Source organism: Delftia sp. RIT313 (assembly GCF_000632165.1).
Classification (GTDB): domain Bacteria; phylum Pseudomonadota; class Gammaproteobacteria; order Burkholderiales; family Burkholderiaceae_C; genus Comamonas; species Comamonas acidovorans.
In genome coordinates this window covers 1-52,971 of the sequence record NZ_JFYT01000040.1, presented here as the reverse complement: position 1 = coordinate 52,971, position 52,971 = coordinate 1, and the positions used below count along the sequence as shown (strand labels likewise).

Genomic DNA, 52,971 nt, shown 5'->3' with positions numbered 1-52,971 from the left:
CGAGGGCCTGGAGAACTATTGCGACCACATGGTCGGCACCTACAACGGCCCCACGCCCGATGCGCCCGGCCACACGCTGGGCGGCTACGCGCAGAGCATCGTCGTGCATGAGCGCTATGTGCTGCACATCCGCCACCCCGAGGAACAGCTGGCCGCCGTGGCGCCGCTGCTGTGCGCGGGCATCACCACCTGGTCGCCGCTGCGCCACTGGGGCGTGGGGCCGGGCCACAAGGTGGGCGTGGTGGGCATTGGCGGCCTGGGCCACATGGGCATCAAGCTGGCCCACGCCATGGGCGCGCATGTGGTGGCCTTCACCACCTCCGAGTCCAAGCGTGAGGCGGCGCGCACCCTGGGTGCCGACGAAGTGGTGGTCTCGCGCAACGCGGCCGAGATGGCGGCGCACGCCAAGAGCCTGGACTTCATCCTCAACACCGTGGCCGCGCCGCATGACCTGGACGCCTTCTTCACCCTGCTCAAGCGCGACGGCACCATGGCCCTGGTGGGCGCGCCGGCCACGCCCCATCCCTCGCCCCAGGTATTCAACCTGATCATGAAGCGCCGCAGCCTGGCCGGCTCCATGATCGGCGGCATTCCCGAAACGCAGGAGATGCTGGATTTCTGCGCCGAGCACGGCATCGTGGCCGATATCGAGATGATCCGCGCCGACGAGATCAACGCCGCCTACGAGCGCATGCTGCAGGGCGATGTGAAGTACCGCTTCGTGATCGACAACGCCACGCTGGCAATGACGCCGTGACGGGTCTCAGGCGGCGGCCGGGTGGATGCCCATGGCGGCGATATCGGCCGCCGCCGTGTCCAGCAGCCAGCGGCGGAACTCGGCAAATCCGGGCCGGGGCCGCCGGTCGCCGGGTACGCACAGGAAATAGCCGCGCTGCAGCGTGACCGGCAGGTCAAAAGGCACCACGACGGTGCCGGCCCGCAGTTCCTCGCGCACCAGGCAGCGCTGCACCAGGGCCAGGCCCATGTCCGCAATCACTGCCTGGATCAGGATGGACACCTGATCGAACGCCGTGGCGAGGTTGGGCGCCTTGCGGCCGGCGCCGGCCGCGCGCAGCCACTGCGTCCAGTTGCCCGGGGCGGTGGTTTGATAGAGCAGCGGCTCGGTGGCCAGATCGCCGGGCTTGCGCCAGGCGCCCTGGGCCAGCCGCTGGGCCATGCGCGCCGGGTGGCAGATGGGCACCATCTCGCGGCCGATGACGTAGTCGCAGCTGCAGTGCGGCCAGTCCTCGGGGCCCAGGCCGGTAAGCACGGCGGCGTCGGGTGTGGGGCCCGTGAAATCCTCGCTCTTGCGGTAGGGCACGAAGTTCACGCGGATGCCGGGGTGCAGTTGCTGGAAGGCGCGCAGGCGCGGAATCAGCCAGGCGCTGGCCAAGGTGGGCACCACCGCCAGGTTCAGCGGCCGGTCGGCCGCGCCCAGGCGCAGGCGGGCGCTGGTTTCCTCGATGGCGGCCAGCGGCTCGCGCACGGCGTCCAGCAGTTCCCGGCCCACGGGCGTGAGGTGCAGGGAATGCGCATTGCGCTTGATCAGCGCCAGGCCGTAGTGCTGCTCCAGCCGTGCCACGGCACGGCTGACCGCGCTCTGGGTGACGCACAGCTCGGCCGCCGCGCGCGAAAAACTGCCCAGCCGCGCCGCCGTGGCGAAGGCATGAAGCTCGGACATCGAAGGCGAGTGCAGACGCATGGAATACAGACCCTGAACGGGCATTGACGGACAGCACAACGGCGCGCCCGAAGCCGGTGCGAGCATGCGCAACAGTCATGCTAGCGGCCAAATTGTCGTTTGGAAGCACGGGCCATGCCACCGACACTTTGTCGTCATGAACACGCCCACATCCCTTCGCTCACCGCTTGGCGCACCGCTTCGTGCACGCCGCAGCACCGTCCTCGCCCTTGGCGCCATCGCCGGCATCGCCCTGCTGGGCGCCACGGCGGCCCGTGCCGAATTTCCCGACAGGCCCATCCGCCTCATCGTGCCCTTTGCGGCCAGCGGCTCGACCGACCTGGCCGCACGCCTGATCGGCGAATACGCGGCCCGCGAGCTGGGCCAGGCCATCGTGGTGGAGAACCGCGCCGGTGCAGGCGGCTCGCTGGGCATGGAGCAGGTGGCCAAGTCGCGCCCTGACGGCTACACCCTGGGCATGGCCACCATGAGCACGCACGGCTCGAATGCCGCCGCCTACGGCGCCCGCCTCAAGTACGACCCGGTCAAGGACTTCGCCCCCGTCAGCAATGTGGCGACCGTGCCCAGCGTGCTGGCCGTCAACGCCAAGTTCCCCGCCAGGACCATGGCCGAGCTGCTGGCCATGGCCAGGAAGGAGCCGGGCAAGATCACCTTCGCCTCGCCCGGCATGGGCTCGCTGGGACATGCCAACGTGGAGTATTTCTCCAGCCTGGCGAAGATCGAGCTGCTGCACGTGCCCTACAAGGGATCGGGCATGGCGCTCAACGACGCCGTGGCCGGCCAGGTGGATGCGATCACGGACAACCTGCCCTCGGCCCTCACCCACATCCAGGCCGGGCGGTTGCGCGCCCTGGCCGTGCTCTCGGACAAGCGCTCCCCCGCCCTGCCCGACGTGCCCACCTACGGCGAGCTCGGCTTTCCACAGATGGGCAATGGCGGCTGGTTTGGCATCGTCGCGCCGGCAGGCACGCCGGCGCCGGTGGTGCGCCGGCTCAACCAGGCCATCCATGCGGCCATGAAGCAGCCGGACTTCATCAAGAAGATGGAGGACGCGGGTGCCACCCTCATCCCCAACACGCCGCAACAGTTCCAGACCCAGATCGAGCAGGCCGTGGCGCGCTACGCCGCCGTGGCCAAGGTCGCCAAGATCAGTGCGGAGTGAGATGAAGATGCAGGACACCCTCCAGGACCAGGCCATGTTCGTGCTGCACCCGCCCGAGGGCGCCGCCATACCGCTGGTGTGCGATTCGCCGCACAGCGGCGTGCGCTACCCGGGCGATTTCGGGCACGCCGTGCCGCGCTCCGTGCTGCGTGCGGCCGAGGACACCCATGTCGAGGCCTTGTGGGGCGCCGCGCCCGCAGTCGGCGCCACCCTGGTGGAGGCGCTGTTCCCGCGCAGCTACCTGGACCTGAACCGCACGCTCGACGACATAGACCCGGCCCTGCTGGCCACGCCCTGGCCCACGCCGCTGTCGCCCGGGGAGAAGACGCGCATCGGCTCGGGCCTGATCTGGCGCACCGTGAAGAACCAGCCCATCTACGACCGCCTGCTGCCCGTGGACGAGGTGCAGCAGCGCATTGCGCGCTGCTACCGGCCCTACCACCAGGCGCTGGCCCAGGCCGTGGAGGACACGCACCGGCGCTTTGGCGCGGTCTGGCACCTGAACCTGCACTCCATGCCCAACAACGCCTATGAGCGGCTGCAGATCCGCAGCGAGCGGCCTCTGGCCGACTTCGTGCTGGGCGACCGCGACGGCAGCACCTGCGAGCCCGCCTTCGTCGCCCTGGTGGAGGAATACCTGCGCGGCTGCGGCTACACCGTGGCGCGCAACGATCCCTACAAGGGCGTACAGCTGATCGCCAGGATCGGCCAGCCCGCGCTGCAGCGGCACAGCATGCAGATCGAGATCCGCCGGCCCGTCTACATGGATGAGGACACTCGCGAGCGCAACGCCGGCTTCGAGGCCGTGCGCCAGGACATCACGGGCCTGCTCAAGACCATGGCGGCGTACTTCGAGAGCCATGCGTCCGTCAGGCATTGCGCCGACCGGGCATGAGCCCCTGGCATCCCGCGCCGTGCGCCACGGCAGCGCACTGCAGTGGCCGTGCCGATCGTGCCTGCAGGTTCAGTCCACCACGAAGAGCCTGGCGCCCTTGGGTGAGCGCGAGCGGTGCGGCTCGGCGTTGTCCGCCACCTGGTAGCTCATGCCGGGCGTCAGCGTGAAGCGGCGGCCGTCCGCCAGCTCGGTCTCCAGCTCGCCTTCCAGGCACAGCAGCACATGGCCCTTGGTGCACCAGTGGTCGGAGACATAGCCGGGCGTGTACTCCACCGTGCGCACGCGGATGTTGCCGAAGTTCTGCGTGCGCCAGAACGCCTGGCCGGCCTCGGCCGAATGCTCGGTGGGCGCCACGGCGGCCCAGTCGGTGGTGTTGAAGGGGATGTTGTCCATCTGCATGGCGGGATTCCTTGATGAAGGGTGTGTGTAGCTTGGGGACCGGCTTTGCAGCAGCCTCGGCCTCAGTCTCCGCGCCGCAGCAGGTAGATGTCCATGATCCAGCCATGCCGCTCGCGCGCTGCGGCGCGGGCCTGCACGATGCGCGGGGCGGCCTCGGCCAGCGGGCCGCTGTCCAGCATCTGGCGGTCCATGCCCAGGTAGGCGCCCCACCAGATGTGCAGGCCGTGGGAGGGCAGCTCGGTGAAGCTGCACTGCCCGTCCAGCATGACCACGGCCGTGTCCACGCCGGGTGGCCAGCCCTGCTCGCGCAGCTGGCGGCCCGTGGTCACCACGAAGGGCTGGCCTATGCCGTTGAGCGCAATCGCATGCGCGGCGCACAGCACCTGCATGGAGCTGATGCCCGCCACCACGCGCACGCTGTGCGGCGCCGGCTGCATGCGCGCGGCAATGCGCAGGGTGCTGTCGTACAGCGCCGGGTCCCCCCAGACCAGCAGGGCGACCTGCAAGGGCTGGCCGGGGGTGCGCGGCTGCAGCCCCTCGTCCAGGGACCGGGTGATGGCCGCCTGCCAGCAGCGCGTGATGGCCGCATGCCATTCATCGACCTGGGCCAGGTAGTCGTCGCCCGTGGACCGGCGCACGGGCATGTCGAAGCCTTCGATGCGCGGGCCGGAGGAGGCGAGCACGGCATCGCACAGGTCGCGGCGCAGGGCGGCGAGTTCGGCCTTGTCCTCGCCCTTGTGCGGCAGCAGGATCAGGCCGGCGGCCTGCATGGCGGCCTGGGCTTCGCGCGTGAGGTGGTCGGGGTTGCCCGTGCCTATGCCGATCAGGCTCAGCGCCACGGGCGGCAGGGCCGCGCTCATGGGGCGGGGTTCCCGAGGGGCATGTCGCTCCCGGGGTCGCTCACGGTGACCCTCAAGGTATCCCTCGCGGTATCCAGCGCGGCATTCGCATGCACATCGGTGGCGGGAAAGCGCGGCTCGGTGCCCAGCGGGCGGTAGCGGCGGTCGTAGTCGGCCGCGTAGAGGCGGCTTTCGCCGAAGTCCTCGGCCTGCAGGCTGCGGCCCACCAGGATCAGGGCCGTGCGCTCCATGTGGGTGGCCACGGCCTCGGTCAGGCTGCCCACCGTGGTGCGCACCACGGTTTCGTCAGGCCAGCTGGCGCGCCAGACGATGGCCACGGGGCAGTCGGCGCCGTAGTGCGGCAGCAGCTCGGACTGCACCTTGGCGGCCACATGGATGGACAGATGGATGGCCAGCACGGCGCCCGTGGCCGCGAAGGCGGCCAGGTTCTCGCCCTCGGGCATGGCCGTGGCGCGGCCCGAAGTGCGTGTCAGCACCACGGACTGGCACAGGCCGGGCAGGGTCAGCTCCGCGCCCAGCGTGGCGGCGGCGGCCGCGAACGAGGGCACGCCGGGTGTGACGGTGTAGGCAATGCCGGCCTCGCGCAGGCGGCGCAGCTGCTCGCCCATGGCCGACCAGACGGACAGGTCGCCCGAGTGCAGGCGCGCCACGTCTTCGCCACGCGCCTCGGCGGCCTGGATCTCGGCCACGATGTCGTCCAGGCTCATGGATGCGGTGTTGACGATGCGCGCGCCCGGCGGGCAGTGCGCCAGCAGCTCGCGCGGTATCAGCGAGCCCGCGTACAGGCAGACCGGGCAGGCCGCCATGAGGTCGCGCCCGCGCACGGTGATCAGGTCGGCGGCGCCGGGGCCGGCGCCGATGAAATGCACGGTCATGCCGTTGCTCCTTGGTTCTTGGCCTGGCTGGCGTGGGCCAGGCAACAGTTCAGAGGTCCGCCCTGGCCCACGGCCAGGGCCAGGGTGGCGCTGCCATCGTCCGCGACCAGGCGGGTCACGCTCAGGGCGGAGTGCGGGCCTGCGGCGGCCAGCGCCGCCGCCTCGGCCACGCTGCCCGTGCCATAGCGCGCCAGCATGCGCGGCGACTGCGTGACCACGGGCTGCCCAGGCAGTTGCCCTGGCGGCACGCGCACCAGAACGGCCGTGGGCACGACAGCCGCCATCCAGGCGGCCAGCGCCGGATGGCTGGCCTTGATGTCCAGCACGGCCACGGCGCAGATGGGCTGGGGCGCGCAGGCGCCTGCGTCTGCGCTTTCCGGCAGCTGCGCCTGCGCCCGCTGCCACAGCGCCTGCAGCGCATGGGGCAGTGCGTCCGTGTGCAGGCCCAGGCCCAGCACGCCGCAGCGGTGGGGGATGGCTTCGTCCGGGTTCACCGCTGCCAGCTCCACTGCACCAGCGGCCGCGCAGCCTTCCAGCTGCGCATGCGGCCCAGCGGCTCGGCGCTGGAAATCTCCAGCCGCAGCAGCTGGCCGCCGTGCTCGGCCTGCAGCTGCACCAGCAGGGCCTCGGTCTCCAGCGTCACGGCGTTGACCACCAGGCGGCAGCCCGCGGGCATGAGGGCCTGCAGGCGCTCGAACAATTCGGCATCAAAGCCCCCGCCCACGAACACGGCCTGGGGCCGGGCCAGCGCCTGCAGTTCGGCCAGCGCCTCGGGCGCCACGCCCTGCACCACGCGCAGGCGCGCCTGCAGTCCGAAGCGCCGGGCGTTGAGGCGGATGTTGTCCGCACGCGCCGCATGCTGCTCCAGGCTGATGGCCGAGCCACCGGCCAGGCACCACTCCACGGCCACCGAGCCCGAGCCGCCGCCCACATCCCACAGGCATTCGCCGTGGCGCGGCGCAAGAGCCGCCAGGGTCAGCGCGCGGGCCGGGGCCTTGGTGATCTGGCCGTCGTTGGCGTACCAGTGATTGGGCCGGCCCGGCACCAGCGGCAGGGCCGCGCCGCCCTGGGCGAGCACAGCCACGGCCACGGGCGCGCAGGCAGGGTCGGCGGCCAGGGCCTGGGCGGCTTCGGCGGCGCGCCATGCGCGGCGGCGCTCGCGCGGGCCGCCCACGGATTCCATGACCTCCAGGCGGCTGTCGCCCCAGCCTTCCTGCACCAGCCAGTCCGCCAATGCGGCCACGGCGGCGCCATCGCGCAGCAGCACCAGCGACTGGCGGCCTGGCGACAGGTGCGGCAGCAGTTGCTCCACGTGGCCGGCGTGCAGGCCCAGGCAGACCGTGTCTTCCAGCTTCCAGCCCAGGCGGGACGCCAGCAGCGAAAATGTCGAGGGTTGGGCGTGGCAGCGCCACTCCTGCGGCGCCAGATGCGCCGCCAGGCTGCCGCCCGCCCCGAACCAGAACGGATCGCCCGACGCCAGCACCACCGTGGGCCGGCCACGGCAGGCCAGCACGGGCGCCACGTCAAAGGGCACGGGCCAGGGGCGGCCACGCTCGCCGGCACCGGCCAGCGCCAGGTGGCGCGGCCCGCCAAAAACGGTCTCGGCAGCGTCCAGCGCGCGCAGCGCGGCGGGTGCGAGGCCGTCCAGGCCGTCTTCGTTCAGGCCCACCAATGTCAACCAGGGATCAGTCATGCCCCATGTTCTCCTGCTGGGCGGCACCAGCGGCGCCAGCCAGCTGGCCCAGGCCCTGCACCGCGCCGGCATTGCCGCCGTGTTCTCGTATGCGGGCGTCACGCAGTCGCCCGTGGCCCAGCCCCTGCCCACGCGCGTGGGAGGCTTTGGCGGTGCCCAGGGCCTGGCGCAGTTCCTGCGCGGGCAGGCCATCAGCCATGTGGTCGATGCCACCCACCCGTTTGCCGCGCAGATGAGCCGCAATGCCTGCGAGGCCTGCGCCGCCACCGGCACGCCGCTGCTGGCGCTGGAACGCGAGCCCTGGCAGGCCAGTCCCGGCGACGCCTGGATCGACGTGCCCGACATGCAAGCCGCCGCTGCCGCCCTGCCCCAGGCAGCCGCCCGGGTGTTTCTGGCCGTGGGCCGCAAGCAGCTTGCGGCCTTTGCAGGCCGGCCGCAGCACCACTATCTGCTGCGCCTGGTCGATGCGCCCGAGCCCGGCAGCCTGCCCTTGCCCCACACCACGGTGGTTCTGGGGCGTGGGCCTTTCAGCGCGGCCGATGACGAGGCCTTGCTGCGCACGCACGGCATCGAATGGCTGGTGGCCAAGAACGCAGGCGGCGAGGCCACGCGCGGCAAGCTCGATGCCGCACGCGCCCTGGGCCTGCCCGTGGTGATGGTGCAGCGCCCGGCGCTGCCGCAGCGCCAGCGCACCGGGTCGGTGGCTGCGGTGCTGCACTGGATTGCTCATGGCGTGCTGCCGACAGCGCAGCCCGCACCGCCCGCGCCGCCATCCATGCCGTAGTGGCGTGGCGTGTAGACCCAGCGGCCCACGCGGCGCGTGGCGCTGTTGCCCACCAGGACCACGGTGCGCATGTCGGCCATCTCGGGCGTGGCCTCGGCCAGCGTGCATACGTGCAAGTGTTCCTCGGGCGTGGACACGGCGCGCGCGAACACCAGCAGGCGCTGCGGCTCGCAGCGGGTGCGCAGCAGCTGCAGCAGGCGCACAAAGCCTTCGGGCCGGCTCTTGGAGCGCGGGTTGTAGAAGGCCATGGCGAAGTCGGCCTCGGCCGCCAGTTCCACGCGCCGCGCGATCACCGGCCAGGGCTTGAGGTTGTCCGAGAGATTGATGCAGCAAAAGTCATGGCCCAGCGGCGCACCGGCCCGCGCGGCGGCGGCCAGCATGGCGGTGATGCCGGGCAGCACCTGGATATCGAGCGCCTGCCAGGCGGCAGCCTGCACCGCATCGGCGGATTCCATGGCCTCGAACACGGCCGACGCCATGGCGAACACGCCCGGGTCGCCCGAGGACACCACGACCACCTGCCGGCCTTGTGCGGCCAGCGCCAGCGCCTGGCGCGCGCGCTCCAGCTCCACGCGGTTGTCGGAGGCATGCCAGGCCACGGCCTGGCCCTGACCCTCCTGCGCCAGCAGGGCCTGCGCGCGGGACACATAGGGCAGGTAGCCGACCACATCGTCGGCCGCGTGCAAAGCGGCTGCGGCTTCGGGCGTGATCTGGTCCAGTGCGCCCGGGCCCAGCCCCACCACCGTCAGGCGGCCGGCGCTCACCATGCGGCCTCCGGCCGGCGGCCCTGGCCGTGCACGAGCACGATGGCGAAATAGGGGCAGGCGTCGTCGGACACATCGCCCAGGCGCGCGACCTGCTCGCTGTCCGTGGTGCCGTTCTGCACCAGCCAGGCGGCGTCAAGCCGGCCCGTGCGCTGCAGGGCGCGGCGGATGCGCGGCAGGTTGCGGCCGACCTTCATGACGACCAGGGCCTCGGCCGTCTGCATGCGGCGCACCAGCTCGTCTTCCGACAGGGTGCCGGTCATCACGCTGAGCACATCGTCGCCCCAGGTGATGGGCTCGCCCGTGGCGTGCCAGCAGCCCACCATGCCGGGGATGCCGGGCACCACGTCCAGCGGCACCTGGCCGCGTTCGCGCAGCCGGGTGTACAGATGCATGAAGGAGCCGTAGAGGAAGGGGTCGCCCTCGCACAGCACCACCACCTGCCCGGTCTGCGCCAGCGCTTCCAGGCGCAGGCACCAGTCGTCGTAGAAGCGCGCCAGCAGGTCCACATAGGCGGGGCTGTCCACGGGCAGCTCGGTGGTCACCGGGTATTCCATGGCGTGCTCGGCGGCGCCTTGGGCCAGCAGGCCGTCCACCAGCTGGCGGGCCTTGCCGGGCCGGCCCTTCTTGCGGAAGAACGCCACCTGGCGGGCGCCGCGCACCAGGCGGTCGGCCTTGACGCTCATGAGTTCGGGGTCGCCCGGGCCCAGGCCCACGCAGACAATGCCGGGCCCGCCCTGGCTGGGACGCGGCTGCCTACTCGACATGGCTGGCCAGTGCGTTGATGGCGGCCACGGTGATGGCCGAGCCGCCCAGGCGGCCATGCACGGCCATGCAGGGCACGGGCAGGTCCTGCATCAGCGCCTGCTTGGATTCCATGGCGCCCACAAAGCCCACGGGGCAGCCGATGATGGCGGCCGGCCGGGGGCAGGCCGGGTCCTGCAGCATGTTGAGCAGGTGGAACAGGGCCGTGGGCGCATTGCCGATGGCCACCACGGCCCCGGCCAGGTGCGGGCGCCACAGCTCCAGCGCGGCGGCGCTGCGCGTGTTGCCCATGTCACGGGCCAGCGCGGGCACGCGCTCGTCCTGCAGCGTGCAGATGATGGGGTTGGCGGCGGGCAGGCGCGAGCGCGTGATGCCCTCGCTGACCATGCGCACGTCGCACAGCACGGGCGCGCCGTTTTGCAGGGCCTGCGCGGCGGCCTCGGCCATGCCGGGGGAGAAGGCCACGTGCGGGGCCAGCTCCACCAGGCCGGCGGCGTGGATCATGCGCACCACCACGCGTTCCTCGACAGGCGTGAAGCGTTCCAGCGCCGCCTCGCGGCGGATGGTGGCAAAGGACTGCCGGTAGATCTCGGCGCCATCGGTTTCGTAGCGGTGCAGCATTATTCTTTTGAAAACAGCAATCCCGGATTGTCTCGCACCGAGGCCAGGGTCCGCTGCTCCTGCGCCCTATCCCCGGCACGGCCGTGGCGCACTACGGAATAGACAGGGCCTTCGCCCTCGTCTTCACCTTCTGCCCGCAGCACCACCGTGGCCGGCGCCTGCCGCGCGCAGCCCTTGGCGCATCCGGTCACATGCAGGTGCGCGCCATGGGGCACCTGCGGCGCCAGCTCCAGCGCCAGGGCCTGCGTGGGACCCAGGGCCTGGGTGCAGCCCGGCGCGCCGGTACAGGCGGATACGCGCAGGCGCGGGTCATGGGCGCCGGTGATCCAGTCAGCGGCGTTGTCCAGCCCCGCCGCAGCCCACCAGCGGGGCAGCGCCGCGCCGGCTCCGGCGTCTTCCACCAGCAGCATGCGCCAGGGTGTCACACGCAAAAAGGCCTGCTCAGGCAAGGCGCGCACCAGCCGCGCCAGCGCCACGGCCGGCAAGCGGCCCAGCGGCGCGCCCAGCAGCCAGCCCACGCCGGGCACGGCACCGGGCGCCGGTCCTTCGCCGTGGGCCGGGGTTTCTGTCTCCACCCAGTCCAGTCCGGGGGGCGGCTGCAGTTGCGCCGCCACCGCGGCCATGCGTCCGGGCCGCAAGCCCTGGGCGCGGCGAAGGGAGGCCTGACCGGCAAACCAGCGCGCCAGCGCCAGGCCTGCGGCCACGGCCTGGCTGGCGTCGGCCACGGCCAGCGCCTGCTGCCGTCCATCGGGCTGCACCAGCCAGCCGGTGGCTGTGCGCTGCAGGCGGATATCGGCGGACACGCCCGCCAGCCGGCCCGGCGCGCCTTCCACCGACCAGCCGAACTTGGCCGGCAGGCCGGCCAGGTCATCGGCCGCATCCAGTGCCTGCTGCAGGGCCTGGCCCAGCGCATGGACGGCCTCCTGCGGCCGGCACAGCGGGTCGATCACCAGGTTGCGGCGGCGCTCGCGGCCCGCGTCGGCGTCCAGCAGGCCCACGGCCGCCAGGGCGCGCAGCACGGCGGAGTGCCGCCCGGGCGCAATGCCGCGCAACTGCACATTGGCGCGGCTGGACAGCTCCAGCGCGCCGTTGCCATGCACCCAGGCCAGGCGCGCCAGCCGCCGCGCCTGGGCCGCCGTCAGGCGGCCCAGCGGCGGGCGCACGCGCAGCACCAGCCCATCGCCGGAGGCCATGGGCTGCCAGGCGCCGGGGCACCAGCCTTGGATGTGGGGAGGGGTATGCATGGGGTAGGGGCCCCGACTGTAGCGCCGGCGCACCCGGCATCCCAGGTGCAAGACCCGCATGCGTTCATGAAATGCGGGCTTTCTTGATCCAGCCCGCCTGGGAAGCGGGCTGGTGACGCCTGGCCCCACCTAGCCTGAATTTGTCAATTCAGGTTGAAATTTAACAATTCACCCTTAGGGTTTTATCAAATTGATCATTTATTTTTGATAGAAACTGATACTTGCACCACCTACCTGGAAAGCGCCATGAATCTCCGCACCTGGACCGTCAAGACCAAGCTCTACGCCGCCTTTACCGCCCTGGCTTTACTGGTCGCACTGGTTTCCGTATCTGCCCTTCATGCGCTGGACGGTTCCGACCGCAACCTGACGCAGTTCGTCGACGGCGTGAACGCCCGCGCCCATCTGGCCGAACAGGTGCGCGCGGCCGTGGACAGCCGCGCCATCGCGGCGCGCAACCTGGTGCTGGTGAACACGCCAGCCGATCTGGACATGGAAAAAACGGCCGTGTACGCCGCCCATGCCGCGGTCAAATCCCACCTGGACCAGCTCAAGGCCCTGGTGGCCGCGCCCGGGGTGGGCGAGGAGGCTCGCGCCCTGGTCGCCCGCATCGACCAGATAGAGCAGCGATACGGCCCGGTGGCGCTGGACATCGTTTCGCTGGCGCTGCGCCAGCAAAGGGACGAGGCCATTGCCAAGATGAACAGCGAGTGCCGGCCGCTGCTGGCCCAGCTGATCGCGGCCACCGACGAGTACAGCCGGCTCACGCGCCAGCACGCCCAGGTCATGGTGGAGCAGGCCACGCAGTCCTATGTGCAGCAACGCAACATGCAGATCGGCGTGAGCGCGGTCGCCTTCGTGCTGGCCCTGCTCATGGGCCGGCTGATCGCGCGCGGCCTGACACGCGCGCTGGGGGCCGAGCCTGCCCAGCTCGGTGAAGTCGCCCGCCAGATCGCCGATGGCAACCTCGACCCCGGACTGGTGCGCAGCGAAGCGCCCGCAGGCAGCGTGCAGGCCTCGCTCAACGCCATGCACCAGAGCCTGGCCAGCGTGGTCAGCGATGTGCGCAACAACGCCGACAGCGTGGCCGTGGCCAGCGAGCAGATCGCCAAGGGCAATGCCGACCTGAGCCGCCGCACCGAGCAGCAGGCCAGCGCGCTGCAGGAAACCGCAGCCTCCATGGACGAGTTGTCTTCCACCGTGCAGCAGAACGCGGACAACGCGCGCCAGGTCAACCAGCTCGCGCGCGGCGCCAGCCAGATCGCGGCCAAGGGCGGCACCGTGGTGCAGGAAGTAGTGGGCGCCATGCAGGACATCCATGCCAGCTCGCGCCAGATCGGCGACATCGTGGGCGTGATCGACTCCATCGCCTTCCAGACCAACATCCTGGCCCTGAACGCCGCCGTCGAGGCCGCACGCGCCGGCGAGCAGGGCAAGGGCTTTGCCGTGGTGGCCGCCGAAGTGCGCACCCTGGCCCAGCGCAGCGCGCAGGCCGCCCGCGAGATCAAGCAGCTCATCACTGACAGCGCCACGCGCGTCAGCCAGGGCGCGGAGCTGGCCGACCAGGCCGGCGCCACCATGGCCGAGGTGCTGCAATCCATACAGCGCGTGACCGACCTCATGGGCGAGATCAGCAATGCCAGCGACGAGCAAAGCGCCGGTGTGGCCCAGGTCGGGCAGGCCATGAGCCAGATGGACCAGGTCACGCAGCAAAACGCCGCCCTGGTGGAGGAAAGCGCGGCGGCGGCCTCCAGCCTCAAGTCCCAGGCCCAGCGCCTGGTGCAGGCCGTGGCCATCTTCCGCCTGGGCGACCAGGACGGCGCGGCACAGCAGCCGCGTTTGCAGGCGCCGCTGCCGGCGTCCGTGCCCACCCGCGCGGCCACGGCATCTGCGCTGGCCCCGGCCAGGCCTGCGCCGGCACAGCCCTCAGCCGGTGTGCGCCCTGCACGACCTGTACGCCTCGCTGCGGCCAAACCGTCTGCCGAATCGCAGGACTGGACCAGCTTCTGAAGCCGGAAATCCGCACGCATGCGCCGCTACCGCTCCTGCACCGCGCCCCTGGACAAGGCTGCGCAGGTGCGCGAACTGGAAGAGTTCTTCCGCGGGCAAAACCCCATCGACCTCGCTGCGGCCGACTGGCACACGCGCATGGAGCAAGGCCTGACCGCCGAGGAAGAAGCCGAATTCACTGAATGGCTGGCAGCCAGCACGGCGCACGAGGCCGCCTTGCGCCACCTGGGCCAGAGCCTGGCGGCGGCGCGGTCCACTCCCCCCGAACAGGTGGCACGCCTGCGCGCGGAGCAGGCACGCCGGCGCTCGCAGTCGGCGCCTCACGCACACCCGGAACCGGCCCCGCAGCGCCCGTCCTCCGAAGAGCGCCAAGGCTGGAGCTGGTCCCGCCTGCTGCCGCGCCCTGCCCTGGCGGCCCTGTGCTGCACGGTGGCCCTGGTCCTGGCCGTGGGCGTTGGCTGGCACCAGTGGCAGCAGCAGCCCACCTTCACCAGCAGCCACCTGACCCCACGCGGCCAGGCCAGGACCATCACCTTGCCGGATGGCACCGCACTGTCCCTGGATGCCGATACCCAGGCGCAGGTAACTCTGTACCGCGACCGGCGCGAGGTGCGCATCACGCAAGGGCAGATCCTGTTTGCCGTGGCGCCCGACAGCGCCAGGCCCTTTCATGTGCTGGCCGGCCCGGCGCGCGTCACCGTGGGCGGCACGCGGTTTTCCGTGCGCTATCGCGCCACGGGCATGGAGGCGGGCAGCGCCCAGGTGGCCGTGCAGGAAGGCCATGTGCGCGTGGCCGGTGCGCAAGGCACTGCAGCCGCTGACGCCGCGCCCGCCGCATTGGTCGCTGGCCAGGCCCTGAGCGTGTCGCCTGCAGGCGTGCTCGGTCCGGTGTCGGCTGTGGCGCCCGGCAGCATTGCGCTGTGGCGCAAGGGACTGATCCGCTTCGAGAACACGCCCCTGGCCGACGCCCTGGCGGAGCTGGAGCGCTACGGGCCGACCGGCCTGGTGGTGCACGACCCGGCCATGGCGGCCCTGCGCATTGGCGGCACCTACCAGACCAGCCGCCCCGCCGAGTTCGCACGCATGCTGGCCCAGATCCTGCCCGTCACTCTGGTGGCCGGGCCCGATGGCCAGACCGAGATTGCCGCTGCGCCCTGAGCACGGAGGCGGAGCGCCGGGGCCGAGCGGCGGTCTATCGAAACAGCTCGGTCGTCAGCTTCCCCGCAGCCGGCGCCGGTGTTCGATCACCGTGCCCAGCAGAACCAGCCGGTTCCTGTCGCTGCGCAGCACGGCATGGTCTTCGTTGAGCGGTACCAGATCAAAGACCTCGATGCCGTCCTCTCCCACACCGCGCACGCGGTACTTTCTGAGCAGCACCTGCCGCTTGCCATTCCTGGCCAGCACATGGTCGCCGGGCCGGGGGCTGGCCTGCGGATCGATCAGCACGCGGTCGCCCTCGCGCAATTCAGGCGACATGGCATCGCCCTCCAGCGCAAGAAAAAACGCACCGGGCGATGCGTTGTCCTTGCCGAATTCGATGTCCAGGCTTTCAGCGGGATCGGGGAATGCGCCGTCATCTGCCAGGGCTGCAGCCTGGGCGTGCGAGAGAACGGGATATTGCCGCAATCCTTTGGGAAACTCGGGCAGATTGGTGCCGGGCGTGTCCCCATCTGGAAGCAGGGCCGGCAAATCGGAAACCATCTTCACCAGCCTGGGACTGATTTCGAAAAGCGAAACCTTCAAGCCCTTGGCATACGCAATGCCCGCCTCCAGGCTGATGGGCCGGTTGCCGCTTTGGTGCTGGGAGACCATGGAGGAGCCGCCAGGAATGCCGGCCTTCTCTGCGAACTCGGCCTTGCTTTTCACAGTAGAGAGCAGGCGCTTGAGGTTCGCCGCCTCTTCCTCGATGGTCCATATCTTCATTTCGCAAAACTAGCATTTCTATCCCGAAAGTAAAGCATTTCTAGCCCCGAAAATTTGCAGAATCTCTACGATTCCCAGGGATGAATTTCAAGACCGTTTCTCACCACTTCATCCCCGGCCTGCGCTTCCACTCGTTCTGGTACTACCAGGCACGCGGCTCCACGGGCAGGGTGCGCTGGGCGCGGCTGCCTATGGTCTCCGACGCCTGTGCGCAGGCCGATCCCCATGGCGCATGGTGGTGTGCGCAGCGGTGCGCCGCCGTTTTGGCGCAGCGGCCATGGCGGCTCATGCAACTGCCGCCCGGCCTGCCCGCGCAGCCGGATGCCCGCCAGATGGCGCATGTCCTGCAGCAATGGCTGCCGGGCTGGAGCGCTGCGCCGGCCAGCGTGCAGGTCTGTACCCACGCGCTTGAGAACGGCGGCAGTGCGCTGCTGCAGCTGCATGTCTGGGCCAGGAGCGCGCCCAGCATTCTTTGGGCCTGGGTGGTTGGGGTGGAGGTCCAGGCGCGCCAATCCCTTCAGGGGCTGGCGCCTGCGCCAGGCAACCTGCAAGCCGGGCACCTGTCGCCGCGAGCCCTGCTGATCGTTCCCTTCGGCCAGGACATGCCCTGGGCCACCGGCCATACCGCCCGGGTACGCCTGCATGCACGGGGGCCTCAACTGCGCGGGCCGCATGAAGTGGTTGCGCAGGACGGCTGCTGGTTTGAAGACAGTGGCCTGGATGCCGTGTTGCTGAAGCCGGTCTTGCGCGTTCAGGATGAGCGCGTATCCCTGTGAAGGGCCAGATGGGGCCAGATGGCGCAAGCGATTTCCTATAACGATGGAACGCGGCGGATGCACTCCGACTCACACCGTCCGCCGCTGTTGCCACAGCACCAGGCGTTGCACGCTTGTCGCGCAGCGCCGCCCCCTCATTCATTCAATCGTTTCAAGGAGTTCCCATGCATCTTCAACGCACCGTCCTTTTTGCAGGCATGGCTGCCAGCCTCTTTCTGGCGGCGGGATGGGCCACGGCCGCAGAAGGCCCTGCCACGGCCCAGGCCCCCCAGGCCAAGGCTCAGGCCGCCAAGCCGGCGGGCGACACCGTGCAGGCGCAGCTGGAGACCTCCACCTGGGTGCCCGACGGCAAGGCCGATGCGCCGCGCGTGATCTATACCTTCACCGACCCCAACTGCAAGTACTGCCACAAGTTCTGGGAGGCCGCGCGTCCCTGGGTGGACGCAGGCAAGGTGCAGCTGCGCCACATCCTGGTGGGCGTGATCCGGGACGACAGCCCGGCCAAGGCCGCCGCCATCCTGCAGGCCCCGGACCGCGCGGCCGCACTGATGGAGCACGAGAAAAAGTCCGCCCAGGGCGGCATAGCGCCCGCCTTCAGCGTCAGCCCCGACGTGCGCAAGACGCTGGAGGACCACCGCAAGCTGATGATGTCCCTGGGCTTCCGTGGCACGCCGGGCATCGTGGTGATCGACAGCCAGGGCGGGACCAAGAACTATGGCGGCATGCCGCGCGATGCGGCCCTGCCCGAGGTGTTCGGGGCGCTGTGAACGCGCTGCCGTGAACCGGACGCCAGGTGGTGCCCGCACCTCGGCAGCCACGAGTAGCATGGCCGGCAGGATCACCACTGCGGAGAACGCCACCATGCTCAAGCTCTACGGTTTTTCCAGGGTCAATGCCGGCGCACGCGGCCGCACGCGCGATCTGCGCGTGCTGTGGGCACTCGAAGAGATGCAGCTGCCCTTCGAGATCGCGGGCATGGACCATCCCGCGCACGACCTGAACACCGAGGCCTACCGCCGGCTCAGCCCCTTCGAGCAGATTCCGGCGCTGGACGATGACGGGCAGGTGATTTCGGAGTCGGCCGCCATCGTGCTGCATCTGGCCAGGAAGTGCGGCCGGCTGATGCCCTCCGATGCAACCGGCGAGGCCCAGGTGCTGCGCTGGTGCTTTGCAGCCATGAACACGGTGGAGCCGCCGCTGCTCAGCCTGATGGTGCTGGACTGGACGGCCGATGGCAGTTGCGGCAAGCACCGCGAATTCCTGGTGGGCTGGGCGCATCGCATGCTGGGCAACCTGGAGCGCTGGCTGGACGGGCGCCGCTTCATTGCCACCGACGAATTCACGGTGGCCGACATCCTGATGGCGCATGTGCTCGCCTGCATCCCGGACAGCACGCTGACCGCGCCCTGCCCCGCCGTGGTCGCCTACCGCGACAGATGCCTGGCCCGGCCCGCCTGGCAGCGGACCCTGGCGGCCTACAACGCGCGGGTGGAGGCGGCGTAGCCGGGGCTCAGGGCTGCTCGGTGCTCAGGGCTGCTGGAAGGCCGCCACAGGCTGGGACTGCGGTGGTGGCGGCGGCGGCGCAGTCCAGCTGCCGCCCAGCACGCGGAACAGCTGGGCCAGCGCCAACTGCCGCTGGGTCACGGTATCGATGTAGGCGCTTTCATTGGCGAAGGCGCTGCGCTGTGCGTCCAGGTAGCGCAGATGGTCGTCCACCCCCGCCTGGTAACGGGCCTGCGCCAGCCGCAGGCTTTCGCGGCTGCTGTCGCGCAGCGCCAGGCGCGCGGCTTCCTCGCGGCGCAGCGTGTCGGTGGCGGCCAGGGCGTCGGCCACTTCGCGGAAGGCGGTCTGGATGGCCTGCTCGTAGGCGGCCACGGCCATGTCCTTGCGCAGCACGGCCAGGTCGAGGTTGGCGCGGTTGCGCCCCCCGTCGAAGAGGGGCAGCGTGACCTGGGGAGTGAACGACCAGGCGCGCTGGCCCGAGCGGAACAGGTCGGACAGATCGGCGCTGGACGATCCCAGGAACCCGGTGAGCGAGATGCGCGGGAAGAAGGCCGCGCGCGCCGCACCAATGTCCGCGCTGCGCGCGCGCAGCCGGTGCTCGGCCGCCTGGATGTCCGGGCGGTGGATGAGCAGTTCGGAAGGCGTGCCGGCCGACAGATCCTGCAGCAGCATGGGCACGTCGGGCGACTTTGCCGACTGTGCAGACCCTGCGGACTGTGCGGACAGGTACGGCCCCAGATCCTCCACGCCCGTCAGCAGCAGCAGGGCGTTGCCGGCCTGGCGCAGCTCGCGTTCGCTGCGCTCCACGTCGGCGCGGGCCTGGGCGGCCAGGCCCAGGGCGTCCTGGTGGTCCAGGGCCGTGGCCGTGCCCGCCTGGCGCCGCTGCGCGGTCAGGCGCAGCGAGGATTCACGGCTTTGCAGCGTGCGCTGCGCCAGTTGCAGCCGGCGCAGGGCTCCGTCGCGGGACAGGTAGGCCTGCACCACCTCGGCACCCAGGCTGATGCGGGCGGCGCGCGCGGCCTCTTCGGTGGCCAGGTACTCGCCCAGGGCGGCTTCGGACAGGTTGCGCACGCGGCCGAACAGGTCCAGCTCGAAGGCGGCCAGCCCCAGGCCGGCCTGCCAGTTGCCCTGCACCTGCGGCTGGCCCGTGGCATTCATGTCGCCCGGCAGGCGCTGGCGCGTGCCGCCGCCCTGCAGGCCCACGCCCGGCAGCCGGTCGGCGCGCTGCACCTGGTACAGGGCGCGTGCCGCCTCCACGTTGAGCAGGGTCTGGCGCAGGTCGCGGTTGTGGGCCTGGGCCAGGTCCACCAGCTGGCGCAGCTGGCGGTCGGCGATGAAGCTGTTCCAGTCCAGCGTGGCCGCCGACGAGGACAGCACGGGCGCGGCATCCTGTTGCGGCCACTGCGTGGGAATGGGCGCCTGCGGACGCTGGTGGACCGGGGCGAGGGAGCAGCCGGCCAGCACCAGGCTGGCGGCCAGCGCACACAGGGCGCGTGGGAAGAAGTGCATGGACATGGCGCTTACTCGATGGGGGTTGCCGGGGCCAGCAGGGCAGGCGGGGTGCCGGCCGGCGCCTTGCGCCGGAACAGGGACAGCACCCAGACGAAGAAGACGGGAACGAAGACCACCCCCAGCAGCGTGGCCGACAGCATGCCGCCGATCACGCCGAAGCCGATGGCGGCCTGGCTGGAGGCGCCCGCGCCCGAGGCCAGCGCCAGCGGCACCACGCCCAGGATGAAGGCCAGCGAGGTCATGACGATGGGCCGAAAGCGCAGCCGCGCCGCCTGCAGCGCGGCCTGCGCCAGGCTGTGCCCCTGCGCATGCAGGTCCCGGGCGAACTCCACGATCAGGATGGCGTTCTTGGCCGCCAGGCCGATGATGGTGATCAGGCCCACCTTGAAGTACACGTCGTTGGACAGGCCCACGGCCGAGGTGGCCAGCACCGATCCCAGCGCGCCGATGGGCACGATCAGCATCACGGCGGCGGGAATGCTCCAGCTCTCGTACAAGGCCACCAGCAGCAGGAACACCACCACGATGGCCAGCGCGAACAGCTTGGGCGCCTGGGCACCGGCAGCTTTCTCCTGGAAGGACAGGGCCGTCCACTCATAGCCGATGCCGCGCGGCATCTCGGCCATGATGCGTTCCAGCTCGGCCATGGCCTCGCCCGTGGTGTGGCCGGGCCTGGCATCGCCCGAGATCCGGAAGGCCGGATAGCCGTTGTAGCGCGAGATCTGCACCGGCCCGCTTTCCCAGCGCACCGTGGCAAAGGCCGACAGCGGCACCTGCTGGCCGGCGGCGTTGGGCACGTGCAGGCGCAGGATGTCCTCGGGCCGCGCGCGGGCCTGCGCATCGGCCTGCACCACCACGCGCTGCAGGCGGCCGGCGTTGGGGAACTCGTTGATCACGGCCGAGCCGTAGGCGGTGGACAGGGCCGTGTTGATGGCGCTGAAATCCACGCCCTGGGCCTGCGCCTTGCGCCGGTCGATGTCCAGCCGCAGCTGGGGCGCATCCTCCAGGTTTTCCATCATGGCGTAGGCAATGATGGGCGAGGCATTGGCCTTGGCCAGCAGCTGGTCGCGCGCGGCGATCAGCGCCTCGCGGCCCAGGTTGGCGCGGTCCTGCAGGCGCAGCGCAAAGCCGCCGGAGTTGCCCAGGCCGTCGATGGGCGGCGGGTCCACGGCCATGACAGTGCCGTCGGACAGGCGGGCAAAGCGCTGGTTGAAGGCCTGCACCTCGTCCCACGACGCCTGCCCGGCGCCGCGCACCGACCAGTCCTTGAGCGTGACGAAGGCCAGGGCCGCGTTCTGCCCCATGCCCGAGAAGCTGTAGCCCATCAGGAACTCCGCCTGGGCCGTGGCGGGGCGGCCCTGGATGTAGTCCTCCATGTCCTTGACCATGGCCTTGGTGCGCTCCGTGGTGGCGCCCGGCGGCAGCTGCACGCCGACGATGTAGTAGCCCATGTCCTCGTAGGGCACGAAGGATTCGGGCATGCGCGTGTACGCCACGCCCAGCCCGGCCACAATGGCGGCATACACCAGCATGCAGCGCCCGGCGCGGCGCACCAGCCGCTGGTTGAGCAGGTCGAAGCGCTCGGTCAGCGCCGCGAAGCGGCGGTTGAACCAGCCGAAGAAGCCTTTGCGCTCGGCGTGGTGGCCCTTGGCAATGGGCTTGAGCAGCGTGGCGCACAGCGCCGGCGTGAAAGTCAGAGCCAGCAGCCCCGAGAACAGGATGGACACGGCCAGCGACAGCGAGAACTGCCGGTAAATCACGCCCACCGAGCCGCTCATGAAGGCCAGCGGCAGGAACACCGCCACCAGCACCAGGGTGATGCCGACGATGGCACCCGAGACCTGCTGCATGGCCTTGACCGTGGCCGCCAGCGGCGACAGCCCCTCCTCGGCCATGAGGCGCTCCACGTTCTCCACCACCACGATGGCGTCGTCCACCAGGATGCCGATGGCCAGCACCATGCCGAACATGGTCATCATGTTCACCGAAAAGCCCAGCGCATACATCACGCCCAGGGTGCCGGCCAGGCACACGGGCACGACGATGGTGGGAATCAGCGTGTAGCGCAGGTTCTGCAGGAACAGCCACATCACCAGGAACACCAGCGCCACGGCCTCCACCAGGGTCTGGATGACCTTGCCGATGGCCACTTCCACGAAGCGCGAGGTGTCATAGGGCACGGCGTACTGGATGCCGGCGGGGAAGTTCTGCGACAGCTCGGCCAGGCGCGCCTTGACGGCCTTGGCCGTCTGCATGGCGTTGGCCCCGGGCGCCAGCTGCACGGCGGCGGCCACGCCCTGGCGGCCGTCCTCGCGCGAGGAAAAGCTGTAGTCCAGCTGGCCGACCTCCAGCCGCGCCACATCGGCCAGGCGCACGGCCGAGCCATCGGCCCTGGCACGCAGCACGATCTGGCCGAACTCCTCGGGCGAGGCCAGCGTGCCCTTGACGGCAATGGTGGCGCTCAGCTCCTGGCCGGGCCCTGCGGGCGAGGCGCCAAAGCTGCCGGCCGGCACCTGCGCGTTCTGGGCGGCGATGGCCGCGTTCACGTCCGCCACCGACAGGCCGTAGCCCAGCAGCTTGTTCGGATCGACCCAGACGCGCATGGCCACATCGGCCGCGAAGAACTGCACCTTGCCCACGCCGGGCACGCGGCGGATCTCGTTGTTGATGTTGCGCACGGCGTAGTCGGACAGGGCCACCTCGCTGTTGCCGCTGTTGCCGCTGTTGCCGCTGCCGTCCTTGTAGGTCAGCGAGTAGATCATCAGGAAGTTGGCGCTGGCCTGCTCGACCTGCAGGCCCATCTGCATCACGGACGCGGGCAGGCGCGCCTCGGCCTTCTTGATGCGGTTTTGCACCTCCACCTGGGCCAGCGCCGGCTCGGTGCCCGGGGCGAAGGTGGCCGTGATCTCGGCCAGGCCCGTGGAGCCGCTGGAGGAGTCGAAGTACAGCAGCCCCTTGGTGCCGTTGAGCTCCTCCTCGATGACGCTGGTCACCGACTCCATCACCGTGGTGGCGGAGGCGCCCGGATAGTTGGCGGTGATCGAGATCTGCGGCGGCGCCACGTTGGGAAACTGGGAGACGGGCAGCGCCGGTATGGCCAGCAGCCCGGCGAGCATGATGAAGATGGCCACCACCCAGGCGAAGTTGGGGCGGTTGATGAAGAACTTGGACATGGTCTATTCCTTGGGCACGCGCCGGCTCAGTCGCTGGACGTGGCGGAGCTGCCGGAGGCGCTGAAGGTGCCGGACAGCCCCGCCGTAGGGGAGGCCGCGGCATCGGAAAGGGCCGTGACCTGAACCCGCGCCCCGGGCTGCAGGCCCGCCATGCGGCCCACCACCACGCGCTCGCCGCCCTTGAGGCCTGCGCTGATCTGCCACTGCGCGCCATGCATGGCCGCGGTCTGCACGGGGCGCATCTGCAGCGTGTCCTGGCCATCCACCACCAGCACGTGGGCCTGCCCGTCGGTGCTGCGCTGCACGGCCCGCTGCGGCACCAGGATGGCGGCAGGGTCCACGCCCTGGCCCACGGTCACGCGCACATACATGCCGGGCAGCAGCATGCCGTCGCGGTTGTCGAAGCGCCCGCGCAGCGCCATCTGGCCCGTGCCGCGGTCCACCGTCACATCCGAGAACATCAGCCGCCCCGTGCGCTGCAGGCCCGTGCCGTCCACCTTCAGGGAAACCGGCGTGCCGTCCTTGCCCGCCGTCTGTGCCAGGCGGCCCTCGGCCAGGGCCGCGCGCAGGCGCTGGGCTTCGGCCACGGGCTGCTGGAAGTCGGCATAGACCGGGTCGAGCTGCTGGACCAGCGCCATGGGCGTGGCCTCGCCCTGGCCCACCAGGGCGCCCTCGGTGACCAGTGCACGGCCGATGCGGCCCGCGATCGGCGCCCTGACCGTGGCGTATTCCAGGTTCAAGGCGGCCGCCTGCACCTCGGCCTGGGCGGACTGCCGCGCGGCCTGGGCCGCCTGCAGGCGGGCCTGCATGGCCTCGAAGTCCTGGCGGCTGACCGCCTCCTGCGCCACCAGCGGCGCGTTGCGGCCGACCACGGCACGCGCATCGAGCAGGGCCGCCTCGGCGCTGGCCAGTTGGCCCTGGGCGCGGGACAGGGCGGCGCGCAGGGGCGCCGGGTCGATCTGGAACAGCACCTGGCCGGCCCGGACGTCGGCGCCTTCCTCGAAATGGCGGCGCAGCACGATGCCGGCCACCCGCGCACGCACCTCGGCCACGCGCACGGGCTCGATACGGCCCGGCAGCTCGCTGGACAGGGCCAGCGGCGCGGGCTGCACGGTGACGGCCTGCACCACGGGCAGCGCGTCACCCGCTGCGGCCGGAGCCTCGTTGCGGCCGCAGCCAGTTGCCAGGGCGGCCAGGGCGGCCAGCACCAGGGCCGCCAGCGGCAGGCCACGTCGCTTGTTCAGACGCATGCTCATGTTCACAACCTGATTGATTCGATACGAAGGCCGCGATGGTACATACCAGAATCAAATGAGTCAACATCGATTCATTTGATTCTTTGAAACATCAACAGATAAAATCCATGCACTTTCCAAGGAGGCATGACAAGCGATGACGAGCACCAAGCAAGAGGACGAAGGCAAGCTGCTGGGCGCACTGGCACTGGCGCTGCTGGACGATCCCAAGGCCAATCTGCAGGAGCTGGCACGCGCCATCGGCATCAGCAAGGCCACGCTCTACCGCTTCTGCCCCACGCGCGACCAGCTCATCGACCGGCTCATCGGGCATGCGGCCGACACCCTGTCGCGCGCCATGCACGCGGCCGAGCTGGAGCGCCACGCGCCGCTGGAGGCGCTGCGCCGCCTCACCGCCCACTGCCAGGACCACCAGACACTGCTGCTGTTCCTGATGTATTTCTGGCGCTCCGACATCTCGGTGGTCGGCCAGATAGAGAGCGAATGGGTGGCGGCCATGGATGCCTTTTTCCTGCGCGGCCAGCAGGCCGGCGTGTTCCGCATCGACATCACGGCAGCGGCCATGACCGAGCTGTGGCTTTCCATGGCCGTGGGCCTGCTGGATGCGGAACGGCGCGGCCGTGTTGCGCGGGCCAGCGTGGCGGCCGTGATGGAGCAGTCCTTCCTGCACGGCGCCCTGCAGCCCGGCGCACCGGCTGCGTAGTGCGCCGGGCGCCGACGGGGAAACCGAGGTCGTGAATGATGGTCATGACTGCATATGCGCTAGCATCAGCCATGCGTTTGATCGTTCTGGACACCAATGTGTTTGTCTCCGCCCTGCGCTCTGGCGGGGGCGCATCGCGCGAAGTGCTGCGCCGCGTACTCCAAGGGCAGGCCATGCCTTTGTTTGGCAATGCCCTGTGGCAGGAGTACGAAGACCTGCTTGGCCGCGACGTCTGGACTGACGCCACGACGGCCGACGAACGCCGGCAGGTGCTAGCCGCACTGGCGCATGCCGGACGCTGGGTCAACGTTTACTACGGTTGGCGCCCCAATCTGCCAGACGAGGGAGACAACCACCTGATCGAGCTGGCCGTGGCGGGCAATGCCGAAGTCATCGTGACCCACAATGTGCGCGACCTGAGCCGCGGGGAACTGGCCTGGCCGCAGTTGCGCATTCTGACGCCCGCCCAATACCTGGATCTGGAGGAACAGCCATGAGCACCCTGACCATCCGTTTGCCCGACGACACGGCGCAGCGCCTGAAATCGCTGGCCCGCAACCGGGGACTGAGCATCAACAAGCTGGTCGAAGAATTGAGCACGCAGGCCATCACGGCGTTTGACATGGAAACGCGCTTTCGCACGCTGGCTGCCAGTGGCGATGCCAAGCAGGCACTGGACATACTGGCACGCCTGGACAGCCAGGATCCGCGTTGAGGCCGAGGCTGCATGCTCGAACGCACCCACCTTGCCATCGTCCGTGAAGTCGAAAAACAGGGCTCGCTGACGGCGGCGGCCGGCGTGCTGTGCGTAACGCAGTCGGCGTTGAGCCACAGCATGAAGAAGCTGGAGCAGCAGCTGGGCACGGACATCTGGCTGCGCGAAGGCCGCAGCCTGCGCCTGACGCAGGCCGGCCAGTACCTGCTGGCCGTGGCCCAGCGCGTGCTGCCCCAGCTGGACCTGGCCGAGGAGCGGCTGCGCCAGTTCGCCCAGGGCGAGCGCGGCGCGCTGCGCATCGGCATGGAGTGCCATCCCTGCTACCAGTGGCTGCTCAAGATCGTCGCGCCCTATCTGGCGAGCTGGCCCGATGTGGATGTGGATGTGAAGCAGAAATTCCAGTTCGGCGGCATCGGCGCGCTGTTCGGCTACGAGATCGACCTGCTGGTCACGCCCGATCCGCTGTTCAAGACGGGCCTGGAGTTCGTGCCCGTATTCGACTACGAGCAGGTGCTGGTGGTCTCCAGCGCGCATGCGCTGGCAGGGGCCGATTTCGTGGAAGCCGCCCAGCTCGCGCCCGAGGTGCTGATCACCTATCCCGTTCCCATGGACCGGCTGGACATCTACAACCAGTTCCTCATGCCGGCAGGCATCACGCCGCGCCGCCAGAAGGCCATAGAGACCACGGACATCATGATGCAGATGGTGGCCAGCGGCCGGGGCGTGGCGGCCCTGCCGCGCTGGCTGGTGCAGGAGTACGCGGGCAAGCTGGACGTGGTGCCCGTGCGCCTGGGCGCCAAGGGCATTGCCAAGCAGATCTTCCTGGGCGCGCGCGTGGCGGACCTGCAGACCGACTATCTGCAGGCTTTCATCGAGCTGGCGCGCCAGCCGCTGGCCGCTGGCACGCTCCCTGCTCAGGCTGCCTGAGCCTGCGCCAGGAAGTCCTGCGCAAAGCGCTGCAGCACGCCGCCCGCCTCGTAGACCGATACCTCCTCGGCCGTGTCCAGTCGGCAGGTCACGGCCACGCGCAGCGTTTGGCCGCTTCTTCGTTCAATCACCAGAGTGAGTTGGGTGCCCGGCGTGCGCTCGCCTTCCACGCCATAGACCTCCGTACCGTCCAGGGCCAGGGTCTTGCGGTCGGTGCCCGGCAGGAACTGCAGCGGCAGCACGCCCATGCCGATGAGGTTGGTGCGGTGGATGCGCTCGAAGCCTTCGGCCACCACGGCCTCGACTCCGGCCAGCCGCACTCCCTTGGCCGCCCAGTCGCGCGAGCTGCCCTGGCCGTAGTCGGCACCCGCAATGATGATCAGCGGCTGGCGGCGGTTCAGGTAGGTTTCCATGGCCTCCCACATGCGCACCACGCGGCCTTCGGGCTCGATGCGCGCCAGCGAGCCCTTGTGCTGCACGCCGTCGATGACGGCCATTTCGTTGACCAGCTGCGGGTTGGCAAAGGTGGCGCGCATGGCGGTGAGGTGGTCGCCGCGGTGGGTGGCGTAGGAGTTGAAGTCTTCCTCGGGCAGGCCCATGCGCGCCAGGTATTCGCCCGCGGCGCTGTCGGCCAGGATGGCGTTGGAGGGCGACAGGTGGTCGGTGGTGATGTTGTCGGGCAGCAGGGCCAGCGGCCGCATGTTGCGCAGCGTGCGCGGGAAGGCCGCCAGCGCGCCCACGCCTTCGGTATCCCAGTAGGGCGGGCGGCGGATGTAGGTGGACTGGGGGCGCCAGTCGTACTGGGGCGAGGCTTTGTCGCAATCGTCCTTGCGGATGGCGAACATGGGTTCGTAGACGGCGCGGAATTGCGCAGGTTTGACCGATTGCTCGACGATGGCGTCGATCTCCTCGTCGGAGGGCCACAGGTCCTTGAGGCGGATCTCGCGGCCGTCCACCACGCCCAGCACATCCTGCTCGATGTCAAAGCGCACCGTGCCCGCCAGCGCATAGGCCACGACCAGCGGGGGGGAGGCCAGGAAGGCTTGTTTGGCCTGGGGATGGATGCGCCCGTCGAAGTTGCGGTTGCCCGAGAGCACGGCCGTGGCGTAGAGGTCGCGCTCGACGATTTCCTGCTGGATCCTGGGGTCCAGCGCGCCGCTCATGCCGTTGCAGGTGGTGCAGGCAAAGGCGACGATGCCAAAGCCCAGTTGCTCCAGCTCGGTGAGCAGCCCGGCCTCCTTCAGGTACAGCTCCACGGCCTTGGAGCCCGGCGCCAGCGAGGTCTTGACCCAGGGCTTGCGCGTGAGACCCAGGCGATTGGCATTGCGCGCCAGCAGCGCTGCGGCGATGACGTTGCGCGGGTTGCTGGTGTTGGTGCAGCTGGTGATGGCGGCAATGATGACGGCCCCATCGGGCATCAGGCCTTGCGCCTCCTGGGCGCGGGCAGCCTGCAGTTTTGCCACATCGGCAATGCCGCGCTCGGTCAGGGCCGAGGTGGGCAGGCGCCGGTGCGGATTCGAGGGGCCGGCCATGTTGCGCACCACGGTGGACAGGTCGAACTGCAGCACGCGCTCGTACTGGGCATCGGCCAGGCTGTCGCTCCAGAAACCTGCGGTGCGCGCATAGGCTTCGACCAGGCGCACCTGGGCCTCGTCGCGGCCGGTCAGGCGCAGGTAGGCCAGGGTCTGGGCATCAATGGAGAACATGGCCGCCGTGGCGCCGTATTCGGGGCACATGTTGGAGATGGTGGCGCGGTCGCCAATGCTCAGGCTGTCGGCGCCCTCGCCAAAGAATTCCACATAGGCCCCGACGACTTTTTGCTGGCGCAGGAATTCGGTCAGGGCCAGCACGATGTCGGTGGCGGTGATGCCCGCCTGGCGCCGGCCCGTGAGGCGCACGCCCACGATCTCGGGCAGGCGCATCCAGCAGGCGCGGCCCAGCATGACGTTCTCGGCCTCCAGCCCGCCCACGCCCACGGCGATCACGCCCAGCGCGTCCACATGGGGCGTGTGCGAGTCGGTGCCGACACAGGTGTCCGGGAAGGCCAGGCCATCCTGCACGGTGACCACGGGGGACATCTTCTCCAGATTGATCTGGTGCATGATCCCGTTCCCCGCGGGAATCACATCCACGTTGGCGAAGGCCTTCTTCGTCCACTCGATGAAGTGGAAACGGTCCTCGTTGCGGCGGTCCTCGATGGCGCGGTTCTTCGCAAAGGCGTCGGGATCGAAGCCGCCGCACTCCACGGCCAGCGAGTGGTCCACGATGAGCTGCACGGGCACGACGGGGTTGACCTGGGCCGGGTCGCCGCCTTCGGCCGCGATGGCGTCGCGCAGGCCGGCCAGGTCCACCAGGGCGGTCTGGCCCAGGATGTCGTGGCAGACCACGCGCACGGGGTACCAGGGAAAGTCGATGTCGCGGCGGCGCTCGATGAGCTGCAGCAGGTAGCTGTCCAGCTGCGCGGGATCGGCGCGGCGCACGAGGTTCTCGGCGTGGACGCGGGCGGTGTAGGGCAGGCGTGCCCAGGCACCGGGCGAGAGGGCATCGACGGCGGCGCGGGCGTCGATGTAGTGCAGCGTGGTGCCGGGCAGGGGTTTCTTGTGGGTGTGGTTCATGGGGCGGATGCAATGCGGGCGGGCCTGCAGCCCGCCCGCCAGGTTCAGGACAGCGGCGGCTCAGGCGCGCGCATCGAGGGGCACGAACTTCTGGTCCTCCGGCCCCGTGTAGTTGGCGCTGGGGCGGATGATCTTGTTGTCCTGGCGCTGCTCGATCACGTGCGCTGCCCAGCCGCTGGTGCGCGCGATCACGAACAGCGGCGTGAACATGGCCGTGGGCACGCCCATCATGTGGTAGCTGACGGCACTGAACCAGTCCAGGTTGGGGAACATCTTCTTGACCTCCCACATCACCGATTCCAGCCGGTCAGCAATGTCGTACATGCGGGTGGTTCCGGCCTCGTCGGACAGGCGCTTGGCCACGCCCTTGATGACCACGTTGCGCGGGTCGCTGACGGTGTAGACCGGGTGGCCGAAGCCGATCACCACTTCCTTGGCATCGACGCGGCGGCGGATGTCAGCCTCGGCCTCGTCGGGCGTGTCGTAGCGCTTCTGGATCTCGAAGGCCACCTCGTTGGCGCCGCCATGCTTGGGCCCGCGCAGCGCGCCGATGGCGCCCGCGATGGACGAATACATATCGCTGCCCGTGCCCGCGATCACGCGCGCCGTGAAGGTGGAGGCGTTGAACTCATGCTCTGCATAGAGGTTGAGCGAGGTGTGCATGGCGCGCACCCAGCCTTCGGACGGCCGGTGGCCGTGCAGCAGGTGCAGGAAGTGGCCGCCGATGGAGTCGTCATCGGTCTCCACCTCGATGCGCCGGCCCGAATTGCTCCAGTGGTACCAGTACAGCAGCATGGAGCCCAGGCTGGCCATGAGCCGGTCGGCAATGTCGCGGGCACCCGCCAGGTTGTGGTCGTCCTTTTCGGGCAGCACGCAGCCCAGGGCCGAGACGCCGGTGCGCATCACGTCCATGGGGTGGGCGCCGGCAGGCAGCTGCTCCAGCGCCTGCCTGACGCTGGCCGGCAGGCCGCGCAGCGCCTGCAATTTGGTCTTGTAGGCCTGCAGTTCGGGGCGCGTGGGCAGCTTGCCGTGCACCAGCAGATGGGCGATTTCCTCGAACTCGCAGACCTCGGCAATGTCCAGGATGTCGTAGCCGCGATAGTGCAGGTCGTTGCCCGAGCGGCCCACGGTGCACAGCGCCGTGTTGCCGGCGGTCACGCCCGACAGGGCCACGGACTTCTTGGGCTTGAATGCGGACGCAGATGGTGCAGTTGGCGCAGATGGCGCGTCGATGATCGTGGTACTCATGGAAGGGTCTCCTGGTTCAGATAGGAATGGGCAATGGCGGCGGGAAGGCCGTTGTGGTCGACAGCCACCATCTCGAACAGGCCCTTGAGCACGTCCTCGCAGGCAATGCCCGGAGCCTGGGCCGATGCGGTGACGCAGACCGTCATGGAGCTGCGCCCCACCCGGCTGACCCAGCCGCGCAGGACGATCTCGTGGCCCACGGGCACGGGCGCCAGGAAGTCCACGCCGGTGACGGCGGCCATCACCACCTCGCGCTGCGCCAGGCTGCGCGCTGCGAGAAAGGCGGCCTTGGCCATGAGCTGCAAGCCCTGGCCTGCGAACAGCGTGCCGTGGTGGTTGGCCAGCGCGGGCAATACCAGTTCGCGCAACTCGGCGGTTCCAGCAGGTGTTGTCATGCTTCGCAATCTACGCAAAATAGCGGTTCAGACATAGGACTGAAAAGGCGAATTCTTGCGAAACGAAACCCACGATATTGCGAATTCTGCGAATAACAGCCACCCGAGGAAACAGGCATGAAGAAGACATTCATGGGCGTCAAGCTGCGCAAACTGCGCGCGGAGCATGGCCTGTCCCAGATCGCCCTGGCCCACGCGCTGGGCCTGTCGCCCAGCTACCTGAACCAGCTGGAGCAGAACCAGCGGCCGCTGACGGTGTCGGTGCTGCTCAAGCTCAACCGTGCGCTGGGCGTCGATATCCAGCAGTTCTCGGAGGACGAGGAGGCGCGCCTGGTCGCCGGCCTGCGCGAGGCCCTTGCCGAGGCGCCCGAATCCATTGCCCTGCCCGAGCTGCAGGAAGTCGCCGCGCAGATGCCGGCGCTGGGGCGTGCGGTGATGGCGCTGCACCGCCGCCATCTGGAAGCCCTGGAGCGCATCGAGAGCATGTCGCTCAGGCTGGGCGATGACCGCTCGGACATGCCGGTGGCGCGCACCATGCCGTTCGAGGCCGTGCGCGATTTCTTCTTTGCGCACCAGAACTACTTCGATGAAGTGGACCGCGCGGCCCAGGCCCTGGCCGGCGAGGCGCGTGCGGACCCGGGCCATCTGGCGGACTGGCTGGTCCGGCGGCTGCAGCAGCGCCACGGTGTTCAAGTGCATCGCTCGGAAGACTCCCGGCAAAGCCAGCGCCGCTTCGACCCGGCCACGCGCTCGCTGTGGCTGTCCTCGGCGCTGGAGCCTGCGCAACAGGCCTTCCAGCTGGGCACGCAGCTGGCCTTGCTGGAGATGGGCGATACGCTGGACCGGCTGATCGCCACCGCCGCCTTCCAGGGCGATCCGGCGTCATGCAAGCTGGCCCGCGTGGGCCTGGCCAACTACTTTGCGGGCGCGCTGCTGCTGCCCTACGACCTGTTCCTGGAGACGGCCGAGCAGTTGCGCTACGACATCGACCTGCTGGGCCAGCGCTTTGGGGTGGGCTTTGAAACCGTCTGCCACCGCCTGAGCACGCTGCAGCGGCCGGGCGCACCGGGCGTGCCCTTCTTCTTCGTGCGCGTGGACCGCGCGGGCAATATCTCCAAGCGCCAGTCGGCCACGCATTTCCACTTCAGCCGCACGGGCGGCACCTGCCCGCTGTGGACGGTGTACGAGGCCTTCGGCCAGCCCGACCAGGTGCTGCGCCAGCTGGCCAGCATGCCCGATGGACGGCGCTACCTGTGGATTGCACGCTCGGTCTCGCACGGGCAGCGCGGCTATGGTTCGCCGCGCAAGACCTTCTCCATCGGCCTGGGCTGCGACATACGCCATGCCGCGCGCCTGGTCTATGCCAAGGGGCTGGATCTGGGCGATCCGGAATCGGCCACGCCCATCGGCATGGGCTGCAAGGTCTGCGAACGCGACCAGTGCACGCAGCGCGCCTTTCCCTATGTGGGAAAGGCGCTGCATGTGGATGAGAACGCCAGCCGCTTTGCACCCTATGGCGTGGGCGGCTGACGATGCTGTGGCCCGCGCGGTGCGCGGGATGCGCGGTCAGGCTGCGCTGCGGTAACGGTCGCGCAGGTCGCGCACTTCATCGTGGTTGCGCTGGGCACCCTGTGCCTGGCGCTCCACCACCACGCGCACGGCCGGTGGCAGCGGTTGCTTGAGCGCCTTGCGGTACTGGGCGAGGGCGGAGTCCTCGCCGCGCTCGCATTCCTCCAGCACCGCCTTGTCGTCCTGCGAGGTCAGGGCCGTCTTCACGGACACCCAGCCCCGGTGCAGCGCACCAGCCACCGTGCCGCCCGATGCAGGCTCTCCGCCGAGCCTGCGGATTTCCGCTTCCAGCTCCCGCGCGGCAACACCGCACTCGGTGGAATGGCGCATGAACAGGGCCTTGAGGTCGGGCGAGTCGGCGTTCTCGGAGGAGGTGCGAAAGCCGTACTCGCCATCGCGGCAGGATTCAAGCAGGTCGTTGAGCACGTCCACCACATCGTCGTTGTCGATATCGCCCGTATAGGCGGGAGCGACGATGGTGCCCGTCTCGTCACGGACATCACGGCTGCCTGCGCGCGCCCAGGCGGCGCGGGCTGCGGGCCGGGCCTGGTCCCAGTCCAGATGGCTGGCGCCACGGCGCGTGGTCCATTCGCGCTCCCATTCGGCGTCGAAGGCATCGAAGTCGGCATCGCGGCGTGCGGCGGCAGCGTTCCAGCCCAGCTCGTAGGCGGGGCGGTATTCCTCGTAGCTGCGGCCAGCCACGTAATAGGGCTCGCTCTGGTAGGCATCGCGCCAGTAGGCATCTTCAACCGTGGGGTTCACGGCCTCGGCCGCACCCTTGCCGGCCAGCCCGCCGACCACGGCACCGGCCACGCCGCCCACGGCAGCGCCGATGGGGCCACCCATTGCGCCGAATGCAGCGCCGGTGACGGCGCCGCCTGCTGCACCTATGCCGGTGCCCACCGGGTGCGCGCCGGGTGCGTCGGACAGCGGGTCACGGTTTGCGGGGTTCGATTGCGTCATGGAATGTGCTCCTTGGCAGTTGAAAGTGATTCCTATGCTGATGGCCGCGGCGGCCGTCCGGCGTGCGCGCTTGCGGCCATGTGCCGTAGGAACGCAGCGCCCGGGCCTTGCGGACATCGCGCCAGCGGCCTGTGGCCATTTTTCGCACTGCTGCACAGGGCAAACACAGGGCAATCGGCGTGCCTGCCGGCCCTCCCGCATCGGACTGCATCCGAGCGCATCGGCACGCTCCTACCTCCAGGAAAGTGCTGTGCCCACCCCCGCTGCAAGCCCGCGCAGGCAGGCTTGGTCCATGACCCGGCCACGGTGGCCGGACCCCCTTGGAGATCACCATGCGCACCCCGAACAACACGGCTGCCACCGGCAGCGACACTCCCCGGATCGACCGCAGCGAAGACGCAAGCGCCGACCTGCCCGAAGGCAAGGACATCAACGAGCACCTGAGCGCGGAAAAGGATGTGGCCGATTCCATCGCCGAGGCCTCGGCGCACCGTTTCGACGACATGCCGCAGGACGGCCCGCTGAACTTCGACGATGGAACCGACATGGGCCACCCGCGCGGCAACACGCAGCGCGAAGGCGGCACCTGGCAGGCCGAGGGCGCGGACAGCGGCAGCCTCAGGCCGCCCGCCGAAATCCTGTCCGACCGCAATGGCCCCAGCGACCGCAAGAACGGGCGGTGACGCACCCTCGCACGCCATGAAAAAGGGCACCCGAGGGTGCCCTTGTCGCGAGGAAACGGCAATTCATCCAGCGCCGCGGTCGCCGCCTGGGCCGCCGCCTGGGCCGCCGCCCTTGTTCTGGCGCGTCTGGGCCTGGTTGCCGCTGCCGACATGGGCCTCGCGGTCATGGCGGCTTTCGGGCGTCCGCTGGCCTTCGTTCCTTTGCGTGGGCGGCTTCGCGCCCTGGCGGTTGTGATCGTTCTCCACCTTGCCCTTGCCGGGCTCCTGTCTGTCGCTGCTCATATCGCGCTCCTTGTCTAGGGTGCCGGGCCCCATCGCTGCAGGGCCGGACTTCCAGTCTAGGCAGCGCGCAAGGCCCAGGCAGCGGGCCATGGGCGCCCGCCGGCGTGGGGCGTCTCCCACAGGGCAAACGACGTGCCTGAGAACGGCGTTCATGCGCGAGGCATCTTTTCGTTCCTGCGCTTTCGGCGTGGTCCCACGGCGGCTACGCACGGGCAAAGAGACCATGGCCCAAGCGCCGCCTGCGCAGGCCCGCGAACGAAAGGAAGACGCCATGAAAGACAAGACCCCATCCGCATCCAAGTCCTCTGCACCCACACAGGCGAAGCCGTCGGGCGATGGCCAGACCAAGCTGCCCGGCCAAGTGGGCAAGGCGCCGCATGCGCCCGGTGAATCCGATGCAGCCGACGCATCCGAACAAGGCCTGCGCCTTCCGCACGAGCGCGACCAGAGCCTGGACGCCACCAGCGATGCGCCCGACCCGGTGATGCGACAGGCCCATGACGACATTGTTTCCGGCCAGGTGGATACCGACATGCGGCAGACGCCGGGACTGGATGCCGAGCAACGCAAGAAGATGGTGCGCAAGCAGCCTTGATCGATTTTTTCCGGACGGTTTTCCCCCATGCAAAGCACAAGTTCCACACCAAGCCGCCGCACACCGGGAGACGCCCTGGGCTCCATGCCCGAGACCAGCAGTGCCTCGTATGCCGACCACTCGCGCCTGCTGTCGGCCTTCGATCATTTCGCCAGCAGGGTGACGCGCTGGGCCGGCACGCCCATGGCGTTTTGCGTGGCTCTGATCTGTGTGGCCGTATGGGCCGTGGCGGGGCCGATGTTCCATTTCTCGGAGAACTGGCAGCTGGTCATCAACACGGGCACGACCATCGTGACCTTTCTGATGGTGTTCCTCATCCAGCAAAGCCAGAACAAGGACAGCGTGGCCCTGCACCTGAAGCTCAACGAGCTGCTGGCAGCCAACAAGATTGCCAGCAACCGCATGATCGGCATCGAGGGGCTGGACGAGGAGCAGCTGCAGCAAGTGGCGGCCTTCTACGTGAACCTGGCCGCCCGCGCGCGCGAAAGCGGAGCCTGCAAGGAATGCCACTCCATCGACGAGGACGACCCGGCACGGCCCGGCAACTGAGGCGGCCTGACTGCACTCCATCCAGGTAGAACCCATGCCAGACATTCCCGATTGGCTCCAGTGGCCTGCCTTTGCGGCCTCCCTCATCGGCGCATGGTGGGTGGGCTCGCGTTCCGCCGGGCGGCGCAATGTGGGCTTCTGGATCCTGATGCTCAGCAATGTGCTGTGGGCGCTGTGGGGATGGTCCTCCGGCGCCTGGGCATTGGTGACGCTGCAGGCCTGCCTGGCAATCACCAACATCCGCGGCTCCATCAAGGCCGAGCGTTGAGCCAGCGCTAGCGCAAGCTGGCCAGGTAGGCAGCAATGTCCCGTGCATCCTGCTCGGCTACCCCCATGGCGGGCATGGCGGTTCCCGGCTTGACGGCGTCGGTCTGCACCAGCCAGCGCACCATGTTGTCGGGCGTGTTGTCCAGCACGCCGGCAATGCGGGTGCGGCGCGCCATGCCGTCCAGCGGCGGCCCCACCTGCGGGCTGGCCTGGGCCTGGCCCGCCACCGTGTGGCAGCCCACACAGGCGTACTGGTACAGGGCCCGCTGCCCGCGCACGGCATCACCGGGCCGCAGCGCCTGCACGGGCGGCCTGCACGGCTGGAAGACATCGTCCCGGCCCGCGTGTCCTGCGGAGCCCACCACCCAGTCCTGCCCCGCCATCGCGGCGAACTGCGGCGGCGACAGCTGCGGCATCTTCTGCACGAAGGCGACCACCGCCCAGAGATCGTCCTCCGACAGGCGAAATTCCCAGGAAGGCATGCCCGTCATCTTCAGCCCGTTGCGCGTGAGCCAGTACAGCTGGCCGGCGTTCCATCGCTGCGTGGCGTCGATCAGGGGCCCGGGCAGCGGCTGCATGCCCTGGCCCGCCGCCCCCTGGGCCACGCCGGGGCCGCCGTGGCACTGCACGCAGTGCTGGCGATAGCACTGCGCACCGCGCGCCAGCATGGCTTCGTCCGCCGCGCGCGGCGGCTCCAGGCCCCGCGCGTGGTAGCGCACGGACTGGCGCATGGCAATGTCCAGCAACTGGTAGACCGGCTTCAGGTGCTGGCGATTGGCGGCCACGTTGTAGACGCCGCTGGACACCAGGGCGGCAGCCAGCCCCGCTGCCGCGCAGGCAACGGCCAAAAGCGTGAGTGCCACGGTGCGCAGCTTGGTGGAGGCCATGAGAAATTGTCCTACCCGCCGTGCTGCGCGAATGTCAGCAGATCCTGATTGGGGACGCGGAATAATTTCCCCATGCCCGAGGCGCTCCCTTCCTTCCTGCACCGGCGCCAGCGAGTCGCCGCAAGCCTGTGCGCCGCTTTCTGGCTTGCATGCGGCGGTGCGGCAGCTGGCCAGGAAAGCGCGTCGGTCGAGCGCGGCAGGCTCCTGCTGGCCCAGTACCGCTGCGGCAGCTGCCACAGCATCCCTGGCGTGGCCGATGCCCGGGGACGGGACGCCACGCCGCTGGACGGCTTCGGACGGCGCAGCTATATCGCCGGGCGGCTGCCCAACCTTCCGCACCTCCTGAGCGCCTGGATCGTGCACCCGCAGGCACTGGTGCCCTCCACCACCATGCCGTCGCTTGGCGTATCGGCCGCGCAGGCGCGCGACATGGCGGCCTACCTGGGCAGCCTCCAATGAGCGGCACGGCGGCCGCCACCCCCCAGTCATCGCTGCATGCGGGCAGCGTGCAGGCGGCCTCGTTCGGAGAACTCAGTGCCGTGCTGTCCGTGGGCGCGGCGGCGCTGCTGCTGGGCGTGATGCTGCTGCTGGCCCTGTCGCTGGGCCGCGCGCGCCCGGTGCGCGTGCGCCTGTGGCTGGTCGGTGGCGGCATCGCCCTGCCCGTTGCCGTGCTGACAGCCCTGTTCTTCTACGGAGAAAGCCGCCGCCCCGACTGGCGCCCCATGCCCCCGGCCGACGCATTGGTGGTGACCGTGACGGCACACCTGTGGTGGTGGGACATACGCTACAGCGATCCGCGCACGGGCGCCGAGTTCGTGACGGCCAACGAGGTCCGGCTGCCCGTGGGCCGGCCCGTGTACTTCGCGCTGGCCAGCGGCGATGTGATTCACAGCTTCTGGGTGCCGGCACTGGGCGGAAAAATGGACATGGTGCCGGGCCGTCTGCAGCACCTGCTGGTACAGCCCACAGCCGAGGGCCGCTGGCGCGGGCAATGCGCCGAGTATTGCGGCGAGCAGCATGCGCGCATGGCGCTCGACGTACTGGTGGTGGCGCCGCAGGCGTTCGAGCGCTGGTCCGCCGCGCAGGCGCGGCCCGCCTCCGTTGCCGTGAACCACCCGGGGCTGCAGGCCTTCGAGAAGCACCGCTGCAGCTTCTGCCACCGCGTGCGCGGCGTGGCCGACGAGGCCTCGCGCGGCCTGGGGCCGGACCTGACCCATGTGGGCGGCCGCCTGTCGCTGGCCGCCGCCAGCCTGCCCAACACGCCACAGAACCTTCGCTCCTGGATCACCCATACGCAGCAGCTCAAGGCCGGGGCGCGCATGCCCTCGGGCGCCGGGCGTGTGCCCGACCACGAACTGGAAGACATCGCCGCATGGCTGAGCACCCTGAAATAGATGCTGCCCCGCCGCACGGCTTTCCCAGCGCCCTGCCCCGCCCCGCCGGCGAGCGCGAAGCCCTGGAGCGTGCCTGGGCACGCCCGCGCGGCTGGCGCATTTTCAGCGCCGTGAACAACACGCAGATCGGCGCCTTCTACATCGTGACGGCTCTGCTGTTCTTCGTGCTGGGCGGCATCCTGGCGCTGGTGATGCGCGTGCAGCTGGCCGTGCCCGACAACGACCTGCTGGACGCCGCCACCTACAACCAGATGTTCACCATGCACGGCACGGTGATGATGTTCCTGTTTGCCGTGCCCGTGGTGGAGGCGATTGCAGTCTTTCTGCTGCCGGGCATGCTGGGCGCCCGGGACCTGCCCTTTCCCCGGCTGTCCGCCTATGCCTTCTGGGCCTATGCGATCGGCGGCCTGGCGTTCTTCTGCACCATCTTCTGGGGCGTGTCGCCCGATGGCGGCTGGTTCATGTACCCGCCGCTCACGAACAAGCAGTACTCGCCCGGCATCGGCGCGGACTTCTGGCTGCTGGGCATCGGCTTCATCGAGATCTCGGCGATTGCGGGCGCCATCGAGCTGATCGTCGGCATTCTCTTCACGCGCGCACCGGGCATGACGCTGGGCCGGATGCCGGTGTTCGCCTGGGCCACCCTGGTCAGCGCGCTGATGATCGTGTTCGCCTTCCCGGCCGTGATCGCGGCCACCACGCTGCTGGAGCTGGAGCGCGCCTTCGACTGGCCCTTCTTCAATCCGCAGTCCGGCGGCGACCCGGTGCTCTGGCAGCATCTCTTCTGGTTCTTCGGCCACCCGGAGGTCTACATCATCTTCCTGCCTGCGGCCGGCATGGTGTCCATGATGGTGCCCGCCATGGCAGGCACGCCCCTGGTGGGCCAGCGCGCCGTGGTCTGGGCGCTGGCCGGCGTGGGCGTGGTCAGCCTGCTGCTGTGGATACACCACATGTTCGCGGCCGGCCTGGGACTGACGGCGCTGCTGCTGACTTCCATCGCCAGCTTCGTGGTGGCCATTCCGAGCGGGCTTCAGGTCTTCGCCTGGATTGCCACCTTCTGGCAGGGCCGCGTGCGCATGGACACGCCCACGCTGTTCCTGCTGGGCTTTCACTTCATCTTCGTGCTGGGCGGGCTGACGGGCGTGATGGTGGCCGTGATTCCGTTCGACTGGCAGGCGCATGACAGCTACTTCATCGTCGCCCACCTGCACTACGTGCTGATCGGCGGCATGGTGTTCCCCGTGTTCGCGGCCCTGTACTACTGGCTGCCCGTGTTCAACGGCGCGGCGCTGTCCGAGCGGCTGGGACGCTGGATATTCGCCCTGCTGTTCGGCGGCTTCAACATCGCCTTTTTCCCCATGCACCTGACAGGCCTGCTGGGCATGCCGCGCCGTGTCTACACCTACGCGGACGCGCTGGGCTGGAACGGGCTGAACCTGCTGTCCACCGTGGGCGCCTTCATCTTTGCGCTGGGCGTGCTGCTGCTGTTCATCGACGTGGCCCGGGCCGTGCGCCGGCCGGACCGCGACCATGGCAATCCCTGGCGCGCAGGCACGCTGGAATGGCTGCCGCCGCGCGAGTACGGCGTGCGCAGCATTCCCGAAGTGCGCGGCACCGAGCCGCTGTGGGACCGGCCATCGCTGGCGCAGGAAGTGGAGCAAGGCCGCTACTGGCTGCCCGGCACCGTCTTCGGCGGCCGGGAAACCCTGCTCACCGATGCGCGCAGCGCCCGGCCCGTGCAACTGCTGCGCCTGCCCACCGACGGCTGGCCGCCGCTGCTGGCCGCAGCGGGCACGGCCGCCTTCTTTTTGCTGCTGACCGTGGAATGGGTGGCGCTGGCCTTTGCCTGCGGCCTGGGCGCCATCGCCGCCATGCTGGCCTGGATCTGGCAGCTGGACCGCACTGCGCCGGCCCCCCGGGCCGAGGTGGCCACGGGCGTCTTCCTGCCCGTGCAGCCGGCCGGCAGGCGATCGCATTCCTGGTGGGCCGTGCTCATCCTGTGCACCGTGGACTTCACGGTCTTCGCCTCCTTCGCCTATGCCTACATCCACCTGTCGATGGCGCTGGAGGTCTGCCCTCCGCCGGGCGCGGCCCTGCCCGCGCCCTCCCGGGCCATGGCCAACGTGCTGCTGCTGGCCGCCAGTGCCCTGCTGCTGCGGCACTGCACGCGCTCACCTTTGGGAGACGGACCGCACAGGCAGCGCCTGCTGCGTGCCTGCGCCTTGGGGGCCCTGGTGTGCGCGGTGGGGGCCTTTGGCCTGTCGCTGGCAGGCCATCTGGACGCGGGGCTTTCACCGCGTGCGGACGGCTGGAGCGCGGCCGTGGGCGTCATCGTGGCCTACCAGGGCTTTCACTGCGTGCTGATGATGGTGCTGGGCGGCTTTTTGCTGGCCCGATCATGGTCCGGCCATCTGCAGCCCCGGGCGCGCGCCACGCTGGACAACGTGGGCCTGCTCTGGCAGGCCGCAGCCCTGCAGGGCATTCTGGGCGAGGCCATTTTGCGCCTGGTGCCGGCGCTCATGGGCTGACCGGGCCGCTTTCATCGAGAGACTGCGGCGCATGGCCGATCCCCGCACAAGCGCTCGGCTGACGGCCGATGGACCCGGCACTCGATACCTTGGTCTCTCCATGGAAACACCTCCGCTCCCCACCTGCAGATCCGCGCTGTTCCTCGACTTCGATGGCACGCTCGTGCCCCTGGCCGAGACACCGGACGCCATCAGGCCGGATCCCGCCCTGCTCCCGCTGCTGGCCGGCCTGCAGGGCCGGCTCGATGGCGCGCTGGCCATCGTCACAGGCCGTCAGATCGAGGTGCTGGACCGCTACCTGGCGCCGCTGTGCCTGCCCGCCGCCGGCGAGCACGGCCTGCAGCGGCGGGATGCCGGCGGCCGCCTGCACGCTCAGCCATCGGCTCTGCCAGAGACCGTGCTGCAGTTGTGCAATGCCTTGGCGGCCGATCATCCCTTCCTGCTGGTGGAGCGCAAGCGCTCCTCGGTCGCACTGCACTACCGGCGCGCGCCAGAATTGGCGGCGCTGTGCCTGGATACATTGAGCCGCGCACTGCGGCACCTGCCCGGTCTGGAGCTGCTGCACGGCAAATGCGTGCTGGAGGTCAGGCCTGCGGGCGTGGACAAGGGCCGCGCCATTGCGGCCTTTCTGCGCGAAGAGCCGTTCGCCGGCCGCACCCCCGTGTTTGCCGGTGACGATGTCACGGACGAGAGCGGCTTTGCCGTGGTGCAGGCGCACGGCGGCATGGCGATCAAGGTGGGCGAAGGCGCAAGCGGGGCCCGCCACCGGCTGGACAGCCCGCAGGCCGTCCACGCCTGGCTGCAGTCCGCATGCATGCACCTGGCGGCACAGACCTGCGCGGAGGCCCTGCCATGAGCCGGCTGGTGGTGATCTCCAACCGCGTGGCCGATCCGTGCAGGACCGCAGCCGGGGGCCTTGCCGTGGCCATGGGCGATGCGCTGCGGCAGACGGGCGGCCTGTGGTTCGGCTGGAGCGGAACCGTCACCGACGACGGTGCCCAGGCCGCGCCTGCCGGCCATGTGCACCGCTCCCAGGCCGGCAAGGTCACGCTGGCCACGGTGGACCTGGACCGTGCAGACCACGACAGCTACTACGCGGGCTACAGCAACGGCGTGCTGTGGCCCGTCTTCCATGGCCGGCTGGACCTGGCGAATTTCGACACGGGCCTTGCGGCCGGCTACCGCCGCGTGAACCAGCTGCTTGCGCGCCGGCTGCTGCCCCTGCTGGCGGAGGACGACATCCTCTGGGTGCATGACTACCACCTGATCCCGCTGGCGGCCGAGCTGCGCGCCCTGGGCTGCCGCCAGCGCATCGGCTTTTTCCTGCACATCCCATTGCCCCCGCCGACCCTGCTGGCGGCCATTCCCGAGCATGCATGGCTGATGCGCTGCCTGTTCGCCTATGACCTCGTGGGCCTGCAGACCCGCCAGGACGTGCAGCATTTCGAGCGCTATGTCTGCGAGGAGGCGGGCGGCCAGGCCCTGGGCGACGGCGCATTCCGCGCCCATGGCCAGCGCCTGGTGTGCCGCGCCTTCCCCATAGGCATCGATGTGGAAGGTTTCATGGCGCTTGCACAGGGCGGCGCCTCGCGGGACATGTACGAGCGCATGAAGCACGAATACGCCCAGCGCCGCCTGCTGCTGGGCATAGACCGGCTGGACTACTCCAAGGGCCTGCCGCAGCGCCTGCGCGCCTTCCGGGAGCTGCTGGCCCGCCATCCCGAGCAGCGCCGCAGCGCCACGCTGATCCAGATCGGCTCGCCCACGCGCGAGGGCCTGGACGCGTATGCCGACATACGGCGTGAACTCGAATCGCTGTGCGGCGCCATCAACGGCGACTACGGCGAGCTCGACTGGATGCCCGTGCGCTACATCCACCAGACCCTGCCGCGCGACGGCATTCCGGGCCTGTGCCGCGCGGCGGCCGTGGGCCTGGTCACCCCGCTGCGCGACGGCATGAACCTCGTGGCCAAGGAATACGTGGCGGCCCAGGACCCGGCCGACCCGGGCGTGCTGGTGCTGTCGCGGTTTGCCGGCGCTGCCGAGCAGCTGCAGGAGGCGCTGCTGGTCAATCCCTACGACGTGCACGGCACGGCCGCCGTGGTGCAGCAGGCCCTGCAGATGCCGCTGCAGGAAAGGCGCCAGCGGCACCAGCGGCTGCTGCAGCGCATTGCCGAGCAGGACGTGCACTGGTGGCGCAAGGCCTTTCTGTCTGCCTTGAAAGAGGCCAGGCCGCTGGAGCACAGGGAAAGGGAAGGCTTCGGCATCCCCGTTCCCTCGATCAGGCAGGAGCAGGCACCGCTGCGCCTGGAACTGGCCGCCTGCCCTGCCGACGGCGTGGAACGGGACGCCTGCCGGTCGGTGATCTCCGACAGGTAATGCCTTCCTGCTCCTGCGGCGCCGCGTTCATCCTCCCGGCACGATGGCATCGCCTGGCGCCTCCCCCCATTTTCCAGGCTGCGCAAGGCACGAAAAAGGAAGGTGAGCGGTGATGGCCCAGCACAACGACGAGCACGCCAATGCGTGGACATGCAGCGACACGCTGGCCCAGGCCTTGCGCGGCCATGCGGACCTGTCGCCGGCGGACCAATTGGCCCTGCTGGTAGCGCAGGGCGCCGACCGCCTGCCGCTGCCGGGCCATGGCCACACGCTGCAGCGCTGGCGAGCACTGGCCGAAGTGGCCGCCCACAGCCTGGGCCTGGCCAAGCTCTATGAAGGCCATACCGACGCCCTGGCCATCCTGTCCGAACTGCAGGCCGACCTGGCCACCGAAGGACTGCGCTGGGCCGTCTGGTGCGCCGAGCCGCCGGGCGAGCGCGTGCAGGCCACGGCGGCATCTCCCGACGCCACGCAACGCATGACGCTGCAGGCAGGCTCGGCGGTTCGCCTGTCCGGCCACAAGCCCTGGTGCTCCGGCGCACGCGCCGTGGACCGCGCCCTGGTCAGCGGCTGGCTGGCGGACGGCCAGCGCTGCCTGATCGCCGTCACCATGGACCAGCCCGGCATCCGCAGGGACGACAGCCACTGGCAGGCCGTGGGCATGGCCGCCAGCGCCAGCGCCGATGTGCACTTCGACGGCGCCACCGGCGTGCTGGTCGGGGCCCCGGGCCAGTACCTGAGCCGCCCCGGCTTTCACCATGGCGGCGCAGGCGTTGCGGCCTGCTGGCATGGCGCGGCAGCGCGCATCGCCAGCCATCTGCAGCAGGCCGTCAGTCAAGGAGAGGACCCGCACCGCCAGGCCCACCTGGGCGCGCTGGACGTGGCCCTGGCCAGCGCGGCCGGCCTGCTGCGCGACGCTGCGGCCTGCATCGATGCCACGCCCTCGGACCCCTGCCTGCTGGCCGTGAGCCGCGCCCGCCTGGCCGTGGAAGCCGCCGCCGAAGAGGTACTGCGGCGCGTGCCGCGCGCCATCGGTCCCGGCCCGCTGTGCAAGAACAGGGGCCTGGCGCAGCTGATGGCCGACCTGCCCGTCTTCATCCGCCAAAGCCATGCCGAGCGTGACCAGGCCGCGCTGGGCCGCCTGCTGGCCGAGAAGGCACAGGCCTCGCAGGCACCGGGAGGCGCGGCATGGATGCTGTGAAGCCGCGCCTCATCGAGGGCCGGGGCACGCCCGAATCGCGCTGGCAGGCCTGGTTTGCGCAACGCCGGCCAGCGCAGGTATCCATGGACGACCTGCTGGACGGCCGGCGCCGCGCCGTCATCGTCGCACCGCACCCGGATGACGAAATCCTGGGCTGCGCCGGCCTGCTGCACCGCTGTGCCGAGCGGGGCATGCCTTGCCTCATCGTCTCCGTGACCGATGGCGGAGCCAGCCACCCCGACTCGACGCTGTGGCCGCCGCAGCGTCTGGAGCGCGAGCGCGTGCAGGAGAGCACCCAGGCCCTGGCCCTGCTTGCGCCGCAGGCGCAGGTGCTGCGGCTGGGCCTGCCCGACGGCCATATCGCCGAGCATGCAGCGCAGTTGCTGCAGCGGCTGGAGCAGTTGCTGCAGCCCTCGGACGCGCTGCTGTGCACCTGGCGCGAAGACGGCCACCCGGACCACGAAGCCACGGGACAGGCCTGCGCCACGGCGGCCCGGCACACGGGCTGCCGGCTCTTCGAGCTGCCGATCTGGGCCTGGCACTGGGCCGAGCCCGGCGACGCGCGCGTGCCCTGGCACCGCGCCGCCGCCATTGCGCTGGCGCCGCAGGAACTGGCGCTCAAGCGCAAGGCCCTGTCGTGCTTTCGCAGCCAGCTGCTGCCAGACCCGTCCACGGGCCGCGACGCCGTCCTGCCGTCCTGGGCCACGCAGCGCCTGCTGCGTCCGTTTGAAGTGGTGTTTCTATGAACGGCGCCAGGCAGCACTTCGAGCAGATGTACCAGGCCGACCCCGACCCCTGGCAGGTCGCATCGCGCTGGTACGAGCGGCGCAAGCGCGACCTGCTGCTGGCCGCCCTGCCGCGCGAGCGCTATGCCCACGGCTTCGAGCCCGGCTGCGGCAATGGCGAGGCCACGCAGCGCCTGCTGCAGCGCTGCGACCGGCTGTGCGCCGTCGATTTCTCGGACAGGGCCGTGGATCTGTGCCGCCAGCGGATTGCGCCGCAGGACCGCGCCCGCCTGGACCTGCAGGCCCTGCCCCTGCCCTGGCAATGGCCACAGGTGCCACAGATGCCGCAGCAAGGCTTCGATCTCATCGTGGTCTCGGAGCTCGCCTACTACTTCGACGACGCGGCACTGGCGCATTTCAACCGCCAGTGCCTGGCCTCGCTGCAGGGCGGCGGGCACTGGCTCATGTGCCACTGGCGGCATGGGGCGCACGATCACCTGCAGACCACTCGCACCCTGCATGACAGCGTGTCGGCCCATGCGCAGCTGCACTTGCTGCTGAGCCACAGCGAGCCGGATTTCCAGCTGGACATCTGGCAGAAAACCCCTGAAAGGACGGACAGATGATCGGCGTGTGCATCCCAGCCCATGACGAGGAAGACCTCATAGGCCGCTGCCTGGACAGCGTGTTTTGCGCGGCCGCCCATGCCGACCTGCAGGGCGAGACCGTGGCCGTCGTCGTGGTGCTGGACAGCTGCCAGGACGCCACCGAATCGGCCGTGCGCCGCTGGCCCGCCATCCCGTTGCCGATTGCCGCGCGCAACGTGGGCAAGGCCCGCGCGCTGGGGTCGGAGTACCTGCTGCTGCTGGGCGCCCGCTGGCTGGCCTTCACGGATGCCGACACCACGGTCTCTCGGAGTTGGCTGGCCGACCAGTTGGCGCTTCAGTCCGACGTGGTCTGCGGCACGGTGCAAGTGGCCGACTGGTCGGCCCACGGCGTCCAGGCGGACACGGCGCGGCGGCACTTCGAGACCACCTACACGGACCGCGATGGCCACCGCCACGTGCACGGTGCCAACCTGGGCATCTCAGCCTGGCACTACCGCCAGGCCGGCGGGTTCGACGCACGCACCTGCGGCGAGGACCAGGACCTGGTGGACCGCCTGGCGGCCGGCGGCGCCCGCATCGCCTGGTCGGCCCGGCCCCGGGTGATGACCAGCGGCCGCGCCTACTCGCGCGTGGCCGACGGTTTTGCCGGTGCGCTGCGCCAGGGATGGGCCCTGCCCGGCAACACGCCGCCTGAGCTGCCCGTGCTCCAGGGCGCCCTGGCGCAGCAGGCCCTGGCCCTGCCTCAACCGCAGGCCGGCTCGTCCACGCGGTAGCAGTCCCTGAGGAACACCGGCAGGTCGTTGGCCGGCGGCACGAAGGGCACCTGGTACATCATGTCGCTGACAAAGCCACGGTGGTAGCTGCCGTGGTTCACCACGTGCAGCACGATCTGCTCTCGCGTCATGGCGCCCTGCCCGCCGCCCACGAACTCGAAGTGCACGACCTTCGCCAGTTCCTCGTCCGGGCATGCGTCGACGAACTCCACATACCAGCGGTCCATTGCCTGCACCGATTCCCACAGCGCCGGCAGCGTGGGCGTGTCGTCGGTGTTGCGCATGGTGTAGCCATGTTTGCGGCCCTGCAGGTGGTGCCTGAAGATGTCCTCCACCACAAGGACGTGGTTCAGCGTGCGCACCATGTTGCCGAAGCTCGTGGGGCGCTGCTTCAGGGCCTCGCCTTCGGGCAGTTCCATCACGCTCTTGAAGGTCAGGCCGTTGGCCCAGGCCTTGTAGCGCACCAGCATTTTCAGGTTGGCCCTGGCCGATGAGACGGGAGCGCGCGGGCTCTCTTGTATCGCTGTCATTCGTGGTTTCTTTCGGTGTGGATCAAAGGCCGCTCAGTGCGCCTTCGACATGGGTGCGCGCCGTGCCGCCCACCCAGACCTGGCCCGTGCCGTCACGGGTCAGGAAGATGCGGCCGTCACGGCCCAGGCAGCGGCCCTGGGCGGCAATGTAGTCGCTGTCCATCACCCCTGTCGCAAACAGCCACTGCGCCAGCGAGGCGTTGAGGCTGCCGGTGACGGGGTCTTCGACGATGGCGCCCTGGTGATCGGAGAAGAAGGCGCGCACCTCGCAGGCGGCAGGACTGGCACCGCTGGCACCACCGACACCCCTGGCATAGGGCCCCACCACGCCCACGTCCATGCGCGTGGGCCACTGCCGGGCCGGGTTCAGCGCCAGCACCTGCTCGGCCGAGGCCAGGCGGATGCCCAGCCAGCCGGGGCCGTTGTCTATCCACGAGGCGGCCTGCACCTCGTCGGCAGTGATGCCCAGCATGCGCAGCGCGGCATCCAGCTCATCGGCGGTGGGCGCGCCAAAGCGCAGCATGGGCGGCGCGGCGAATGCCAGCCGCCCATGCTCCTGCCGTATCTGCACCAGTCCCGCCCCGCACTCCTGGACGATGTGGCCTGCGTTCCTGGGCGCACCGTGCTGGGACAGCCAAGCATGGCAGCTGCCCAGCGTGGGATGGCCGGCAAAAGGCATCTCCCGGTCCAGCGTGAAAATCCTCACGCGGTAGTCGGCCTGCGCCTGCGTGGGCGGCAGCAGGAACGCGGTTTCGGAGAGGTTGAACCAGCGTGTCAGCTGCTGCATCTGTGCGGTGGTCAGCGCCTGCCCACCGGTGATCACGGCCAGCGGATTGCCGGACAGCGGGCCGCTGGCGAAAACGTCGACCATATGAACGGCAATGCTCATGAAGACGGTCCTTGTTGCATGGAAAGGAAAAGAAAGGGAAACGGGCGGCGGGCCCGTGCCGCGCTACGGCCGCACATCGGCGCGATGCACCACATGGACCTTGTTGCCGTCGGGATCGCGCAGGTAGGCGCCGTAGTAGCCATCGCCGTAATGCGGGCGCGGGCCGGGCGGGCCTTCGTCGCTGCCGCCCCGGGCCAGGCCGGCGGCATGGGCCGCGTCCACCGCGTCGGGCGACGGGGCCACAAAGGCCACCATGGCGCCATTGCCCGCCGTGGCCGGCTCGCCGTTGAAGGGGCTGTAGACATAAAAGCGCGGCAAGACCGCCGGCGGCGCCACCCAGCACAGCGCGGCCGGCCCGCCATCGGGCTGGACGGCGCGGCGCTGCAGTCCCAGCGGGAAAAGCACCGCGTCATAGAAGCGGCCGGCCCGCTCGAGATCACGGGCGCCGACGGTGATGTGGCTGAACATGGAGTGAACGTTACACTATCGACAAATGAAATAGTGTCACGGCACACTCATTTTTTCCTTGCCCCGACCATGCTCCTGCCCTCCCCCTGGACGCCCCGTCTTGCGCGCATTGAAGCCAGTGCCGCCGAGCGGCTGGCGCGTGCCCTGGCCGACGACATCGTCGAAGGCCGGCTGGCCGGCGGCGACCGCCTGCCCGCCCACAGGGACCTGGCCGACAGGCTGCAGATCGGCCTGGGCTCGGTGACCAGGGCCTATGCGCTGCTCGAGCGCCGGGGGCTGACACGCAGCGTCAAGGGCCGTGGCACCTTCGTGGCGTCACAGCAGGCGCAGGCTGGCGAGGACATCGACCTGTCTTCCAACGCGCCGCCGGCCGCCATCAGTGCGCGCGTCCTGGCTCGTACGCTGACCGGGATTGCGCGCAGCATCGATGCCGATCATTTCAACTTCTATGCCCCGCCCCAGGGCCACCTGGAGCATCGGCGCGTGCTCGTGCGCTGGCTGCAGACGCTGGGCCTGAATGTGGAACCCGACCACATGGTGCTGACCAGCAGCGCGCGCCAGGCGCTGTCGCTGGCCTTCGATCTGGTCTGCCAGCCCCGGGGCCGGCTGATGACCGAGCGCATCACCTACCCTGGCGCCATTGCCCTGGCCCGGCGCAAGGGCTGCGACCTGCAGGGCCTGGCCATCGATGCGCAGGGCCTGCTGCCACAGGCGCTGGCCGATGCACTGGAGGGCATTCCCGCCGCCGAAGGCAAGGTGGTCTACCTCACCCCCACGCTGCACAACCCGACCACGGCCACCATGGGCGCGGAGCGCAGGCAGGCGATCGTGGACATCTGCCGCAGCGCAGGCGCCTGGATCATCGAGGACGGCGTGTATGCCGCCTGCTTGCCCGGTCACGCACCCTTGGCCCATCTGGCCACGCTGGCGCCCGAGATCACGCTGCATGTGAACGGGCTGTCCAAGTCCCTGGGCCCGGGGCTGCAGGTGGGCATGCTGGTGCTGCCCGCTTCGCTGTGCGGCGCGGCTGTGGAGCTTGTGCAGGGGATGTCCATGGCGCCTTCGGCCCTCTCCTGCGCCGTGATCGATGAATGGCTGTCGCACGGCGTGGTCGCTTCCCTGCAGGCCGACCTGCGCCATGAGGCACAGCGGCGCTGCCGGCTGGCCGCATCACACCTCGCCTCGCACCTGAGTGGCTCCGGCCTGGTGCTGCACCCCGAGGCCTACAACGCCTGGCTGCCCATGGAGCGCGAAGCCGCCGGCCGCCTGGTATCGGCCGCAGCGGCGCTGGGCTTGAAGCTGACCGATCCGGGCTCGCTCATGGTGGACCCGCAGGAGCAGGCCAGCGGGCTGCGCATCTGCCTGGGTGCGCCGCGTTTCGACGCGCTGGACGGCGCCCTGGCGCAGTTGGCCCGGCTGCTTACTGCGGCGCCCTGAGCTTGTGCTGCAGCGCCCTGGCCACGGCGCCCAGCACGGGGACCTTGGCGAAGATTTCCTCCACCGGGTCCCAGAAATCGCGGTGCACTGCCACCAGCCCCTGCGCATCGAACTCCAGGTAGCTGGTGCCGCAGATGTGCATGGGCTGGCCGGATGAGCGCACAAAGCCCAGCTCCCACAGCAAGAAGCCGCTGTCGCCCTGCACCGCGCCGTGGCTGACGGCGAAGCGGGGCCGGTCCAACTGCTCGAACATGTGGGAAAACACGCGCTCGATCGCGGCGTGGCCGCGCACCTCGTTGAACGGGTCCTTGAACAGGGCCTGCTCGGCATACAGGGACAGCAGCGCCGGCAGGTTGTCGCGGCGCAGGGCCTCGTAGGCCTGGGCCAAGCGGGCCAGTCGCGGATCGGATATGCCGCTGCTCATGGGTTTCATGCTCCGGTGAAGCGGCGGACCGCAGAGAAATACCAGGCGTCTGGCAGGCAGCGCAGCAGGCGCACCCAGCGCGTGAAGCGGCGCGGGAAATTCATCTCGAAACGCCCCTGCGCCCAGCCCTGCAGCATATGCCGGGCTGCCTCGTCGGCGCCGATCAGGGCCGGCATGCTGAAGCTGTTTTGCGCCGTCAGCGGCGTATCGACAAAGCCGGGATTGATGATGGACACGCCCAGGCCCAGGCCATGCAGGTCCAGATAGAGGTTTTCCGCCAGGTTGTTGAGCGCCGCCTTGGTGGGGCCGTAGGCCAGGGACATGGGCAGCCCCCGGTAGCCGGCCACCGAGCCGACCAGGGCCAGATGGCCCCGGCCAGCCTTGAGCAGCATGGGCAGCACGGCATCGAGCAGGTGCAGCACGCCGCCATAGTTCACGGCCAGGTGGTGCTGCATCTCGGCCAGGTCGAACTCGGTGGCGCGCAGGGGCCGGTAGTGGCCTGCGCAGTAGAGGATCAGGTCGGGCGCCCCGCCCGCATGGGACAGCACGGCCTGGGCGGCCGCATCCACGGCGGCGGCATCGGTCACGTCCAGCGGCAGGGCCAGGCAGCCCTCGCGGCCGCGCACGAAGTCCTGCAGCGCGCCGCCGTGCCGTGCGGAGACGATCACCCGGGCGCCCTGCCGGTGCAGCGCCTCGGCCGTGGCACGCCCTATGCCCGAGGAGGCGCCCACCACCCATGCCGAGCGTCCCTTCCAGTCAGCCAGCAGCGGGTTCAGCCCGCGCGAGAACAGCGGCATGGCCATCACTCCTTGACAAAGGACAGCGTCACATCGCCCAGGTGCACGCCGAGCTTGCTCATGGCCGTGCGGTTGAGCAGGGTGCGCCCGTCCATGAGGTACATCCAGTCATCCATGTGGACGTTCCAGACCCGCCCATTCACGGGCAGGGCCAGCACATAGCTCCAGCGGATGGCATTGCCCGCGCTCTGGCCCTGGGCCTCGCCCACCACGTCGTCGGCCCGGCCGCTGTAGCGGCCGTCGCCCAGGTGGCGGATATGCCAGACCCGCTCCTGGGTGCTGCCGTCGCTGTAGACGAAGTGCTCCTCCAGGGAGCCCTCGTCGCCATTCCAGCGGCCCGTCATGCGCACGGTGAATCGCTTGACCACCTTGCCCGATCGGTCCGTGAACATGCCATGCGCCGTCAGCGGCCCGTTGAAATACTGGCGCAGGTCCAGCGTCGGCTGCTCCTTGGCGTAGTCCTGGACCGAAGGCCCGGCACAGCCCGCCAGGGACAGTGCCAAGGCCGCCCCCAGGCAGACGCGCCGCAGCGGCGAAAACGAAGCGCAGTGGGTGATGTGGCTCATGTGTGACTCCAGGAAGAATGCAATCGCTCGGCGCGCCAAAGCAGCAGCGCCGCCGCCAGCTTGAGCAGGCACGGCAGCCCGCCATATGCCCAGGCCAGCGCCTGCAGCCCGGCCGGGTCGGTGCCGCCGCTGCGGTAGCCCGCGGCGGACAGCAGGGGCAGGGCCAGGCCTGCGGCCAAGGCCAGGTTGAGCTTGGTGGCGCAGGTCCACCAACCCAGGTAGCGGCCCTCGCCCCGGCCGCCCTGGCCGGACTCGTGGATCACGCCCGTGAGCAGTGCGCCCGGCAGGGCCAGGTCCGCGCCCAGGGCCAGCCCGCTGGCCAGGCAGATCACGGCAAAGGCCATGGCGTCGCCCGCGCCCAGCCAGGGCGTGAAGCCGAAGGCCAGCACGCTGGCCAGCATGCCCGCCCGCCAGCTGGGCGCCAGGCCCCAGCGCGAGACGGCCTTCACCCACAGCGGCAGGCCCAGGGCCGCCGCGCCAAAGAAGCACAGCAGCAGCAGGGGCTGCAGTGCAGACGCCTGCAGCCTGTCGGCCACAAAGAAGGGCAGCAAGGTGGCGGGAACGGCCGCGGCCACGCCATTGAGCATGAAGATGGCCAGCAGCCGGCGAAACCCGGCATCCGCCCATGGAGAAGTGGAAGAGGCCAGGGCGGCCGAGGCCGGGGACTCCGGTTGCGGCATGCGGGGCGCAAAGGACACATGGGACACATGGGGCACAGGAGCCACGGGCGCCCGGAGCCGGTACAGCCCCATCAGCCCCAGCACCAGGCCCAGCGCCAGCACGGCGCTGGTGGCGTCAAGGCCCATCACGGCCGGCAGCACGCTGGCCAGCAGCACGCCCGCCAGCGTGGCGCCCTCGCGCCAGGCCGTCACACGGGCACGCCAGGCGGGCTGCCCGCCCCAGCGGGTGCCCCAGGCCTGGTGGAGGATGGTGACGAAGCTGTAGGCCAGCGTGCACACCAGCAGGCTGCCGGCCAGCCAGCCCAGCATGGTGGCCTCGGCGCCGCGCGGTGGATGCCACAGCGCCCCGAAACCCAGCACCATCAGCAGGCTGCCCAGCGCAGCCGCACGCCAGGCCGGCCGCACACCCTGGCGCAGCAGCCTGTCGGCTTGGCGGCCAATGGCCGGATCGACCACGGCATCGAGCGCCCGCGTGGCCAGCAGCACGGCGCCCAGCCCGGCCAGCGGCGCGCCGGCCACGCTGGCGTAGTGGTAGGGCAGGTTCACATACAGGGGCAGGGACACAAAGGCCAGCGGCGCGGCCAGCCCGCCATAGGCCAGCCCTGTGCGCCAGGGCAGCACGGGGGCAGGAGCGGGGGCCGGGACGGAGGTCATGGCGTGGTCCGCTGGCGTTCAGCCCTGGCCCAGCAGCGAGGTGCGCATGGCAGGCGCCGAGGTCTGCGGCGCCAGCCAGATGCCGAAGAACAGGCGCGCATAGTCGGCATCGCGCAGCTGCGCCGTCTGCCGGCCGTTGTGGAAAAAGCGCACATCGCCCTGGCCGTCGTTCAGGCCCAGCAGCCGGTCCTTGGCCACCACATCGGGAAAGGCCTGCTTCATCAGGTCCAGCCATTGGCGGGCCTGCTCTTCGGTGAAGCTGCCGACCCTGCGCATTTCGGCGATGGAGCGCTCGGCAATGGCCGCGCCTTCGAGCTTGCGGTCGTAGACCAGCTCCAGTGCAAACGGGTGGCGGGCGTAGTCCTCGGGCAGCAGTCCGGGCGCGGCCCACAGCCGCGCCTCATAGACGCGCAGGCCGAAAAAGCGCAGCACGGCCGCGCCCATCAGGCGCGCGGACGGCAGGGCGCTGCGCAGTTCGGCCGGAAGTTCGGCGGTCGGGGTGATGGCGTGCAGGGCGTTGGACATGGTGATCAATGAAGGGGCAAGGACGCAGGCGGCGCCCCAGGCCAGGGCCTTGCGGCGGGGGGCGCGGGGTGCACTGGG

General features: G+C 69.9%; 56 protein-coding genes (1 of these 56 only partly in view). 28 read left to right on the top strand and 28 right to left on the bottom strand.

The genetic code is table 11. The features are described from left to right. Positions 1-757: the 3' portion of an NAD(P)-dependent alcohol dehydrogenase gene (locus BW39_RS10775; protein WP_043821668.1), read on the top strand. 299 nt of this gene lie to the left of the window's left edge; the window shows 757 of its 1,056 coding nt (coding positions 300-1,056); its start codon lies beyond the left edge, outside the window; the stop codon is at positions 755-757. 6 nt (positions 758-763) lie between these two features. On the opposite strand, the gene BW39_RS10770 is transcribed toward BW39_RS10775, so the two are convergent. Further along, positions 764-1,702, bottom strand: a complete 939-nt coding sequence (locus tag BW39_RS10770) for a LysR substrate-binding domain-containing protein (protein ID WP_043821719.1) — start codon at positions 1,700-1,702, stop codon at positions 764-766. A 136-nt stretch (positions 1,703-1,838) separates the two neighbouring features. On the opposite strand from BW39_RS10770, the gene BW39_RS10765 reads away from it, so the two are divergent. Both BW39_RS10765 and BW39_RS10760 read left to right on the top strand, forming a co-directional pair. Further along, on the top strand, positions 1,839-2,864 hold the full coding sequence (locus tag BW39_RS10765) for a Bug family tripartite tricarboxylate transporter substrate binding protein (RefSeq protein ID WP_013800517.1): 1,026 nt from the start codon (positions 1,839-1,841) through the stop codon (positions 2,862-2,864). Positions 2,865-2,871: 7 nt separating this feature from the next. Further along, positions 2,872-3,759, top strand: coding sequence for an N-formylglutamate amidohydrolase (locus BW39_RS10760; RefSeq protein ID WP_152547226.1), 888 nt, complete (start codon positions 2,872-2,874; stop codon positions 3,757-3,759). A gap of 69 nt (positions 3,760-3,828) precedes the next feature. On the opposite strand, the gene BW39_RS10755 is transcribed toward BW39_RS10760, so the two are convergent. From BW39_RS10755 to BW39_RS10735, 5 genes are all read right to left on the bottom strand, one after another. Further along, on the bottom strand, positions 3,829-4,158 hold the full coding sequence (locus tag BW39_RS10755) for a DHCW motif cupin fold protein (protein ID WP_013800515.1): 330 nt from the start codon (positions 4,156-4,158) through the stop codon (positions 3,829-3,831). 62 nt (positions 4,159-4,220) lie between these two features. Beyond that, a complete protein-coding gene (cobF, locus tag BW39_RS10750) occupies positions 4,221-5,018 on the bottom strand; it encodes a precorrin-6A synthase (deacetylating) (RefSeq protein WP_043821663.1) in 798 nt (265 codons plus the stop codon). Further along, positions 5,015-5,893 carry a precorrin-4 C(11)-methyltransferase gene (cobM, locus tag BW39_RS10745; protein ID WP_043821661.1) on the bottom strand — a complete coding sequence of 293 codons (879 nt, stop codon included), beginning with the start codon at positions 5,891-5,893 and terminating at the stop codon, positions 5,015-5,017. Before cobM ends, cobF begins: the two co-directional genes overlap by 4 nt. Further along, on the bottom strand, positions 5,890-6,387 hold the full coding sequence (locus BW39_RS10740; RefSeq protein WP_043821718.1) for a cobalamin biosynthesis protein: 498 nt from the start codon (positions 6,385-6,387) through the stop codon (positions 5,890-5,892). Before BW39_RS10740 ends, cobM begins: the two co-directional genes overlap by 4 nt. After that, positions 6,384-7,586: a bifunctional cobalt-precorrin-7 (C(5))-methyltransferase/cobalt-precorrin-6B (C(15))-methyltransferase gene (locus BW39_RS10735; RefSeq protein WP_043821659.1), complete on the bottom strand. Its 1,203-nt coding sequence runs from the start codon at positions 7,584-7,586 to the stop codon at positions 6,384-6,386. Before BW39_RS10735 ends, BW39_RS10740 begins: the two co-directional genes overlap by 4 nt. Here BW39_RS10735 and BW39_RS10730 point away from each other — a divergent pair. Then, positions 7,585-8,370, top strand: coding sequence for a cobalt-precorrin-6A reductase (locus BW39_RS10730; RefSeq protein ID WP_043821657.1), 786 nt, complete (start codon positions 7,585-7,587; stop codon positions 8,368-8,370). The two genes, BW39_RS10735 and BW39_RS10730, sit on opposite strands and share 2 nt — an antisense overlap. Here BW39_RS10730 and cobJ read toward each other — a convergent pair. From cobJ to BW39_RS10710, 4 genes are read right to left on the bottom strand one after another with little or no spacing between them, the layout of a single operon-like run. Then, entirely contained in the window at positions 8,313-9,137 is an 825-nt protein-coding gene (gene cobJ, locus BW39_RS10725) for a precorrin-3B C(17)-methyltransferase (RefSeq protein WP_043821656.1), read from the bottom strand. The two genes, BW39_RS10730 and cobJ, sit on opposite strands and share 58 nt — an antisense overlap. Continuing rightward, positions 9,131-9,901 (bottom strand): precorrin-2 C(20)-methyltransferase, encoded by a 771-nt coding sequence (cobI, locus tag BW39_RS10720; RefSeq protein ID WP_013800508.1) that lies wholly within the window; start codon positions 9,899-9,901, stop codon positions 9,131-9,133. The genes cobJ and cobI overlap by 7 nt, the downstream gene beginning before the upstream one ends. Next, entirely contained in the window at positions 9,891-10,520 is a 630-nt protein-coding gene (locus BW39_RS10715) for a precorrin-8X methylmutase (RefSeq protein WP_013800507.1), read from the bottom strand. The genes cobI and BW39_RS10715 overlap by 11 nt, the downstream gene beginning before the upstream one ends. Next, entirely contained in the window at positions 10,520-11,764 is a 1,245-nt protein-coding gene (locus BW39_RS10710) for a precorrin-3B synthase (protein WP_043821655.1), read from the bottom strand. Before BW39_RS10710 ends, BW39_RS10715 begins: the two co-directional genes overlap by 1 nt. A gap of 246 nt (positions 11,765-12,010) precedes the next feature. Here BW39_RS10710 and BW39_RS10705 point away from each other — a divergent pair, with 246 nt between their 5' ends. Further along, positions 12,011-13,774: a methyl-accepting chemotaxis protein gene (locus tag BW39_RS10705; protein WP_043821653.1), complete on the top strand. Its 1,764-nt coding sequence runs from the start codon at positions 12,011-12,013 to the stop codon at positions 13,772-13,774. Positions 13,775-13,792: 18 nt separating this feature from the next. Further along, on the top strand, positions 13,793-14,932 hold the full coding sequence (locus tag BW39_RS10700) for a FecR family protein (RefSeq protein WP_043821651.1): 1,140 nt from the start codon (positions 13,793-13,795) through the stop codon (positions 14,930-14,932). Between the two features lie 54 nt (positions 14,933-14,986). Here the strand turns inward: BW39_RS10700 and BW39_RS29770 are convergent, their stop codons facing one another. Beyond that, positions 14,987-15,697, bottom strand: a complete 711-nt coding sequence (locus tag BW39_RS29770; RefSeq protein WP_052155315.1) for a LexA family protein — start codon at positions 15,695-15,697, stop codon at positions 14,987-14,989. An 80-nt stretch (positions 15,698-15,777) separates the two neighbouring features. Here BW39_RS29770 and BW39_RS10690 point away from each other — a divergent pair, with 80 nt between their 5' ends. The 3 genes from BW39_RS10690 (at position 15,778) to BW39_RS10680 (ending at position 17,976) form a co-directional block, all read left to right on the top strand. After that, the gene (locus BW39_RS10690) at positions 15,778-16,473 is read left to right on the top strand and encodes a hypothetical protein (protein WP_052155314.1); all 696 of its coding nucleotides are present in this window, start codon (positions 15,778-15,780) and stop codon (positions 16,471-16,473) included. Between the two features lie 164 nt (positions 16,474-16,637). Further along, positions 16,638-17,240 (top strand): thiol:disulfide interchange protein DsbG, encoded by a 603-nt coding sequence (dsbG, locus tag BW39_RS10685; protein ID WP_043821649.1) that lies wholly within the window; start codon positions 16,638-16,640, stop codon positions 17,238-17,240. Between the two features lie 58 nt (positions 17,241-17,298). Beyond that, the gene (locus BW39_RS10680) at positions 17,299-17,976 is read left to right on the top strand and encodes a glutathione S-transferase family protein (protein ID WP_232240429.1); all 678 of its coding nucleotides are present in this window, start codon (positions 17,299-17,301) and stop codon (positions 17,974-17,976) included. 24 nt (positions 17,977-18,000) lie between these two features. On the opposite strand, the gene BW39_RS10675 is transcribed toward BW39_RS10680, so the two are convergent. Genes BW39_RS10675 through BW39_RS10665 form a run of 3 tightly spaced genes read right to left on the bottom strand, consistent with a single transcriptional unit; the run spans position 18,001 to position 23,917 of the window. Then, on the bottom strand, positions 18,001-19,491 hold the full coding sequence (locus BW39_RS10675; RefSeq protein ID WP_043821647.1) for an efflux transporter outer membrane subunit: 1,491 nt from the start codon (positions 19,489-19,491) through the stop codon (positions 18,001-18,003). 5 nt (positions 19,492-19,496) lie between these two features. After that, a complete protein-coding gene (locus BW39_RS10670) occupies positions 19,497-22,661 on the bottom strand; it encodes a multidrug efflux RND transporter permease subunit (RefSeq protein ID WP_043821645.1) in 3,165 nt (1,054 codons plus the stop codon). Between the two features lie 26 nt (positions 22,662-22,687). Then, positions 22,688-23,917 carry an efflux RND transporter periplasmic adaptor subunit gene (locus tag BW39_RS10665; RefSeq protein ID WP_043821643.1) on the bottom strand — a complete coding sequence of 410 codons (1,230 nt, stop codon included), beginning with the start codon at positions 23,915-23,917 and terminating at the stop codon, positions 22,688-22,690. A gap of 136 nt (positions 23,918-24,053) precedes the next feature. Between BW39_RS10665 and BW39_RS10660 the strand changes: the two genes are divergently transcribed. The 4 genes from BW39_RS10660 to BW39_RS10645 all read left to right on the top strand — a co-directional run bounded on the left by BW39_RS10660 (position 24,054) and on the right by BW39_RS10645 (position 26,262). Next, a complete protein-coding gene (locus BW39_RS10660) occupies positions 24,054-24,620 on the top strand; it encodes a TetR/AcrR family transcriptional regulator (RefSeq protein WP_034397250.1) in 567 nt (188 codons plus the stop codon). Positions 24,621-24,691: 71 nt separating this feature from the next. Further along, positions 24,692-25,117, top strand: a complete 426-nt coding sequence (locus tag BW39_RS10655; RefSeq protein WP_043821641.1) for a putative toxin-antitoxin system toxin component, PIN family — start codon at positions 24,692-24,694, stop codon at positions 25,115-25,117. Next, the gene (locus tag BW39_RS10650) at positions 25,114-25,335 is read left to right on the top strand and encodes a ribbon-helix-helix protein, CopG family (RefSeq protein WP_043821639.1); all 222 of its coding nucleotides are present in this window, start codon (positions 25,114-25,116) and stop codon (positions 25,333-25,335) included. The genes BW39_RS10655 and BW39_RS10650 overlap by 4 nt, the downstream gene beginning before the upstream one ends. 12 nt (positions 25,336-25,347) lie before the next feature. Beyond that, positions 25,348-26,262: a LysR family transcriptional regulator gene (locus BW39_RS10645; RefSeq protein WP_043821638.1), complete on the top strand. Its 915-nt coding sequence runs from the start codon at positions 25,348-25,350 to the stop codon at positions 26,260-26,262. Here BW39_RS10645 and acnD read toward each other — a convergent pair. Genes acnD through BW39_RS10630 form a run of 3 tightly spaced genes read right to left on the bottom strand, consistent with a single transcriptional unit; the run spans position 26,250 to position 30,520 of the window. Beyond that, positions 26,250-28,877: a Fe/S-dependent 2-methylisocitrate dehydratase AcnD gene (gene acnD, locus BW39_RS10640; protein ID WP_043821636.1), complete on the bottom strand. Its 2,628-nt coding sequence runs from the start codon at positions 28,875-28,877 to the stop codon at positions 26,250-26,252. The two genes, BW39_RS10645 and acnD, sit on opposite strands and share 13 nt — an antisense overlap. 60 nt (positions 28,878-28,937) lie before the next feature. Beyond that, entirely contained in the window at positions 28,938-30,125 is a 1,188-nt protein-coding gene (gene prpC / locus BW39_RS10635; protein ID WP_043821634.1) for a bifunctional 2-methylcitrate synthase/citrate synthase, read from the bottom strand. Further along, positions 30,122-30,520, bottom strand: coding sequence for an acyl-CoA thioesterase (locus BW39_RS10630; RefSeq protein WP_043821632.1), 399 nt, complete (start codon positions 30,518-30,520; stop codon positions 30,122-30,124). Before BW39_RS10630 ends, prpC begins: the two co-directional genes overlap by 4 nt. A 117-nt stretch (positions 30,521-30,637) precedes the next feature. Here BW39_RS10630 and BW39_RS10625 point away from each other — a divergent pair, with 117 nt between their 5' ends. Further along, on the top strand, positions 30,638-32,050 hold the full coding sequence (locus BW39_RS10625; RefSeq protein WP_013800493.1) for a short-chain fatty acyl-CoA regulator family protein: 1,413 nt from the start codon (positions 30,638-30,640) through the stop codon (positions 32,048-32,050). A 36-nt stretch (positions 32,051-32,086) separates the two neighbouring features. Here the strand turns inward: BW39_RS10625 and BW39_RS10620 are convergent, their stop codons facing one another. Continuing rightward, a complete protein-coding gene (locus BW39_RS10620; protein WP_012207662.1) occupies positions 32,087-33,052 on the bottom strand; it encodes a ferritin-like domain-containing protein in 966 nt (321 codons plus the stop codon). Positions 33,053-33,384: 332 nt separating this feature from the next. On the opposite strand from BW39_RS10620, the gene BW39_RS10615 reads away from it, so the two are divergent. Further along, positions 33,385-33,735: a hypothetical protein gene (locus BW39_RS10615; protein WP_043821710.1), complete on the top strand. Its 351-nt coding sequence runs from the start codon at positions 33,385-33,387 to the stop codon at positions 33,733-33,735. A 63-nt stretch (positions 33,736-33,798) separates the two neighbouring features. Here BW39_RS10615 and BW39_RS10610 read toward each other — a convergent pair whose 3' ends face one another. Then, the gene (locus BW39_RS10610) at positions 33,799-34,017 is read right to left on the bottom strand and encodes a hypothetical protein (RefSeq protein WP_043821630.1); all 219 of its coding nucleotides are present in this window, start codon (positions 34,015-34,017) and stop codon (positions 33,799-33,801) included. Positions 34,018-34,288: 271 nt separating this feature from the next. On the opposite strand from BW39_RS10610, the gene BW39_RS10605 reads away from it, so the two are divergent. From BW39_RS10605 to BW39_RS10595, 3 genes are read left to right on the top strand one after another with little or no spacing between them, the layout of a single operon-like run. Next, positions 34,289-34,612, top strand: a complete 324-nt coding sequence (locus BW39_RS10605; RefSeq protein ID WP_043821628.1) for a hypothetical protein — start codon at positions 34,289-34,291, stop codon at positions 34,610-34,612. Between the two features lie 27 nt (positions 34,613-34,639). Next, positions 34,640-35,161, top strand: a complete 522-nt coding sequence (locus BW39_RS10600) for a low affinity iron permease family protein (RefSeq protein WP_043821626.1) — start codon at positions 34,640-34,642, stop codon at positions 35,159-35,161. A gap of 34 nt (positions 35,162-35,195) precedes the next feature. After that, entirely contained in the window at positions 35,196-35,429 is a 234-nt protein-coding gene (locus BW39_RS10595; protein WP_013800488.1) for a hypothetical protein, read from the top strand. 7 nt (positions 35,430-35,436) lie between these two features. Here the strand turns inward: BW39_RS10595 and BW39_RS10590 are convergent, their stop codons facing one another. Beyond that, positions 35,437-36,315, bottom strand: coding sequence for a c-type cytochrome (locus BW39_RS10590; RefSeq protein WP_043821625.1), 879 nt, complete (start codon positions 36,313-36,315; stop codon positions 35,437-35,439). 72 nt (positions 36,316-36,387) lie between these two features. Here BW39_RS10590 and BW39_RS10585 point away from each other — a divergent pair, with 72 nt between their 5' ends. The 9 genes from BW39_RS10585 (at position 36,388) to BW39_RS10545 (ending at position 45,923) form a co-directional block, all read left to right on the top strand. Next, entirely contained in the window at positions 36,388-36,774 is a 387-nt protein-coding gene (locus tag BW39_RS10585; RefSeq protein ID WP_043821623.1) for a c-type cytochrome, read from the top strand. Beyond that, entirely contained in the window at positions 36,771-37,709 is a 939-nt protein-coding gene (locus BW39_RS10580; protein ID WP_043821621.1) for a cytochrome c oxidase subunit II, read from the top strand. Before BW39_RS10585 ends, BW39_RS10580 begins: the two co-directional genes overlap by 4 nt. Then, positions 37,688-40,237, top strand: coding sequence for a cbb3-type cytochrome c oxidase subunit I (locus BW39_RS10575; RefSeq protein ID WP_052155313.1), 2,550 nt, complete (start codon positions 37,688-37,690; stop codon positions 40,235-40,237). The genes BW39_RS10580 and BW39_RS10575 overlap by 22 nt, the downstream gene beginning before the upstream one ends. 100 nt (positions 40,238-40,337) lie before the next feature. Then, entirely contained in the window at positions 40,338-41,093 is a 756-nt protein-coding gene (otsB, locus tag BW39_RS10570) for a trehalose-phosphatase (RefSeq protein ID WP_043821620.1), read from the top strand. After that, a complete protein-coding gene (locus BW39_RS10565) occupies positions 41,090-42,616 on the top strand; it encodes an alpha,alpha-trehalose-phosphate synthase (UDP-forming) (RefSeq protein ID WP_043821618.1) in 1,527 nt (508 codons plus the stop codon). Before otsB ends, BW39_RS10565 begins: the two co-directional genes overlap by 4 nt. 112 nt (positions 42,617-42,728) lie before the next feature. Beyond that, positions 42,729-43,817 (top strand): acyl-CoA dehydrogenase family protein, encoded by a 1,089-nt coding sequence (locus BW39_RS10560; protein ID WP_043821616.1) that lies wholly within the window; start codon positions 42,729-42,731, stop codon positions 43,815-43,817. Further along, the gene (locus tag BW39_RS10555; RefSeq protein WP_043821615.1) at positions 43,805-44,563 is read left to right on the top strand and encodes a PIG-L deacetylase family protein; all 759 of its coding nucleotides are present in this window, start codon (positions 43,805-43,807) and stop codon (positions 44,561-44,563) included. The genes BW39_RS10560 and BW39_RS10555 overlap by 13 nt, the downstream gene beginning before the upstream one ends. Beyond that, positions 44,560-45,168, top strand: a complete 609-nt coding sequence (locus BW39_RS10550) for a class I SAM-dependent methyltransferase (RefSeq protein ID WP_013800479.1) — start codon at positions 44,560-44,562, stop codon at positions 45,166-45,168. The genes BW39_RS10555 and BW39_RS10550 overlap by 4 nt, the downstream gene beginning before the upstream one ends. Continuing rightward, entirely contained in the window at positions 45,165-45,923 is a 759-nt protein-coding gene (locus tag BW39_RS10545) for a glycosyltransferase (protein ID WP_043821614.1), read from the top strand. The genes BW39_RS10550 and BW39_RS10545 overlap by 4 nt, the downstream gene beginning before the upstream one ends. Here BW39_RS10545 and BW39_RS10540 read toward each other — a convergent pair. From BW39_RS10540 to BW39_RS10530, 3 genes are all read right to left on the bottom strand, one after another. Continuing rightward, positions 45,893-46,453, bottom strand: a complete 561-nt coding sequence (locus tag BW39_RS10540) for a DinB family protein (protein ID WP_043821612.1) — start codon at positions 46,451-46,453, stop codon at positions 45,893-45,895. The two genes, BW39_RS10545 and BW39_RS10540, sit on opposite strands and share 31 nt — an antisense overlap. A 22-nt stretch (positions 46,454-46,475) precedes the next feature. Then, a complete protein-coding gene (locus BW39_RS10535) occupies positions 46,476-47,342 on the bottom strand; it encodes a PhzF family phenazine biosynthesis protein (RefSeq protein WP_043821611.1) in 867 nt (288 codons plus the stop codon). Positions 47,343-47,405: 63 nt separating this feature from the next. Continuing rightward, positions 47,406-47,810 carry a VOC family protein gene (locus tag BW39_RS10530; RefSeq protein WP_043821609.1) on the bottom strand — a complete coding sequence of 135 codons (405 nt, stop codon included), beginning with the start codon at positions 47,808-47,810 and terminating at the stop codon, positions 47,406-47,408. Between the two features lie 69 nt (positions 47,811-47,879). Here BW39_RS10530 and BW39_RS10525 point away from each other — a divergent pair, with 69 nt between their 5' ends. Beyond that, the gene (locus BW39_RS10525; RefSeq protein WP_043821607.1) at positions 47,880-49,247 is read left to right on the top strand and encodes an aminotransferase-like domain-containing protein; all 1,368 of its coding nucleotides are present in this window, start codon (positions 47,880-47,882) and stop codon (positions 49,245-49,247) included. Here BW39_RS10525 and BW39_RS10520 read toward each other — a convergent pair. The 5 genes from BW39_RS10520 to BW39_RS10500 form a co-directional block, all read right to left on the bottom strand. Then, positions 49,231-49,671, bottom strand: coding sequence for a nuclear transport factor 2 family protein (locus tag BW39_RS10520; RefSeq protein ID WP_043821606.1), 441 nt, complete (start codon positions 49,669-49,671; stop codon positions 49,231-49,233). The genes BW39_RS10525 and BW39_RS10520 overlap by 17 nt on opposite strands. A gap of 5 nt (positions 49,672-49,676) precedes the next feature. Then, complete coding sequence (locus tag BW39_RS10515) at positions 49,677-50,468, bottom strand: SDR family NAD(P)-dependent oxidoreductase (RefSeq protein WP_043821706.1); 792 nt, start codon at positions 50,466-50,468, stop codon at positions 49,677-49,679. Positions 50,469-50,473: 5 nt separating this feature from the next. After that, positions 50,474-51,034, bottom strand: coding sequence for a DUF3833 domain-containing protein (locus tag BW39_RS10510; protein ID WP_043821604.1), 561 nt, complete (start codon positions 51,032-51,034; stop codon positions 50,474-50,476). Beyond that, on the bottom strand, positions 51,031-52,368 hold the full coding sequence (locus tag BW39_RS10505) for an MFS transporter (RefSeq protein ID WP_043821602.1): 1,338 nt from the start codon (positions 52,366-52,368) through the stop codon (positions 51,031-51,033). The genes BW39_RS10510 and BW39_RS10505 overlap by 4 nt, the downstream gene beginning before the upstream one ends. An 18-nt stretch (positions 52,369-52,386) precedes the next feature. Next, the coding region (locus BW39_RS10500) for a hypothetical protein (RefSeq protein ID WP_043821599.1) at positions 52,387-52,971 on the bottom strand (585 nt) is incomplete at its 5' end.

Excerpts from the sequence above, each read along its gene's own strand:
- BW39_RS10770 (WP_043821719.1), bottom strand. The coding sequence starts at position 1,702 with ATGCGTCTGCACTCGCCTTCGATGTCCGAGCTTCATGCCTTCGCCACG.
- BW39_RS10765 (WP_013800517.1), top strand. The coding sequence starts at position 1,839 with ATGAACACGCCCACATCCCTTCGCTCACCGCTTGGCGCACCGCTTCGT.
- BW39_RS10760 (WP_152547226.1), top strand. The coding sequence starts at position 2,872 with ATGCAGGACACCCTCCAGGACCAGGCCATGTTCGTGCTGCACCCGCCC.
- BW39_RS10755 (WP_013800515.1), bottom strand. The coding sequence starts at position 4,158 with ATGCAGATGGACAACATCCCCTTCAACACCACCGACTGGGCCGCCGTG.
- cobF (WP_043821663.1), bottom strand. The coding sequence starts at position 5,018 with ATGAGCGCGGCCCTGCCGCCCGTGGCGCTGAGCCTGATCGGCATAGGC.
- cobM (WP_043821661.1), bottom strand. The coding sequence starts at position 5,893 with ATGACCGTGCATTTCATCGGCGCCGGCCCCGGCGCCGCCGACCTGATC.
- BW39_RS10730 (WP_043821657.1), top strand. The coding sequence starts at position 7,585 with ATGCCCCATGTTCTCCTGCTGGGCGGCACCAGCGGCGCCAGCCAGCTG.
- BW39_RS10735 (WP_043821659.1), bottom strand. The coding sequence starts at position 7,586 with ATGACTGATCCCTGGTTGACATTGGTGGGCCTGAACGAAGACGGCCTG.
- cobJ (WP_043821656.1), bottom strand. The coding sequence starts at position 9,137 with ATGGTGAGCGCCGGCCGCCTGACGGTGGTGGGGCTGGGCCCGGGCGCA.
- cobI (WP_013800508.1), bottom strand. The coding sequence starts at position 9,901 with ATGTCGAGTAGGCAGCCGCGTCCCAGCCAGGGCGGGCCCGGCATTGTC.
- BW39_RS10715 (WP_013800507.1), bottom strand. The coding sequence starts at position 10,520 with ATGCTGCACCGCTACGAAACCGATGGCGCCGAGATCTACCGGCAGTCC.
- BW39_RS10710 (WP_043821655.1), bottom strand. The coding sequence starts at position 11,764 with ATGCATACCCCTCCCCACATCCAAGGCTGGTGCCCCGGCGCCTGGCAG.
- BW39_RS10705 (WP_043821653.1), top strand. The coding sequence starts at position 12,011 with ATGAATCTCCGCACCTGGACCGTCAAGACCAAGCTCTACGCCGCCTTT.
- BW39_RS10700 (WP_043821651.1), top strand. The coding sequence starts at position 13,793 with ATGCGCCGCTACCGCTCCTGCACCGCGCCCCTGGACAAGGCTGCGCAG.
- BW39_RS29770 (WP_052155315.1), bottom strand. The coding sequence starts at position 15,697 with ATGAAGATATGGACCATCGAGGAAGAGGCGGCGAACCTCAAGCGCCTG.
- BW39_RS10690 (WP_052155314.1), top strand. The coding sequence starts at position 15,778 with ATGAATTTCAAGACCGTTTCTCACCACTTCATCCCCGGCCTGCGCTTC.
- dsbG (WP_043821649.1), top strand. The coding sequence starts at position 16,638 with ATGCATCTTCAACGCACCGTCCTTTTTGCAGGCATGGCTGCCAGCCTC.
- BW39_RS10680 (WP_232240429.1), top strand. The coding sequence starts at position 17,299 with ATGGCCGGCAGGATCACCACTGCGGAGAACGCCACCATGCTCAAGCTC.
- BW39_RS10675 (WP_043821647.1), bottom strand. The coding sequence starts at position 19,491 with ATGTCCATGCACTTCTTCCCACGCGCCCTGTGTGCGCTGGCCGCCAGC.
- BW39_RS10670 (WP_043821645.1), bottom strand. The coding sequence starts at position 22,661 with ATGTCCAAGTTCTTCATCAACCGCCCCAACTTCGCCTGGGTGGTGGCC.
- BW39_RS10665 (WP_043821643.1), bottom strand. The coding sequence starts at position 23,917 with ATGAGCATGCGTCTGAACAAGCGACGTGGCCTGCCGCTGGCGGCCCTG.
- BW39_RS10660 (WP_034397250.1), top strand. The coding sequence starts at position 24,054 with ATGACGAGCACCAAGCAAGAGGACGAAGGCAAGCTGCTGGGCGCACTG.
- BW39_RS10655 (WP_043821641.1), top strand. The coding sequence starts at position 24,692 with ATGCGTTTGATCGTTCTGGACACCAATGTGTTTGTCTCCGCCCTGCGC.
- BW39_RS10650 (WP_043821639.1), top strand. The coding sequence starts at position 25,114 with ATGAGCACCCTGACCATCCGTTTGCCCGACGACACGGCGCAGCGCCTG.
- BW39_RS10645 (WP_043821638.1), top strand. The coding sequence starts at position 25,348 with ATGCTCGAACGCACCCACCTTGCCATCGTCCGTGAAGTCGAAAAACAG.
- acnD (WP_043821636.1), bottom strand. The coding sequence starts at position 28,877 with ATGAACCACACCCACAAGAAACCCCTGCCCGGCACCACGCTGCACTAC.
- prpC (WP_043821634.1), bottom strand. The coding sequence starts at position 30,125 with ATGAGTACCACGATCATCGACGCGCCATCTGCGCCAACTGCACCATCT.
- BW39_RS10630 (WP_043821632.1), bottom strand. The coding sequence starts at position 30,520 with ATGACAACACCTGCTGGAACCGCCGAGTTGCGCGAACTGGTATTGCCC.
- BW39_RS10625 (WP_013800493.1), top strand. The coding sequence starts at position 30,638 with ATGAAGAAGACATTCATGGGCGTCAAGCTGCGCAAACTGCGCGCGGAG.
- BW39_RS10620 (WP_012207662.1), bottom strand. The coding sequence starts at position 33,052 with ATGACGCAATCGAACCCCGCAAACCGTGACCCGCTGTCCGACGCACCC.
- BW39_RS10615 (WP_043821710.1), top strand. The coding sequence starts at position 33,385 with ATGCGCACCCCGAACAACACGGCTGCCACCGGCAGCGACACTCCCCGG.
- BW39_RS10610 (WP_043821630.1), bottom strand. The coding sequence starts at position 34,017 with ATGAGCAGCGACAGACAGGAGCCCGGCAAGGGCAAGGTGGAGAACGAT.
- BW39_RS10605 (WP_043821628.1), top strand. The coding sequence starts at position 34,289 with ATGAAAGACAAGACCCCATCCGCATCCAAGTCCTCTGCACCCACACAG.
- BW39_RS10600 (WP_043821626.1), top strand. The coding sequence starts at position 34,640 with ATGCAAAGCACAAGTTCCACACCAAGCCGCCGCACACCGGGAGACGCC.
- BW39_RS10595 (WP_013800488.1), top strand. The coding sequence starts at position 35,196 with ATGCCAGACATTCCCGATTGGCTCCAGTGGCCTGCCTTTGCGGCCTCC.
- BW39_RS10590 (WP_043821625.1), bottom strand. The coding sequence starts at position 36,315 with ATGGCCTCCACCAAGCTGCGCACCGTGGCACTCACGCTTTTGGCCGTT.
- BW39_RS10585 (WP_043821623.1), top strand. The coding sequence starts at position 36,388 with ATGCCCGAGGCGCTCCCTTCCTTCCTGCACCGGCGCCAGCGAGTCGCC.
- BW39_RS10580 (WP_043821621.1), top strand. The coding sequence starts at position 36,771 with ATGAGCGGCACGGCGGCCGCCACCCCCCAGTCATCGCTGCATGCGGGC.
- BW39_RS10575 (WP_052155313.1), top strand. The coding sequence starts at position 37,688 with ATGGCTGAGCACCCTGAAATAGATGCTGCCCCGCCGCACGGCTTTCCC.
- otsB (WP_043821620.1), top strand. The coding sequence starts at position 40,338 with ATGGAAACACCTCCGCTCCCCACCTGCAGATCCGCGCTGTTCCTCGAC.
- BW39_RS10565 (WP_043821618.1), top strand. The coding sequence starts at position 41,090 with ATGAGCCGGCTGGTGGTGATCTCCAACCGCGTGGCCGATCCGTGCAGG.
- BW39_RS10560 (WP_043821616.1), top strand. The coding sequence starts at position 42,729 with ATGGCCCAGCACAACGACGAGCACGCCAATGCGTGGACATGCAGCGAC.
- BW39_RS10555 (WP_043821615.1), top strand. The coding sequence starts at position 43,805 with ATGGATGCTGTGAAGCCGCGCCTCATCGAGGGCCGGGGCACGCCCGAA.
- BW39_RS10550 (WP_013800479.1), top strand. The coding sequence starts at position 44,560 with ATGAACGGCGCCAGGCAGCACTTCGAGCAGATGTACCAGGCCGACCCC.
- BW39_RS10545 (WP_043821614.1), top strand. The coding sequence starts at position 45,165 with ATGATCGGCGTGTGCATCCCAGCCCATGACGAGGAAGACCTCATAGGC.
- BW39_RS10540 (WP_043821612.1), bottom strand. The coding sequence starts at position 46,453 with ATGACAGCGATACAAGAGAGCCCGCGCGCTCCCGTCTCATCGGCCAGG.
- BW39_RS10535 (WP_043821611.1), bottom strand. The coding sequence starts at position 47,342 with ATGAGCATTGCCGTTCATATGGTCGACGTTTTCGCCAGCGGCCCGCTG.
- BW39_RS10530 (WP_043821609.1), bottom strand. The coding sequence starts at position 47,810 with ATGTTCAGCCACATCACCGTCGGCGCCCGTGATCTCGAGCGGGCCGGC.
- BW39_RS10525 (WP_043821607.1), top strand. The coding sequence starts at position 47,880 with ATGCTCCTGCCCTCCCCCTGGACGCCCCGTCTTGCGCGCATTGAAGCC.
- BW39_RS10520 (WP_043821606.1), bottom strand. The coding sequence starts at position 49,671 with ATGAGCAGCGGCATATCCGATCCGCGACTGGCCCGCTTGGCCCAGGCC.
- BW39_RS10515 (WP_043821706.1), bottom strand. The coding sequence starts at position 50,468 with ATGCCGCTGTTCTCGCGCGGGCTGAACCCGCTGCTGGCTGACTGGAAG.
- BW39_RS10510 (WP_043821604.1), bottom strand. The coding sequence starts at position 51,034 with ATGAGCCACATCACCCACTGCGCTTCGTTTTCGCCGCTGCGGCGCGTC.
- BW39_RS10505 (WP_043821602.1), bottom strand. The coding sequence starts at position 52,368 with ATGACCTCCGTCCCGGCCCCCGCTCCTGCCCCCGTGCTGCCCTGGCGC.